Origin of the sequence: Natronomonas aquatica (genome assembly GCF_024449025.1) — an archaeon.
In the GTDB taxonomy this organism is placed as follows: domain Archaea; phylum Halobacteriota; class Halobacteria; order Halobacteriales; family Haloarculaceae; genus Natronomonas; species Natronomonas aquatica.
The window spans coordinates 274946-328947 of sequence record NZ_JAHLKM010000002.1 but is presented as its reverse complement, the minus strand read 5'-3'; the positions used below and the strand labels follow the sequence as shown (position 1 = coordinate 328947).

General features: G+C 66.2%; 62 protein-coding genes (2 of these 62 running past the window's edge). 24 read left to right on the top strand and 38 right to left on the bottom strand.

All coding sequences use genetic code 11. The features are described 5' to 3' along the window. The 5 genes from KM295_RS03695 to KM295_RS03675 form a co-directional block, all read left to right on the top strand. Positions 1-142, top strand: partial view of a 2,3,4,5-tetrahydropyridine-2,6-dicarboxylate N-succinyltransferase gene (locus KM295_RS03695; RefSeq protein WP_256028519.1) — the 3' end only. It extends 695 nt beyond the left edge of the window; 142 of the gene's 837 nt are visible here — the last part of the coding sequence; its start codon lies beyond the left edge, outside the window; the stop codon is at positions 140-142. 56 nt (positions 143-198) lie between these two features. After that, positions 199-441, top strand: coding sequence for a DUF8001 family protein (locus tag KM295_RS03690; protein ID WP_256028518.1), 243 nt, complete (start codon positions 199-201; stop codon positions 439-441). Positions 442-870: 429 nt separating this feature from the next. After that, positions 871-2178, top strand: coding sequence for a threonine synthase (gene thrC / locus KM295_RS03685; protein ID WP_256028517.1), 1308 nt, complete (start codon positions 871-873; stop codon positions 2176-2178). 98 nt (positions 2179-2276) lie between these two features. Then, positions 2277-3716 (top strand): MATE family efflux transporter, encoded by a 1440-nt coding sequence (locus KM295_RS03680; protein ID WP_256028516.1) that lies wholly within the window; start codon positions 2277-2279, stop codon positions 3714-3716. 60 nt (positions 3717-3776) lie between these two features. Continuing rightward, a complete protein-coding gene (locus KM295_RS03675; RefSeq protein ID WP_256028515.1) occupies positions 3777-4634 on the top strand; it encodes a hypothetical protein in 858 nt (285 codons plus the stop codon). 4 nt (positions 4635-4638) lie between these two features. On the opposite strand, the gene KM295_RS03670 is transcribed toward KM295_RS03675, so the two are convergent. After that, entirely contained in the window at positions 4639-4821 is a 183-nt protein-coding gene (locus KM295_RS03670; protein ID WP_256028514.1) for a hypothetical protein, read from the bottom strand. An 84-nt stretch (positions 4822-4905) separates the two neighbouring features. Between KM295_RS03670 and KM295_RS03665 the strand changes: the two genes are divergently transcribed. Continuing rightward, entirely contained in the window at positions 4906-6129 is a 1224-nt protein-coding gene (locus KM295_RS03665) for an MFS transporter (RefSeq protein WP_256028513.1), read from the top strand. A gap of 17 nt (positions 6130-6146) precedes the next feature. Here the strand turns inward: KM295_RS03665 and KM295_RS03660 are convergent, their stop codons facing one another. The 8 genes from KM295_RS03660 to KM295_RS03625 form a co-directional block, all read right to left on the bottom strand. Next, entirely contained in the window at positions 6147-6836 is a 690-nt protein-coding gene (locus KM295_RS03660) for an adenosylcobinamide amidohydrolase (protein ID WP_256028512.1), read from the bottom strand. Next, positions 6836-7849, bottom strand: coding sequence for a threonine-phosphate decarboxylase CobD (gene cobD / locus KM295_RS03655; protein WP_256028511.1), 1014 nt, complete (start codon positions 7847-7849; stop codon positions 6836-6838). Before cobD ends, KM295_RS03660 begins: the two co-directional genes overlap by 1 nt. After that, positions 7839-8441 (bottom strand): NTP transferase domain-containing protein, encoded by a 603-nt coding sequence (locus KM295_RS03650; RefSeq protein WP_418904737.1) that lies wholly within the window; start codon positions 8439-8441, stop codon positions 7839-7841. Before KM295_RS03650 ends, cobD begins: the two co-directional genes overlap by 11 nt. Further along, positions 8426-9193: an adenosylcobinamide-GDP ribazoletransferase gene (gene cobS, locus KM295_RS03645; RefSeq protein ID WP_256028510.1), complete on the bottom strand. Its 768-nt coding sequence runs from the start codon at positions 9191-9193 to the stop codon at positions 8426-8428. The genes KM295_RS03650 and cobS overlap by 16 nt, the downstream gene beginning before the upstream one ends. After that, the gene (cbiB, locus tag KM295_RS03640) at positions 9184-10104 is read right to left on the bottom strand and encodes an adenosylcobinamide-phosphate synthase CbiB (protein ID WP_256028509.1); all 921 of its coding nucleotides are present in this window, start codon (positions 10102-10104) and stop codon (positions 9184-9186) included. The genes cobS and cbiB overlap by 10 nt, the downstream gene beginning before the upstream one ends. Then, entirely contained in the window at positions 10101-10730 is a 630-nt protein-coding gene (locus KM295_RS03635) for an HAD family hydrolase (protein WP_256028508.1), read from the bottom strand. Before KM295_RS03635 ends, cbiB begins: the two co-directional genes overlap by 4 nt. An 81-nt stretch (positions 10731-10811) precedes the next feature. Continuing rightward, entirely contained in the window at positions 10812-12530 is a 1719-nt protein-coding gene (locus tag KM295_RS03630) for a radical SAM protein (protein WP_256028507.1), read from the bottom strand. 102 nt (positions 12531-12632) lie between these two features. Continuing rightward, complete coding sequence (locus KM295_RS03625) at positions 12633-12815, bottom strand: hypothetical protein (RefSeq protein ID WP_256028506.1); 183 nt, start codon at positions 12813-12815, stop codon at positions 12633-12635. 141 nt (positions 12816-12956) lie between these two features. Between KM295_RS03625 and KM295_RS03620 the strand changes: the two genes are divergently transcribed. Next, positions 12957-13115, top strand: coding sequence for a DUF7559 family protein (locus KM295_RS03620; RefSeq protein WP_256028505.1), 159 nt, complete (start codon positions 12957-12959; stop codon positions 13113-13115). Beyond that, positions 13112-13648, top strand: a complete 537-nt coding sequence (locus KM295_RS03615; RefSeq protein WP_256028504.1) for an Hsp20/alpha crystallin family protein — start codon at positions 13112-13114, stop codon at positions 13646-13648. The genes KM295_RS03620 and KM295_RS03615 overlap by 4 nt, the downstream gene beginning before the upstream one ends. Positions 13649-13695: 47 nt before the next feature. On the opposite strand, the gene KM295_RS03610 is transcribed toward KM295_RS03615, so the two are convergent. Beyond that, complete coding sequence (locus KM295_RS03610; RefSeq protein WP_256028503.1) at positions 13696-14193, bottom strand: redoxin domain-containing protein; 498 nt, start codon at positions 14191-14193, stop codon at positions 13696-13698. 47 nt (positions 14194-14240) lie between these two features. Then, complete coding sequence (locus tag KM295_RS03605; protein WP_256028502.1) at positions 14241-16187, bottom strand: aconitate hydratase; 1947 nt, start codon at positions 16185-16187, stop codon at positions 14241-14243. 105 nt (positions 16188-16292) lie between these two features. Between KM295_RS03605 and KM295_RS03600 the strand changes: the two genes are divergently transcribed. Then, positions 16293-16463, top strand: a complete 171-nt coding sequence (locus KM295_RS03600; protein ID WP_256028501.1) for a DUF7550 family protein — start codon at positions 16293-16295, stop codon at positions 16461-16463. A 4-nt stretch (positions 16464-16467) separates the two neighbouring features. Here the strand turns inward: KM295_RS03600 and KM295_RS03595 are convergent, their stop codons facing one another. From KM295_RS03595 to KM295_RS03580, 4 genes are all read right to left on the bottom strand, one after another. Continuing rightward, the gene (locus KM295_RS03595) at positions 16468-17055 is read right to left on the bottom strand and encodes a dolichol kinase (protein WP_256028500.1); all 588 of its coding nucleotides are present in this window, start codon (positions 17053-17055) and stop codon (positions 16468-16470) included. Positions 17056-17144: 89 nt separating this feature from the next. After that, positions 17145-17483, bottom strand: coding sequence for a 2Fe-2S iron-sulfur cluster-binding protein (locus KM295_RS03590; protein ID WP_256028499.1), 339 nt, complete (start codon positions 17481-17483; stop codon positions 17145-17147). A 67-nt stretch (positions 17484-17550) separates the two neighbouring features. After that, complete coding sequence (locus KM295_RS03585) at positions 17551-18519, bottom strand: phosphoadenosine phosphosulfate reductase family protein (RefSeq protein ID WP_256028498.1); 969 nt, start codon at positions 18517-18519, stop codon at positions 17551-17553. A 64-nt stretch (positions 18520-18583) separates the two neighbouring features. Beyond that, on the bottom strand, positions 18584-18775 hold the full coding sequence (locus KM295_RS03580) for a hypothetical protein (RefSeq protein ID WP_256028497.1): 192 nt from the start codon (positions 18773-18775) through the stop codon (positions 18584-18586). A gap of 222 nt (positions 18776-18997) precedes the next feature. Between KM295_RS03580 and proS the strand changes: the two genes are divergently transcribed. Together proS and KM295_RS03570 are read left to right on the top strand one after the other, a co-directional pair. Continuing rightward, on the top strand, positions 18998-20446 hold the full coding sequence (gene proS / locus KM295_RS03575; RefSeq protein WP_256028496.1) for a proline--tRNA ligase: 1449 nt from the start codon (positions 18998-19000) through the stop codon (positions 20444-20446). A 60-nt stretch (positions 20447-20506) separates the two neighbouring features. Then, complete coding sequence (locus KM295_RS03570; protein ID WP_256028495.1) at positions 20507-20845, top strand: cupin domain-containing protein; 339 nt, start codon at positions 20507-20509, stop codon at positions 20843-20845. Positions 20846-20968: 123 nt separating this feature from the next. Here the strand turns inward: KM295_RS03570 and icd are convergent, their stop codons facing one another. After that, the gene (gene icd / locus KM295_RS03565) at positions 20969-22225 is read right to left on the bottom strand and encodes an isocitrate dehydrogenase (NADP(+)) (RefSeq protein WP_256028494.1); all 1257 of its coding nucleotides are present in this window, start codon (positions 22223-22225) and stop codon (positions 20969-20971) included. 111 nt (positions 22226-22336) lie between these two features. Here icd and KM295_RS03560 point away from each other — a divergent pair, with 111 nt between their 5' ends. Continuing rightward, positions 22337-23212: an isoaspartyl peptidase/L-asparaginase gene (locus KM295_RS03560; RefSeq protein WP_256028493.1), complete on the top strand. Its 876-nt coding sequence runs from the start codon at positions 22337-22339 to the stop codon at positions 23210-23212. 40 nt (positions 23213-23252) lie between these two features. Next, a complete protein-coding gene (locus KM295_RS03555) occupies positions 23253-24497 on the top strand; it encodes a DNA double-strand break repair nuclease NurA (protein ID WP_256028492.1) in 1245 nt (414 codons plus the stop codon). Positions 24498-24598: 101 nt separating this feature from the next. Here KM295_RS03555 and KM295_RS03550 read toward each other — a convergent pair whose 3' ends face one another. From KM295_RS03550 to KM295_RS03530, 5 genes are all read right to left on the bottom strand, one after another. Continuing rightward, positions 24599-24943 carry a DUF7113 family protein gene (locus KM295_RS03550; RefSeq protein WP_256028491.1) on the bottom strand — a complete coding sequence of 115 codons (345 nt, stop codon included), beginning with the start codon at positions 24941-24943 and terminating at the stop codon, positions 24599-24601. A 68-nt stretch (positions 24944-25011) separates the two neighbouring features. Beyond that, positions 25012-25341, bottom strand: coding sequence for a hypothetical protein (locus KM295_RS03545; RefSeq protein WP_256028490.1), 330 nt, complete (start codon positions 25339-25341; stop codon positions 25012-25014). Positions 25342-25522: 181 nt separating this feature from the next. Further along, entirely contained in the window at positions 25523-26176 is a 654-nt protein-coding gene (locus tag KM295_RS03540; protein WP_256028489.1) for an HVO_2922 family protein, read from the bottom strand. Positions 26177-26251: 75 nt separating this feature from the next. Then, positions 26252-26695 carry an RNA-binding protein gene (locus KM295_RS03535; RefSeq protein ID WP_256028488.1) on the bottom strand — a complete coding sequence of 148 codons (444 nt, stop codon included), beginning with the start codon at positions 26693-26695 and terminating at the stop codon, positions 26252-26254. Positions 26696-26699: 4 nt separating this feature from the next. After that, positions 26700-26888, bottom strand: a complete 189-nt coding sequence (locus KM295_RS03530; RefSeq protein WP_256028487.1) for a DUF1918 domain-containing protein — start codon at positions 26886-26888, stop codon at positions 26700-26702. Between the two features lie 197 nt (positions 26889-27085). On the opposite strand from KM295_RS03530, the gene KM295_RS03525 reads away from it, so the two are divergent. Continuing rightward, entirely contained in the window at positions 27086-27652 is a 567-nt protein-coding gene (locus KM295_RS03525) for an NUDIX domain-containing protein (protein ID WP_256028486.1), read from the top strand. A 27-nt stretch (positions 27653-27679) separates the two neighbouring features. Here KM295_RS03525 and KM295_RS03520 read toward each other — a convergent pair whose 3' ends face one another. From KM295_RS03520 to pyrB, 3 genes are all read right to left on the bottom strand, one after another. After that, positions 27680-28546 carry an alpha-amylase family protein gene (locus KM295_RS03520; protein WP_256028485.1) on the bottom strand — a complete coding sequence of 289 codons (867 nt, stop codon included), beginning with the start codon at positions 28544-28546 and terminating at the stop codon, positions 27680-27682. 221 nt (positions 28547-28767) lie between these two features. Next, positions 28768-29229, bottom strand: a complete 462-nt coding sequence (gene pyrI, locus KM295_RS03515) for an aspartate carbamoyltransferase regulatory subunit (RefSeq protein WP_256028484.1) — start codon at positions 29227-29229, stop codon at positions 28768-28770. Continuing rightward, the gene (gene pyrB, locus KM295_RS03510; RefSeq protein ID WP_256028483.1) at positions 29226-30128 is read right to left on the bottom strand and encodes an aspartate carbamoyltransferase; all 903 of its coding nucleotides are present in this window, start codon (positions 30126-30128) and stop codon (positions 29226-29228) included. The genes pyrI and pyrB overlap by 4 nt, the downstream gene beginning before the upstream one ends. A gap of 155 nt (positions 30129-30283) precedes the next feature. Between pyrB and KM295_RS03505 the strand changes: the two genes are divergently transcribed. The 4 genes from KM295_RS03505 (at position 30284) to KM295_RS03490 (ending at position 33695) form a co-directional block, all read left to right on the top strand. After that, positions 30284-30910 (top strand): RAD55 family ATPase, encoded by a 627-nt coding sequence (locus KM295_RS03505; RefSeq protein ID WP_256028482.1) that lies wholly within the window; start codon positions 30284-30286, stop codon positions 30908-30910. Positions 30911-31077: 167 nt separating this feature from the next. Next, the gene (locus KM295_RS03500) at positions 31078-32430 is read left to right on the top strand and encodes a phosphohexomutase domain-containing protein (protein WP_256028481.1); all 1353 of its coding nucleotides are present in this window, start codon (positions 31078-31080) and stop codon (positions 32428-32430) included. A gap of 45 nt (positions 32431-32475) precedes the next feature. Then, entirely contained in the window at positions 32476-32868 is a 393-nt protein-coding gene (cdd, locus tag KM295_RS03495; protein WP_256028480.1) for a cytidine deaminase, read from the top strand. Then, positions 32865-33695, top strand: coding sequence for a nucleoside phosphorylase (locus KM295_RS03490; protein ID WP_256028479.1), 831 nt, complete (start codon positions 32865-32867; stop codon positions 33693-33695). Before cdd ends, KM295_RS03490 begins: the two co-directional genes overlap by 4 nt. An 18-nt stretch (positions 33696-33713) precedes the next feature. Here the strand turns inward: KM295_RS03490 and KM295_RS03485 are convergent, their stop codons facing one another. The 4 genes from KM295_RS03485 to gyrB form a co-directional block, all read right to left on the bottom strand. Then, on the bottom strand, positions 33714-34880 hold the full coding sequence (locus KM295_RS03485; RefSeq protein ID WP_256028478.1) for an NAD(P)/FAD-dependent oxidoreductase: 1167 nt from the start codon (positions 34878-34880) through the stop codon (positions 33714-33716). Positions 34881-34961: 81 nt separating this feature from the next. After that, positions 34962-35501 carry an HTH domain-containing protein gene (locus KM295_RS03480; protein WP_256028477.1) on the bottom strand — a complete coding sequence of 180 codons (540 nt, stop codon included), beginning with the start codon at positions 35499-35501 and terminating at the stop codon, positions 34962-34964. Between the two features lie 124 nt (positions 35502-35625). Further along, entirely contained in the window at positions 35626-38163 is a 2538-nt protein-coding gene (gene gyrA, locus KM295_RS03475) for a DNA gyrase subunit A (RefSeq protein WP_256028476.1), read from the bottom strand. Further along, on the bottom strand, positions 38160-40079 hold the full coding sequence (gene gyrB, locus KM295_RS03470) for a DNA topoisomerase (ATP-hydrolyzing) subunit B (RefSeq protein WP_256028475.1): 1920 nt from the start codon (positions 40077-40079) through the stop codon (positions 38160-38162). The genes gyrA and gyrB overlap by 4 nt, the downstream gene beginning before the upstream one ends. A gap of 258 nt (positions 40080-40337) precedes the next feature. On the opposite strand from gyrB, the gene KM295_RS03465 reads away from it, so the two are divergent. Both KM295_RS03465 and KM295_RS03460 read left to right on the top strand, forming a co-directional pair. Next, on the top strand, positions 40338-42731 hold the full coding sequence (locus KM295_RS03465) for a DNA topoisomerase VI subunit B (protein ID WP_256028474.1): 2394 nt from the start codon (positions 40338-40340) through the stop codon (positions 42729-42731). 1 nt (position 42732) lies between these two features. Beyond that, positions 42733-43839, top strand: a complete 1107-nt coding sequence (locus KM295_RS03460) for a DNA topoisomerase IV subunit A (protein WP_256028473.1) — start codon at positions 42733-42735, stop codon at positions 43837-43839. 4 nt (positions 43840-43843) lie between these two features. Here the strand turns inward: KM295_RS03460 and KM295_RS03455 are convergent, their stop codons facing one another. From KM295_RS03455 to KM295_RS03440, 4 genes are all read right to left on the bottom strand, one after another. Continuing rightward, positions 43844-44536, bottom strand: coding sequence for an MBL fold metallo-hydrolase (locus KM295_RS03455; RefSeq protein ID WP_256028472.1), 693 nt, complete (start codon positions 44534-44536; stop codon positions 43844-43846). Positions 44537-44588: 52 nt separating this feature from the next. Next, positions 44589-46232: an ATP-dependent DNA ligase LigA gene (ligA, locus tag KM295_RS03450; RefSeq protein ID WP_256028471.1), complete on the bottom strand. Its 1644-nt coding sequence runs from the start codon at positions 46230-46232 to the stop codon at positions 44589-44591. Between the two features lie 74 nt (positions 46233-46306). Next, positions 46307-47026, bottom strand: coding sequence for an archaeal proteasome endopeptidase complex subunit beta (gene psmB / locus KM295_RS03445; RefSeq protein ID WP_256028470.1), 720 nt, complete (start codon positions 47024-47026; stop codon positions 46307-46309). A 40-nt stretch (positions 47027-47066) separates the two neighbouring features. After that, positions 47067-47246, bottom strand: coding sequence for a hypothetical protein (locus KM295_RS03440; RefSeq protein ID WP_256028469.1), 180 nt, complete (start codon positions 47244-47246; stop codon positions 47067-47069). A gap of 302 nt (positions 47247-47548) precedes the next feature. Here KM295_RS03440 and KM295_RS03435 point away from each other — a divergent pair, with 302 nt between their 5' ends. Then, positions 47549-47911 carry a DUF555 domain-containing protein gene (locus KM295_RS03435; protein ID WP_256028468.1) on the top strand — a complete coding sequence of 121 codons (363 nt, stop codon included), beginning with the start codon at positions 47549-47551 and terminating at the stop codon, positions 47909-47911. A gap of 27 nt (positions 47912-47938) precedes the next feature. Here the strand turns inward: KM295_RS03435 and KM295_RS03430 are convergent, their stop codons facing one another. Then, entirely contained in the window at positions 47939-48487 is a 549-nt protein-coding gene (locus tag KM295_RS03430) for a CBS domain-containing protein (RefSeq protein WP_256028467.1), read from the bottom strand. 67 nt (positions 48488-48554) lie between these two features. Then, positions 48555-49949, bottom strand: a complete 1395-nt coding sequence (locus tag KM295_RS03425; protein ID WP_256028466.1) for an MFS transporter — start codon at positions 49947-49949, stop codon at positions 48555-48557. A gap of 97 nt (positions 49950-50046) precedes the next feature. Here KM295_RS03425 and aglF point away from each other — a divergent pair, with 97 nt between their 5' ends. Then, the gene (aglF, locus tag KM295_RS03420) at positions 50047-50799 is read left to right on the top strand and encodes a UTP--glucose-1-phosphate uridylyltransferase AglF (RefSeq protein ID WP_256028465.1); all 753 of its coding nucleotides are present in this window, start codon (positions 50047-50049) and stop codon (positions 50797-50799) included. 27 nt (positions 50800-50826) lie between these two features. On the opposite strand, the gene KM295_RS03415 is transcribed toward aglF, so the two are convergent. After that, on the bottom strand, positions 50827-51444 hold the full coding sequence (locus KM295_RS03415; protein WP_256028464.1) for a class I SAM-dependent methyltransferase: 618 nt from the start codon (positions 51442-51444) through the stop codon (positions 50827-50829). A gap of 117 nt (positions 51445-51561) precedes the next feature. Between KM295_RS03415 and KM295_RS03410 the strand changes: the two genes are divergently transcribed. Further along, positions 51562-51774 (top strand): hypothetical protein, encoded by a 213-nt coding sequence (locus KM295_RS03410; protein ID WP_256028463.1) that lies wholly within the window; start codon positions 51562-51564, stop codon positions 51772-51774. A gap of 76 nt (positions 51775-51850) precedes the next feature. Here KM295_RS03410 and KM295_RS03405 read toward each other — a convergent pair whose 3' ends face one another. Both KM295_RS03405 and KM295_RS03400 read right to left on the bottom strand, forming a co-directional pair. After that, positions 51851-52486: an HAD family hydrolase gene (locus tag KM295_RS03405; protein ID WP_256028462.1), complete on the bottom strand. Its 636-nt coding sequence runs from the start codon at positions 52484-52486 to the stop codon at positions 51851-51853. A 56-nt stretch (positions 52487-52542) separates the two neighbouring features. Then, complete coding sequence (locus tag KM295_RS03400) at positions 52543-52881, bottom strand: hypothetical protein (RefSeq protein ID WP_256028461.1); 339 nt, start codon at positions 52879-52881, stop codon at positions 52543-52545. Between the two features lie 177 nt (positions 52882-53058). Here KM295_RS03400 and mobB point away from each other — a divergent pair, with 177 nt between their 5' ends. Then, the gene (gene mobB, locus KM295_RS03395) at positions 53059-53616 is read left to right on the top strand and encodes a molybdopterin-guanine dinucleotide biosynthesis protein B (protein WP_256028460.1); all 558 of its coding nucleotides are present in this window, start codon (positions 53059-53061) and stop codon (positions 53614-53616) included. 134 nt (positions 53617-53750) lie between these two features. Here mobB and KM295_RS03390 read toward each other — a convergent pair whose 3' ends face one another. Further along, positions 53751-54002 carry the end of a nuclear transport factor 2 family protein gene (locus KM295_RS03390; RefSeq protein ID WP_256028459.1) on the bottom strand. The gene runs 312 nt beyond the window's last position, so only the last 252 of its 564 coding nucleotides appear in the window; its start codon lies beyond the right edge, outside the window; the stop codon is at positions 53751-53753.

Sequence of the window (54002 nt, the reverse complement as noted above, 5' to 3'; positions counted from 1 at the left end):
GTTTAGCCGGTTCGTCGAATCGAGCGTCGGCGAGCACGACCTCTTCGATGGCGGCGCCTACAAGCCAGCCGTCGTCGCGACCGACGTCGAGGCGGAGACGCTCGAAGCGACGGAACGGGAGGACACACTGCGCGATAACTGACGCGCCGACGCGACGCGGTCCGCCAGCCTCTTTATACGTCGGGACCGAGACGGTCTATGAGCGAAGCGACAGTTATCGAGCCGGGCGAACGGACGGTCGAGGAGATCATCTCGGGACTCCAACGCGGCGAGCGGTTCACCGTCCGAACGGAGGTACTGGGTTCCAGCGAGGAACTGACGCTGCGGTTCGATGGCGATATTTACTACTGCGATTCGCCGACGATACTCCACAAACACACCGACGCGACGGACATGCGGGAGTGCATCGAGAACCTCGGGTTCGCCCGGAACGGGGAGTGATACGGCCCGCTGAGGGCGTACCGCCGGGCGTCGATCCCTGCCGGGCGGAGAAATCTGCCGGAACGCTTGTTCAACAACCGGCGCGACGGGGAGACAGATCTCGAAGAGCGGCTGGCCGCCCACGGCGTCAGTGTCGATTCGGGCGGCTCCCTCCCGGCGGGCCGGACCCGTTTCTCGTGATCGAAGGGGACGGCGCGTTCGCGGGAGCGCTCGGACAGCTACGAGGGTTTCGGACCGACGACCCCAACACCGGAGACGATATTCGGACTGTACTCACGGAGCGAGAGGCCGTCTATTCCCGGAGTCCGTGAGCGACGACAGGACGGTCCGGCGATACCGAACCGCCAGTCTGTGGCCGAAGGAATCCACCGGATAGCGCGTGCGACGAAAAGCGGCCCCTTTTTGCGACTCCGTACCGCAGGGTCGATAATGGCAGACCTCGCGCTTCCCGACAGCCCCGATAGCCCCGACGTCGCCGGCAACGGCGTCTGGCTTCACTGTATCGAGTGCGGCGACAAACACCCGCCCTTTGAGGAGGTCATCTACACCTGTGAGTCCTGTGGCGGCCTGCTGGAAGTCCGTTACGAGCAGTACCCGACGTTCGATGCGTTCGAGGGCCGCGGCGTCTGGCGATACAGCGCCGCACTCCCCTTCGAGGAGGGCGTCACGCTCCCGGAGGGCGATACGCCGTTACACCGGGTGCCCGGGCTCGAATCCGAGGTCGGCGTCCGGAACCTCCGGCTCAAACATGAGGGGATGAACCCCACCGGATCGTTCAAAGACCGCGGGATGACGGTCGGCGTCCGGGTCGCCGAGGCACTCGGCGTCGACCGGCTGGCGTGTGCCTCGACGGGCAACACCTCGGCGGCGCTTTCGGCCTACGGCGCCCGGGCGGGACTGGAGACGCTCGTGTTGTTGCCGGCCGGCAAGGTCGCCGCCGGCAAGATCGCACAGGCCAGCCTCCACGGCGCACGCATTCTGGAGGTCGACGGCAACTTCGATGCCTGTCTCGATATCGTCCAGGATCTGGCCGACCGCGGGGAGGCGTACCTGCTGAATTCGCTGAACCCGTTCCGGCTGGAGGGCCAGAAGACGATCGGTCTCGAGATCCTGGAGGCGTTCTACGACGAGGAGGGGCGGTTCCCGGACCGGGTCATTCTGCCGGTCGGCAACGCAGGCAACACCGCCGCCCTGTACAAGTGCTTCCGCGAGATGGTCGCGGGCGGCGATCTGGCGCCGGGCGACGTCCCGAGGCTCACGGGCGTCCAGGCGGAGGGAGCAGCACCGATGGTCGAGGCGATCGAGGAGGGCCGCGAGGACACCCGTCGCTGGGAGGACGTCGAGACGGTCGCGACCGCGATCCGGATCGGCAACCCGGTCAACGCGCCGAAGGCGCTACCGGGGATCCGCGAGACTGGCGGCACAGCCGTCGCCGTCTCCGATTCGGAGATCACCGACGCCCAGCGGGCGATCGCCGGCGAGGGGATCGGCGTCGAGCCGGCCTCGGCGGCCTCCGTGGCCGGCCTCCGGAAACTCCGGGCGGCGGGCGAGATCGAAGACGGCGAGGACGTGGTCTGTCTGACCACCGGTCACCTGCTGAAAGACCCCGACGCGGCCGCCGCGGCCGGAGCCGACCCCGAGCAGGTCGGCGACAGCACCGAGGCGGTGCTCGCACACCTGGCCGGCAGGACCGGCTTGTCGGGGTTGCTCGGGCGGCTCGGTAGACTCTTCGGGTAGCGTCGCGCGTGATCGGTCACCCGGGCCGCCTCGCGGCCCCGTCCAGCCGCCGGACGGGAAGATATTTGGGTGTCTCGCCGGTCGGGTAGCGTACTGTCGTGTCCCGTCTGCCGAACCCCGCCCGACTCGGGATTCTCGCCGTCGGGCTCGCGTTGGCCCGGCTCGGTCTCGTCTCGGAGGCGCGCGCCCGCCGGGCGACCGAGCTCGCCTGGCCGCGGATCGTCACGGGGCTGGCCCGGATGTCGAAGAACGCGGTCGACGTGGCGATGGTCGGCGTCGCCGTCGGCTCGCCGGCCATCGCGGGCGTCGGGATCGCCGGACCCTTCTGGGGCGTTGCTTTCGCCGTCGGCGGCGGGGTCGCCGGCGGCACGATCGCCCTCGTCAGCCAGCGGTACGGCGCGGACGCCTACCGGGGGCTCGGGCTCGCGGTCCGCTCGAGCGCCCTCCTCGTCGTCGCCGTGACGGTGCCGATCACCGCCGGCTTCTTTGGGTTCGCCCCCGAACTCGTCGGGCTGTTGAGCAGCGATCCAGCGGTGATCGGGTTCGGCGGCGAGTACCTCCGGCTCGTCGCCTTCGGGATCCCCTTCGCCGGGCTGAATCTCGTCGGCAGCCGGACCCTCGTCGGCGCCGACGACGCCTACACGGCGATGGTGCTTCGGGGCGGCGGCGCCGCCCTGAACGTCGGCATCAACGCCGTTTTGATATTCGGAGCGGGAATGGGCGTCACGGGGGCCGCGATCGGGACGGTCTTTTCGAACGTCTGTGTCACCGCCGCGTTCGCCGTCGGCCTCGCGGCCGGTCGGGTTCCCGGCGCCGGCGCGTTCCCGGTCACCGTCGACCCGTTCGGTTCCTACGTCGATCCCGCGACCGTCTCGGATCTGGTCACGATCGGGCTGCCGGTCATGGGCCGGAACCTCGTCTGGACGGTCGCGGAGTTCCCCATGTTCGCGATCCTCGATGTCTTCGGGCAGGACGTCGTCTCCGCGTTCGTCATCGCCCGCCGGGTGTGGGGGCTGTTGAATACCCCCGGCTGGGGGTTCGGGCTGGCCGCTTCCAGCCTGGTCGGCCAGGAACTCGGAACGGGCGAGGAGGCGACTGCGGCGGCCTACGGCCGGGACATCATCCGGTTTTCCGTGACCGTCTATGCCCTTCTGGCTGCGGCCGTCTTCGTCTTTACCGACCCGGTCGTGGCGCTTTTTGTCGACGACCCGACGGCACCGTCCGTCCCGCTGGCGGGCGATCTGGTCCGCGTCGCCTGCGTCGCCGTCGTGTTGCGGGGAATCGCCGGCAGCGCGGCGGGGGCGCTGGATGCGGCCGGCGACACGCGGTGGCCGTTCTTCAGCCAGACGCTCGGCGTCTTCGGCGCGTCGATCCCGCTCGTCTATCTGGGGGCGACAACGCCGCTCGGTATCTACGGGCTGTATCTCGCCTTCTTCGCCGAGACGGCCGTCCCGGCAGCGCTCAACTACTACCGGTTCCGGTCGGGCGTCTGGAAGCGGGTCAGCCGGAGTTACCGCCCGGACGCCGCCGACGATTGACCGGTATCGGTCGCCCGCATCGTCCAAACCGTCATATCGGAGGGGGAGAATAACCCGACGATGACGGCCGACGAGCCCGATCCGATCCCCGAAAACGCCCTCGAGGACTCCGTCCTCGTGATCGGCGGCGAAGCCGTCGGGCGGTCGGTCGCGGCTCGGTTCGCCGACGCCGACGGAGTGCGGGTGGCCGACGGGGCGCCGGCGCCGGACGCGGTCGTACTCGCCGTCGACGCGGGGCGATCGGACGGGACCGACCTCGCGTTTCCTTCGCTCCCGGACGCGGTCGTCCGGTTCGCCGTCGTGGCGGTCCCGGAGCAGCCGACCTCCGACGAGCAGGCCGTTCTGGATGCGATCGAACCGCACGTCGACGCGATCGTCCTCACCTCCGAGAGGGGTATCGAGGGACTGGCCGCGGCGGTCGACACGCTCGTCTCGGTCGTGCGGGACACCGGGCTCGTCAACGTGGATCTGGCGGACGTAGAGACGGTGTTTCGCCCAGTCGAACTCGCCGTACTCGGCGTCGGGGCCGGGGCGATCGACGAACCGACCGCGGCGGCCCGCGACGCCATCGCCGCCCTGCCCGGCGGGGTCGAAACCGACGCTGCGGGCGGTGCCCTCGTCGATCTGATCGGCCCACCCGGTATGAGCATCGCGGACGTCGACGGGGCCGTCTCGGCGGTCCGAAACCGGATCGGCCCCGAGGCGCACCTCATCTGGGGCGGGTCGGTCGACCCGGCCCTCGAGGGGGAACTCACGGTCCGGCTGGTCGTCGCCGGAGTCGAGAGCGTCCGGGTCACTGCGGGCGACGACTGTCCGCGGTGTGGGACACCCCTGTCCGCGTATACTCTCGACGGCCGGACGATGCTGTCGTGTGAGGCGTGTGGGTTCGCGGACGTCTCGGTCAGACTTCGGGGATAGCGTTCTACCGCCGATCCGTCGGCGACCCGTCGCTTCGGTGTGAGAGCCGTTCGCCGATCGAGTCCGGAACCGGCGTCCGGCAGTACCCACAGTACCACGACCGTCCCGTCTGGGTCGACTCCCGGTGGAGGTCTTCGAGGGCGCCGAGCGCCGCCCCGCAGCCGTCGCAGGTATAACGGGCGGGCATGGCTGGCGGTTGGGATCGGGGCCACACAACGGTATCGGAGCGGGACGACAGCGCCTATACCGGGGGCGATCGAAGCGGCGTCCGATGAGGTTCCGGCCGGAAACGATCGGGAACGCGGTGTTGCTCGCCCTCGGCGGGATCGGGTACGGGACATTGATGTTCGTCTGGTTTTCGCTGCCGGCGTATCTCTCCCCGATCATCGACACGCTGGGGTTGAGCGGGACCCAGGCCGGGATCCTGACCGGCGCGATCCCGCTCACGTACATCCCGCTGGGGCTATTGAGCGGGCTCGTCATCGACCGGATCGGGGCCCGGTACGGCATCGGTATCGGCGTCGCGCTGGCGGGACTCGGACAGTTCGGTCGGGCGTTCGCCGCCGACTTCCCGACGATGCTCGCGTTGACGCTTCTGATGGGTGTCGGCGCGACCGGGCTCACGTTCGGGCTCCCGAAACTCGCCGCCGAACTCTATCCGTCCGAACTCGTCGGGCGGGCCGCCTCGGTGTATCTCGTTCTCTCGTATGCGGGAAGCGCGACGGCCTTTTCCGTCGGCCGGCCGATCGTCGGGCCGCTTCTCGGCGGGTGGCGGCCGCTGTTCGCCGCGAGCGGGACGACAGCAGTAGTGTTCGCGGGGGTCTGGGCCGTCGCCGCGTGGTACGTCCCGCCGGGACAGAACGCCGACGACGGCGACGGGACGTTCGAACGACGGTCGCTTTTGGCCGATATCCGGGCCGTCGTTCGCCACCGCGATATGCTGCTTTTGATCGTCCTTGGGACGATGTACCTGTTCGTCCTCCACGGGATCCAGGGGTGGCTCGTCACCGTCCTCGAGACGCGCGGCGTCGATCCGGGGATCGCCGGGAGCGTCACCGCGTTGCTCGTGGCCGGACAGGCGGTCGGCGTCGTCGTCGTTCCCGCACTCGCCGAGCGTTTCGATCGGCTCCGGCTCTCGATCGCCGGATGTGGCGTGGTGGGCGCGGTCGGCGCCCTCGGACTGCTCGCGACGCCGACGCTCGTGCTCGCGCTTGCGATCCCTGTCGTCCTCGTCGGGTTCGGGATGGGTGGGCTCTCGCCGCTCGTCCGGTCGGTCCCCGTCGAACTGGAGGGGATCGGCCCCTCGCTGACCGGCACCGCCGTCGGGCTCATCTTCGCTATCGGCGAGATCGGCGGCTTTCTCGGTCCGGCGCTCATCGGCACGCTCCGGGACCTGACGGGGTCGTTCACGCCGGGGATCGTCCTGAGCGCGGCCGCGGCGATCGTCGCGGCGCTTGCGGGGGTTTCGCTTTCGGATCTCGACGACGCCGACTGATCGGTCCGGGCTCGGAGTCAGGGTCTGAAGACGGTCGCGGCGCCGGTCGTTTCGGCTCCCTCGGCCGTCGTTACCGGATCCGGGGGCGACCCGCCGTATCGCGAATCGAGCGCCGCACAGAGCGCGTCACGGACACAGACCCTGGCCGCGTTGCCGACCGGCGTCGCGCTCCCGGCGAAGGGCGCGGGGTCGCCGTCCGGCACGCACCCGACCGCGACCGCGTCGCTGGTCGTCCCGGTACAGCCGACGGTTTCGAGAAGCGTCGCCGTCTTCGCCTCGACGGCCGTCGCGAGCAGTTCCGCCAGCCCGCTGTCCGGGAGCGTCCGCGTCGTCCCGACGAAGACGTTGACCGTTCCCGGCTCGAATCCCCCGTCGGGGCGGTTCGGGGCATCGATCGTCGACGAACCGGGAACCGACAGTGTCGCCGGGTTCGAGACACCCGCCGTCACGACGGCTTCGACGGTGCCCGCTCGGGCGCACCTTGCGTGTGACTGAGAGACACCGGTGAGAAGCGTCGGACCTGCGGGGCGCTCGCCCAACCGCTCCGCTACGTAATCCGTGAGATCCGTCCGGTCGAACCCCTCGGGGACGGTGAGGTTGTGGGCGGCGTCGCTCCGCTCGTAGCCGCCGCCGACGCCGTTCGAGAGCCAGCGGACGTCGTCTCCGATCAGCGTCAGCCGGTCGTCGGTCCGCTCGTACCCGAACATCACCGCACCTCATCGAGAACCGAAAGCAGCCGGTCGGTCGCCTCCCGGTCCCGAACGGCGATCCTGACGTGGCGGTCGAGCCCCCGAAACGTCGTCGCGTCCCGGAGGACGACACCGTTGCGGCGGAGGGCCGCAAGCAGTTCCGCCGGCGGTTCGCCGACGTCACAGAGGAGGAAGGGAGCCTCCGAAGGTGTCACGTCGAACCCGCGATCCCTCAGTCCCGCCCGGAGGTTTGCCCGTTCGCGGGCGAGGCGGCGTCGGGTCTCGGCGACGAACCCGCCGTCACGCATGGCGTGAGCGCCGACGGCGGCGGCCGGACCGCCGAGCGACCACGCCGGGCGGGCGCGCTGTAGCCGATCGAGAGCGTTTCCCTCCGCGACCGCGAACCCCGCCCGGAGGCCCGGTAACCCAAAGAGCTTCGTCAGCGAGCGGGCGACGACGACTCCTTCCCGACCCGCCAGCGACTCCCGGTCGGTGAACCCGAGGAACGCCTCGTCGGCCAAAAGCGTCGTTCCCGCAGCCGCACACCGGTCGGCGAACGCACGGAGGTCGCCCGGCGGCGGACACTCGCCCGTCGGGTTGTTCGGAGTACAGACGATCGCCATCGCGTATCCGGCGGGATCGCGTTCGAGCAGTTCCTCGTACGGAACGAACTCCGGACGACCGCCGGCCAACTCGATCTCGCGGGCGTACTCCCCGAAAGACGGGTACGGGACGAGGGCCCGATCGCCGGGGGCGACCGTCACGCCGATCGCGAGCCGGATCGCCGAAAGCCCGCCTGCGGTCGGGACGACCGCCTCGGGATCACAGCCGACGTAGCCGGCCGCCGCGTCCCGGTAGGCCGGGTAGCCGTCGTTCGGGTACGAGCGTGCGTCCTCGAAAGCCGCCCCGTAGACGGCCCGGGTCCCCGCCGGCGTCCGGGGGTTGATGTTCGCGCTCAGATCGAGGACGTCCGGCTCGTCGCTCGATCCGTGCGGTACCCGGTCGACGCTGTCGACGCTGTCAGGATCCATCGGCGTTTGCGTTCACCTCCGTTCCGGCCGCGCCGGCGAGCGCCCCGGCCACCACGGCGTCGTGGGGTCTGTTGACGTTGACCGCGAGTCTGGCGTCGTAGCTCACACGAACTGTTTCCGCCTCGTCGGCGCCGACGACGTTCAGCCCGGTCGCCGCGAGTTCACGGCCGCCGTGGCGGCGTGTCGAATCGACGCTGACGCCGAGTTGGCGTTTGAGCGCCGCAGGAACACAGACCGTCAACGCGCCCGACCCGTACGCCTCGATCGTCCGATCGACGATCCCACGATCGAGCAAAGGGAGATCGGCGGCGACCGTCAGAACCGGCCGACCGACGTGTTCGAGCGCGCTCGTCAGGTCGGCGACGTACCCCTCGCCGGCGGTCTCGATCACCGCGACTCCGTCGCGGTCCTCGAGCCACCGCGTCGTTTCCGGCGTCCGCGGCGACGTGGCGGCGACGACGGCCTCGGTCCGGCTCGCCTCGAGCGCCCCGAGGACGCGTGCGAGCATCGGCTCGTCGCCGACCGAAACGAGCGGTTTCTCGCCGCGGTCGAGCCGCGTCCCCGCCCCGCCACACATCACGAGAGCGTCCACACGATCACCCCCGCATGGAGGCCGAGCACCCGGCCGAGTTCGTTCGTCGCGCCGAAGACGTCGCCGTTGACGCCGCCGAGGGCTCGGTCGGCCCACCGGACGAGTACGATGGCGACGAGGGGGCCGGCGGCGACGGCCGCGGCCGCGGCCGGGACAGCCGGTAAAAAAAGTGCCGCCGGCAGCGAGACGAGGACGGGGCCCAAAAGCAGCGCCGGGCTCGCCCCCCGTGTAAAGGCCGAACCGAGCCCCTCGTGGCTCGCGGTGCCCAGACAGGCGACGGTCGCCATCCCGAGTTTCGCGCCGACCTCCCCCGCGACGACGAGGCCGACGGCGGCGAGCGTCGGGACGGCGGCGAGTTCCAGCGCCGCCACGGCGAGGCCGACCAAGACGACGGCGACCGCGACGATCGCGCCGACGCCCGTCTCCGTATCCTTCAGCGCACGGCGTCGGGCGGCCGCGCCGTGGGCCGCCGCGGCGTCGCCGAGATCCGCGACCCCGTCGAGGTGCGGGATCCCCACGAGGACGACCAGAACCGACAGATAGCCGAACGCGACAGTCGCGTCGGGCAGGCCGGCGAGACTGCCGGCGAGGAAGGGTACCGACGCGACCGCCCCGACGGGGTAGGCGACGAGCGGGAACGCGGCGGGGAACGCCCGGAACCGGTCCCAGTCGGCCTCGCGGGTCGAAGCCGGGATCCGGGTGAGGAAGGCGACGCCGCCGCGGAGCCCGCCCGCGAGGTCGCTCAGAGCCACCGGAACACCCCCGCAATCGCGGCGAGTAGATAGGCGATCCCCCCGGCCCGCTTCGTCAGCGCGATCGCGGCGTACCCGTCGCGTTCGGTCGGTCCGGCGGCGACGTCGTTGAGGACGTAGGCGCCGGGTTTCTCGAGTCGAACGTCCAGGACAGCGGCGAGCGTTCCCATCGGCCATCCGGCGTTCGGTGACGCGGGCTTGTAGGCGTATCGGCGGGCGCGAAGCGGCGCGTCTGGATCCCCGGCCGAAAGCGAAATGAGGACGGCCGTGATCCGCGCCGGCAGGAGCATGAACAGATCGTCGAGTCGGGCGCTTCCCCACCCCAGGGGGCCGGGATACCCGAGCATCGAGTCCATGGTGTTCGTGGCCTTGAGGAACGCCGCGGCCGCGGCCGCGGCCGGGATAGAAACGAACGAGAGGGCGAGAAACGCCGAAAGCGGCGCGATCAACCCGTCGGAGAGGTTCTCCGCGAGGCTCTCGATCGCGGCGCTCCGGACGAGTTCGGGCGACAGGCCCCCGGTGTCCCGTCCGACGAGCGCGGGCAGGGCCTCCCGGGCGGCGTCGGTATCGTCGTCGCTCGCCTCGATCACGCTGCGGGCGCTCCCGAGCAGCATTCGGAGGCTGGAGGCGACCCAGAGGACGACGCCCGAAAGCACCGCGGCGGCGATAGAGTGGACCGCGCCCGCGGACCATACCAGCCCGTAGACGACGATCGCGCTGCCGAGGGGAACCGAGACGGCATAGAACGCCCCGGCGAAGCGGGGGACGCCGAACTTCCTCGCTTCGAGTCGCCCGATGAGCCCTCCGAGAAACGCGACTGGATGGTACCGGCCCGGCGGTTCGCCGACCGCCGTCTCGAGGCCGCCCGCGACGGCGACGGCGACGACGACCGCGGGCCCCGGAGCGATCACGGGCCGGACTCCCCGGGATCGAGACGGTCTTCGAGCGTCGACAGTGGGACCTCGGAGACGTCGAGGAACCGTCCGCCGGCGGCCTCGATCCCGCCGTCCGTCTCGGGGTCATCGCCGACGTGGGCGAGAAAATCGACGTCGGCGCCGAGGCCGTCCGCGACCGCCTCGAAGGCCCGTACGTCGGGCTTTCGCCAGCCGCAACTGACGCTCGTGACGACGGTGTCGAACCGCCCACGGAGGTCCGCACGGATCAGCGTTCGGCCGACAAGTTCGGGGACACTACAGTTCGAGCAGAGCCCGATCGGGCCGCGTTCGGCCGCGGCCTCGATCGCTTCAAGCGCGCCCGCCCGCCGGGTGACGGTCGGATCGAACGCGGCGACGACCGCCCCCCGGGCGGCGTTGTTCGGCGCGTCGACGCCGCGAGAGGAGAGCGCGGCGGCGACGTGTGCCGGCAGCGGGACCTCCGCCCCTTCGGGGGCGTCGATGTGGACCTCGCGGTAGGCGGCGCCGAAATCCGAAGGGACGGAGACGTCACGGGCCCGGAGTTCCTCGGCGACGGCCGTCGCGGGGTCGTCCGGGATATCGGCGTCGACGAGCGTGCCGAACAGATCGAACGAGACTGACACTACGCCGCGGTAGTGGGGCGGCCGACTTGAATCTCGCGGGACGGCCGGAATATCGGCCGAGGGTTCGGCCGCCTCCGGGCGTCACCGCGGGCGTTCGTGGGCGGTCGCCGTACAGAACCGCGAGAGATCCAGCCCGTCGGTCGCCGCCGCGGCGGTGTCGTAGGGTCTCTCGACGACGATGTTGCCGGCACGCTGTTTCCCGACGCCCGGGAGCGCCCGGAGTTCGTCCATCGAGGCGCTGTTGATATCGAGCGGGTACGGAACACCCGAGACCGACCGGAAGCCGTGGTCCGTCACGGCGACGTCGACGGTCCGGCCGAGTTCGCGCTCGCCGGGGATTCCGACGAGCAGTGCGTAGGTCCCGAGTTGTCGACCGAAGGTCGTCCCGTCCTGGTGGTACTCCAGATAGACGTTCGGGAGGACGGTCCCGGGCGGGGCGACCCGCTGTAGCATCGGGTTGTCGATCTCCTCGCGCACTTCGCGTTTGTATTTCTTGAACTGCTGTTTGTGGTCGTCGGCGATCGAAGCGCCCGTTTCGGCCATCTCGGTCCCCTCGAAGGCCATCACCTGCCGGATGTTGATCCGGCGGACCATCAGCCCCGCCTCGTAGACGTCCCGCAGGAACTGCTTGTTGTGCTCGAAGGTCTCGGCTCGCTCGCCGGCCAGCCCGTGGACGAGGTTGATCCCCGGCAGGAGCTTCGGCAGCCGGTCGGCGTTCGGGTCGAGGGAGGGTCCCGATCCCGGCTCCTCGCCCGGTCGCCAGCCGCCTTCCTCGTTGACGATCCGGACGGCCTCGAGACACTCCTCAGCGGTCACGAGGAGGTTGTTCTCCTCTTGGACGACGGGGTCGGCCGATTCGAGCCCGAAAGCGGCCGTATCGCCCGGTGTGTTGTACTCCGCGATGATCCGGATCCCCTCCCGAGAGCGCTCGGGGTACTCGGTGATCGTCACGGGGTTCATGTTGTCCAGATGGAGCGTCCCGAGCTCCGGGACCGCCTCGTGTATCCCCGAATACAGCGCCTCCAGCGCCTCGGGGTTCGGCGCCTCGCCGTCACCGCCGTACGCGAGGATGTCGGCCTGCCGGCCGAGCCGGAAGTGCCGGGCGCCGTGGCCGGCCAGCGCGTCGACCTCCCCGACGACCGAAGGGGGCGACCGGAAGCTTGGGTCGCCGTACATCGGCTCGGTGCAAAAGGAACACCGGTACGGACAGCCACGGGAGGTTTCCATCTCACAGATGAGATAGTCCGGATGGTCGGGGTGTTGCTCGATGAGGAACGCGCCCTTCCGGGCCCACCGGTCGAGTTCGTCGTTATCGCGGTAGCGATCCTCGAAACCCTCGAGCCCGCTGTGGACGAGATCGTAGACGGCGGCCTCGATGTCTGCCATCGCGAGGAAATCGTAATCGAGGTTCTGCCGTTTCGTCTCCGTCGCCCCCTCGTTGGCCTCGCCGACGCCGAACCGGACGGGTCCCCCCATGACGCTCGTCCCCTCGGCGGCCCAGGCGAGTTCCTTGACCTCGTCGGGTTCGGCCGGCGTGCCGCCGACGTAGTTGCCGGGGACGGTCATCCCGCCGACGTAGACGAACAGGTCGGCCTCGGCCACGTCCCGGTACCGCGATCGGTCCTCGCGGAGCTCGTCGATGGTGTGATACGTGATCGCGGCCGGATCGACGCCGGCGTCGACGGCGGCCCCGGCGGCAAAGCGGGGATACGTCGAGATGTACGGCGGGACGCCGAAGTGGGCGGGCTCGTCGACGTAGCCGTCGACGATCGTCAGATCGAGATCCGCCGGATCGTTCATACCGAAGCGAACGGTGTCGAGCGGTAAAACGGATGCGGATAGAAGGGGAAGGGGAGTGTTCCCGGCGGTGAGGCGTCGTCCGGGTTGAAAGTGCCGTCGTTTTCAGGCTGCGATCGGACCGCCGGTTCTGCCGAGCGTGAACAGATAGACCATCGCGATCACGCCCAGGACAGCCGCACCCACGCCGGCGAACATCGCGTCGCCCCGTGAGAGTACGAAACCGAAGAACGCACCGATGAACAGCCCCATTCCGAGGTACCCGGCGATGTCGAATTTGTCGACCATGTACGACGCTTTCGGCGTTCGGCTAATATAGATTTCGTCTCGTGGGGCGAACGCGGACGCCGAGGGGAGGGGCCGTACGGTTCGGTCCGTCCGACGGGCACACGCCGGGGAATTGATTAGCGTCACGCTCGTAGGGGAGGTATGCCGAAAACGCTCGAGGTCGTCTGTACGCGCGAGGAGTGCGATCTGGACATGATGGAGCTACACTACCGCTACTCGATGCCGGACGGAACCGGCGCCGAGTCGTTCGCCTGCCCGTACTGTGGGGCCGACGACACCCTGGAGGAACTCGAGGTATGATCCGAGAGGTGGGGGCCTCGATCGGCCGCGCCGTCCTCGGCGGGGTCGGGCGGGCGGCCAGCCGGTTTCAGGAACGCCGGTCGCTTTCGGCGGACCTCCTGGAGAGCGACGACGCCTATCTGGCGGTCTTCGACGCCCCGGGGGCGACGGCCGCCGACGTCGACGTCCGATTCGAGAGGGGAGCCGTCTCGGTCCGTATCGATCGGTTCCGGGAGTTCCACGACGACTACGAGATGGTCCTCCCGGGCCGCGGGCTCGCCCTCGACGGCGGCGTCGAACTGCCGGAGGGCGCCGCCGTCGACCCCGACCGGGCCGAGGCGACGCTGACGGAGAGCGGAACGCTCGAAGTGTTGATCCCGAAAGCGGCCGACGAAAGCACCGAGGACGGGGATGACGGCGGCGAAACGGCCGTCGTCGACACCTCGGCGGAACCGGATTCCGGTACGGGATCCGAAACCGACAGCGGCGTCGAACCCGGGGTAAAAGAGGGGACCGACCCCGACACCCCCGGAGACGGACCGAACACCACCTAACGGGAGCCCCGTCCCGTTCTCGAGCGACGACCGTCTTCGGATCCGGATCAGTCCCCGGCAGCCTCGGCGACCGCGTCCCCGATCTCGGAGACGAGAGCGTCGAAGTCCGGGTTGTCCCCTTCCGGGACCCATTTATACGTCACGACGCCGGCGGAGTCGACGACGAAGACGCTGCGTTGGGCCACCTCGACCATCCCGTACATGTCCTCGAGGATCACGTCGTATTTTTCGATGACCTCGTGGTCCCAATCGGAGAGCATCGGGAAGTTCAGCCCTTCCTCCTCGATCCAGACGTTCTGTGCGAAGGGAAGATCCACGCTGACGCCGTAAACGCGCGCGTCGAGTCCGTCGAACCTCGACATCGAGTCCCGGAACGCACACATCTCCTCGGTACACACGCTCGTGAAGGCCGCCGGGTAGAACGCGAGGACGACCGGCCCCTCCTCCAGCGCCGCCGAGAGCGTGAACGGTTCGACGTCGTTGTACGCTGTGCCGCCGGCGACGGGTACCGTAAAGTCCGGCGCCTCGCTGCCGATGTCTACCATACCCCGAACATGCCCCCCACGGACATATAAGTGGGGTTCCCCCCGTTCTAGGTCTGTTTCTGTTTCGTGTGCGGCAGTTTGCCCCCGTCTACGAGCAGTTGTCGCTCCCGCGAGGAGGCCTCGAGCGTGGCCGTCGTCTCCCACCCGCCGTCGACGCGGACGGTGAAGGCCTCCTGCCCCGAACTGACGGCCTCGGCGACGTCGTCGACGATCTCGATATCGTCGCCCTGCTCGATCTTCCCGTAGGCCTCTCCGGTGATCGAAAGCGGCACGATCCCGAAATTAAACAGGTTCGTCTTGTGGATGCGGGCGAGGCTCCGTGCGAGGACGCCCTCCACACCGAGATACATCGGACACAGCGCCGCGTGTTCCCGGGAGGACCCCTGTCCGTAGTTCTCGCCGGCGACGAGAAAGCCGCCGTCGGCCGCCGCGGCGCGTTCCGCGAACGTCTCGTCGACCCGGCTGAGCGTGAACTCCGAGAGCTTCGGCACGTTCGATCGGTGCATCGAGACCTCCTTGGTCGCCGGGATGATGTGGTCGGTCGTGATGTTGTCGCCCATCTTCAGAAGCGCCGGGCCTTCGATGTCGGCGGGAAGGGGATCCTTCAGCGGGACGGTCCCGACGTTCGGTCCCTTGATGAGTTCGTCCTCCTCGGCCTCCCCCGGTGTGATGATGTCCGATTCGCTGACGTCGACGTATTCGTCCGGCATCGCCCGCCCCGGCGGCTCCAGATCGCCGAGTTCCTCGGCCAGATCGCGCGGATCGACGATCTCGCCGGCGATTGCCGCCGCCGTGGCGGTCTCGGGCGAGCAGAGATAGACGCTGTCGTCTTCCATCCCCGATCGGCCCTCGAAGTTGCGGTTGAAGGTCCGCACCGAGACGGAATCGGAGGCCGGAACGTGGCCGGCACCGATACAGGCCCCACAGGTCGCCTCGGAGATGTTGACGCCGGCGGCCATCAGTTCGACCGTCCAGCCCTCGCGGGTCAACTGCTCGGCGGCGCGCTTCGATCCCGGTGCGACTGTCACCTCCGTCCGGGGATCGACGGTCCGGTCCTCGAGCATCTTCGCGGCCGGCAGCAGGTCCTCGTAAGCCCCGTTCGTACACGACCCGAAAAGCACCTGATCGACCGAGACCCCGGCGACCTCCCGGACCGGGACGACGTTGTCGGGCATCGACGGCGCCGCGATCAGCGGCTCGATCCCGGAGAGGTCGACCTCGATCGTCCCGTCGTATTCGGCGTCCTCGTCCGGTCGAATCTCGACGAAATCCTCCTCGCGGCCCAGCCGACCGAAGAGTTCTCGGGTTCGCTCGTCGGTCGGGAACATCGAACTCGTCGCGCCGAGTTCGGTCCCCATGTTCGCGATCACCGTCCGCTCGTGGGCCGAAAGCGACTCGACGCCGGGGCCGGTGTACTCGAAGACCTTGCCGACGCCGTATTTGACCGATGTCCGGCGGAGCAACTCGAGGATGACGTCCTTGGCGGTGGCCCACTCGCCGAGTTCGCCCTCCAGTCGGACGTTGACGATCTCGGGCATCTCGAAGTAGTACGGCTCCCCGCCCATCGCGACGGTGATATCGAGGCCGCCGGAGCCGATCCCGAACTGCCCGAGGCCGCCCGCAGTCGGGGTGTGTGAATCCGCCCCGAGGATGGTCTTGCCGGGCACCACGAAGTTTTCCTTGTGGATCTGATGGCAGATCCCGGTTCCCGGACGCGAAAAGTACGCCCCGTAGGTACCGGTCGCGCTCCGCAGAAAGCGGTGGTCGTCGCTGACCCTGAAATCGGGCTGGTAGGTCTGGTGGTCGCAGTGCTGGACAGAGATCTCGGTCCGCACCTCGTCGAGTTCCAGCGCCTCGAACTGCAGCCACACGAGCGGTCCGGTGAGGTCGTGTGCGAGCGTGTGATCGATCTCGATGCCGATCTCCTCGCCCGGCTCGAGCGTGCCATCGACCAGGTGATCCGCCAGGACCTTTTCCGTGAGTGTCCATCCCATACCCCGCCTCTATATTCAACGGGCATCAATCTTCAGGATCGCGGCCACCGTACCCGGACCGTGGGAAGCGGTAAGTCGAAGTATCGGCCCGACGGATGATCGCGTATGGACGACGAGGACCACGACGACCACGACCACCACCCACACGGATCCACCGGGAGCCGATCGACGGCCCCACAGAGCGAGTACACGGCGAGGCAGACGCTCGTCGGCGCCGCGATCGCGCTCGTGGGGCTCGCGGTCACCTTCGGCGTCCCGCTTGCGGTCCTCCTGTAGGCGGTCAGCCGACGACCGATAGGGCGAGGGACATCGCCCCCGCGGCGAACAAGGGAATCGTGAGGTTGTCGTCGACGACGTGGCCGGCGACGATCGGTTTCACGCCGTCGGCGGCCGTCGCACCGAAGGCTCCGGCGGCGGCGGCCGGCAGGGAAACGAAGGGGAACGCCAAGAGGAAACTGACGGCGAACATCCCGACGAACACGCGGGGGCGGGCGACGACGCGGAACTGATCGCCCGAGAGCATCCCGCTTACCGGGTCGGCGAGCGCGAGCATGAAAAGCGCCGGGACCGCCACGCGCGGTTCGAAGGCGAAGACCGTGACCGTGCTGCTGAGGACGTACATCGCGTAGCCGGCGACGGAATCCGCCTCGTACCCACGGGTGAGCCGGTCGTAGATCACGTGTTCGAGGCCGCCGTACAGCCGGGCGGCCTCGAGGATTGCGGTCACGAGCAGTCCAAGGACGGTGAGCGCCCGAACAACCGACCACGTGAAAAGCCCCGTCCCGAGAACGTGGGTATCGATGAGATACGCGGCGGGGAGTGTCGCCCCCGAGGCGTGAACGAGCCGGCGACCGATCTCGAGGGCCATACGAGAGGGGTACCGGCCGGGGTCTCATAGCGGTTGGGACTTCGAGGCGCCGGGCGGCCGGCCGTCGATCGGTCCGGGATCGAGCCGTATCAGTCGTCGGCTGCGGCCGGATCGGGGCCGCCGTCGTCGGCCGCGGTGTCGGCGTCGATGCTCGGGGGGTACTTCCCGCGGTCGAGTTTCAGATCCGACTGCGGGCGGGCCATACACGTCAAAGCGTAGCGTTCCCGCTCTTCGTCGGTGAGCCCGCGGGCCGCCGGCTGTGTGACCTCGCCTTCGATTATTTCGGCCGAACAGGCCAGACACATCCCGACGCGACAGGAGTACTCCTGGGCGATCCCTTCCTCGATGCAGCGCTGGAGGATAGTACTCGTATCGGCGACCGTGATCGTCTCGCCGGTCCCGACGAACTCGACAGTGTAATCGGTCATGTCCCCCGTTTGGGGGAACCCGGACAAAACTCTTTACCAACGTCGTTTCTCCATCCGGGGGTGTCGCTTACATGTAACCGAGGTCCCGCAGCCGCTCCATCAGGTCCTCTTTGTCCTGGGCACGACCGGCACGTTCGGTCGTGTTCTCTAAGTCCTGTAGCCATGCGGGGGCCTCGTCGCTCTTTTCGGTCGAGATCTCGCTGCCCAGCGACCGGAAGCCGGCGAAGTACTTCGGCGAGACGGGGATGTCCTCGTGGGTGAGGTCGTTCGGCAGGTCGTCGTAGTCCTGCGGGACGTAGCCGTCGTCGGGGTACTCCGAGACGGTCTCGGGGACGACGTAGTACCAGAAGGCGTCCCAGACGTCGGCTTCGTCGAACTGCAGGATCGGCTGGATCCGGTCGTGGGGCGGATAGATGTCGGGGTCGTGCCGCGGCGAGAAGAAGGTCTCCTCGGCGCGGGCCTCCTGTTCGTCCCAGCGGATCCCCGAGATGATCCCGTCGATGCCGTGTTCCTCCAACGTGTTGTTCAGCGCGACCGTCTTCAGCAGGTGGTTGCCGACGTAGGTATCCAGCAGGAACGGGAAGGTGTCCTCCTCGTATTCGAGGATTTCCCGAATGTGACGGCGGTTGTTCTCGTCGAGTTCCTCGACGGGGATGTCGTCACCGGGCTCGAGGCCGTGTTCCTCGACGTAGGCACCGACGTCCTCGTTGCGCGCGAAGATGACCTCGAGGTCCCACTCCTCGGCCCACCGGTCGACGAACTCGAGCAGTTCGTCGAAGTGCTGGTAGTGGTCGATGAAGACCGCGGGCGGGAGGTCGTAGCCGTACTGCTCGGCGACCTCCTTGACGAAATACAGCGTTAGCGTCGAATCCTTCCCGCCGGTCCACATGATCGCGGGGTTTTCGTACTCCTCGAGGCCGGTCGCAACGACCTCGATGGCCTTTTCGATTTTGTCCTCGATCGCGGGGTAGTCGGCGGCGGACTCGCCCTCCCCGTCGGTGTACGATACGTCGACGTATTCCGGGAACTCGCTCATCGTATAATTACATCTAATTAGAGAACTAAAGGATGTTTCGGATTCCACACGGCCGAACGCCGTGCTATCGTTCCAGGTAGGTCACGTCCCGTTCGACCTCGTAGCCCTTCGGAACGCCGACGTTTTCGAAACACGTCCCACAGAGGGGCTTCTCCATCGCCTTGTTGTTCTGCCGCTCTAGAACGACCGCCTCGGCGAGCGAGATAACGTCCTCACACCGACTACACCGCGTCTTGTCGCCATCGATAATCTCCATATCCCGACCATCGACGGTTCGTAAAATAAATCTTCGAGACGTTACGGATTCTGAACCGATAACCGTCCACCGGAGTGTGTCTGTCGTCCGCTCTTCCGTCCGGAACATTCACACGACGATCGGACACGAGCAGATCCCGACAGTATATAAACGCACGCCGCCGAACGGACACCAACGCCAGTCCGTTCGGAAGCGACAGCCGAACGCGAACGCAAAAACACCATGAGTGAACAAGAACTCGGAATCACGGAGAGCAAAGCACACAATCCCGGCGAGTGGTACGCCGAGGTCGTCCAGAAAGCCGGCCTCGCGGACTACGCCCCGATGGGCGGGTTCATCGTTACCCGCCCGCGCGGCTACGCGATCTGGGAGCGGCTCAAGGAGCATCTGGACGGCTGGTTCAAACAGACCGGCGTACAGAACGCCTACTTCCCGATGTTCATCCCCGAATCGTACCTCGAACGGGAGAAGGACATCGTCGAGGGGTTCGACCCCGAGGTCGCGTGGGTGACCCACGGCGGCCACGAGGAACTCGAAGAGCGCCTCGCCGTCCGGCCGACCTCCGAGTCGATCATCACGCCCTTTATCGCCGAGTGGGTCCGCAGCTATCGGGACCTCCCGTTGCGGGTCAACCAGTGGTGTTCGGTCGTCCGCTGGGAGGCCACCGAAACCAAACCGTTCTTCCGGACGAAGGAGTTCCTCTGGCAGGAGGGCCACACCGCCCACGCGACCCACGAGGACGCCTGGGAGGAGACGATGACCCGGTTGCACCAGTACGAACGGCTCTACGAGGAGGTGATGGCCATCCCCGGTATGCTCGGCCGGAAGCCCGAACACGACAAGTTCCCCGGCGCGCACACGACGACGACCATCGAGGCGCTGATGCCGGACGGCAAGTCGGTGCAGGCCGGGACGAGCCACCACCTCGGGACCTCCTTCGCCGAGGCGTTCGACATCACCTACACCGACGAGGACGAAAACGAGCGGATCGCCCACACCACCTCGTGGGGGCTGTCCTGGCGCGCGCTCGGCGCGCTCATCATGACCCACTCGGACGATCAGGGGCTCGTCCTGCCGCCGGCGCTGGCCCCGACGCAGGTCGTCGTCGTCCCGATCTGGCAGGCCGAAACCGAAGAGAGCGTCCGGGAGTACGCCGCCGACCTCGCCGCCGAACTCGACGAGGAGTTCCGCGCCGAACTCGACGACCGCGACGAGCGCAATCCCGGCTTCAAGTTCAACGAACACGAACTCAACGGCGTCCCGCTCCGGATCGAGATCGGTCCCAACGAGGTCGAGGACAGCGAGGCGACGCTCGTCCACCGGCCGGACGGCGAAACGGAGAGCGCGGATCGGGAGGGGATCGTCGGATCGGTCGACGAGGCCCTCGAGACCGTCTACGCCAAACTCTATGCGGCCGCCGAAGAGAATCTCGAAGAGAACGTCCGTGAGGCCCACGGCCGCGGCGAGATCCTCGGCACGATCGGCCAACACGGCGGCTACGTCAAGACGGGCTGGTGCGGCGACGAGGACTGCGAGGCGGTTATCAAAGACGAGATCGCCGCCGAGATCGTGATGCTCCCGCTCGACACCGAGGAGGAACCGATCCACGACACCTGCGGGATCTGTGGCGAGGACGCGACCGAAACCGCCTACTTCGCGAAATCCTACTGAACCGGGGACGGGCGGGAATGGATCCCCCGTTTTTATTTCGACCGGGGGTGATAGGCGCCTATGGAGCACATCGGACTGTCCGATAAAGACTCGGTCGAAGCGGTCGAAAACGTCCACCTGACGAAGCTCGTCGACGGCGAAGAGACGAGCATGCAGGAGTTCGAGATCGAACCCGGCGCGGCCGTTCCGAAACACGACCATCCCCACGAGCAGATCGGGTACCTCTACGAGGGCGAGTTGACGTTCCTCTCGGATGAGGGGACGGTGACGCTCTCTGCGGGCGACTCGTTCGTCATCCCGGGCGGGGAACCCCACGGGGTAGAGAACCGCGGCGACACCGTCGTTCGCGGGATCGACGTCTTCTCGCCGGCGCGGACGGATCCCGATTGGGCGGAGTAACACCCGACGCGGCGTCGGGATCACTGCGGTTGGATTCGACGGGTAGACGTCTCTGTCCGGATCCGGTGGCTCAGCCCCAGCGTTGCCCAGGACAGAAACGGAACGAGGTTCGGTCCCGCCGTCTCAGGCGAGGTCGTTGATGTTCTCTACGACCGCCTCGGCGAACTCGCTGGTGGCGAGTTTCTCGGCGTCCTCGAGCTGTCGTTCGAGGTCGTAGGTGACCCGCCCGGAGGAGATCGTCTCCTCGACGGCATCGCGGACCAGATCCGCGGCGTCGGTCCAGCCGAGGTACTCGAGCATCATGCGGCCCGAAAGGATGATCGCGGTGGGGTTGACCTTGTCCTGGCCCTCGTATTTGGGGGCCGACCCGTGGACCGGTTCGGCGAGCATGCGGCCGTCGCCGAAGTTGGCACCGGGGGCGATTCCGAGCCCGCCGATCTGGGCGCCACAGGCGTCGGAGATGTAATCGCCGTTGAGGTTCATCGTCGCCAGCACGTCGTACTGGTCGGTCCGGGTGAGCACCTGCTGGAGCATGTTGTCCGCGATGCGGTCGTTGACGACGACGGCGTCCTCGGGCGCTTCGCCGTCCCGTTCCTCCCAGAGGGTGTCCTCGGTGATGACTTCCTCGCCGTACTCTTCGTCTGCGACCTCATAGCCCCAGTCGCGGAACTGCCCCTCTGTGAACTTCATGATGTTGCCCTTGTGGACCAGCGTGACCGAATCGCGGTCGTGTTCGAGGGCGTAATCGATCGCCCGGCGGACCAGCCGCTTGGAGCCGAACTCAGAGATCGGCTTGACGCCGATGCCGACGGGACCGTCGTGGATGACGTCGTCGGCGCCCATGTCCTCCTCGACGAACTCCTTGACCTGCTCGACCTCGTCGGTTCCGGCCTCCCACTCGATGCCGGCGTAGACGTCCTCGGTGTTCTCACGGAACGTGACCATGTCCATCTGTTCGGGCTCTGAGACCGGCGAGGGGACGCCGTCGAGATGGTAGGTCGGCCGGACGTTCGCGTACAGATCGAGCTTCTTGCGCAGGGCGACGTTCAGAGAGCGAAAGCCGGCGCCGACCGGCGTCGTCAGCGGTCCCTTGATCGCGACGCGGTGTTCCCGGATCGCTTCGACGGTCTCGTCGGGCAGGTTCTCGCCGTACTTCTCGCGGGCGGCTTCGCCGGCGTACAGCCGCATCCAGTTGATCTCGCGGCCGGTCGCCTCGGCGGCGGCCTCCAGGACGGTCTGTGCGGCGGGGCCGACGTCGCTGCCGACGCCGTCGCCGTAGATGATCGGGATGATCGGGTCATCGGGGACGGAGAGTTCGTCCTCCCCCGTCGCCTCGATCTTCGAGCCCTCGGTCGGAACCTCGACTTTGTCGTAATCCATACCGGACGGTTTTGAAGGGGGCCATGAAAGGCGTACCGTTCTCCCGGCGTATCTATAAATAACGATCGTGATAGTTAGAAGAAATAAGTGCCAACGGGACGACGGTCGGGCATGCGAGTCATCGTCCACGGGGGCGCCGGGACGGCCCCGGCGGATCCGGAGACCCGGCAGCGAGCGCTCGATTCGGCCGCGGAAGCCGGAAGCGAGGCGGAATCACCGATCGATGCGGTCCGGACGGCCCTCGGGGCGCTCGAGTCGGACCCACGCTTCAACGCCGGCAGGGGGAGCGCCGTCCAGTCGGATGGGTACATCCGGACCGACGCAGGGATCATGCGCGAGGACCGCAGTGTCGGGGCAGCCTGTGGCATGCCCGGCGTCGAACACGCGATCGACGTCGCGGTAGTCGTCCGATCGGAGACACCACACGTCCTGGTTTCGGGCGTTCACGCCGTCGATCTGGCCGACGCGTACGGGGTCGAGACCGATGTCGACCTATGGACGGACCGAACCCGAACGCGCTGGGAGGACCTCGGCGAGAGGCCGCCGGACGGGATCGAAGCGCAGGCGACGTGGGTCCGAGAGCGGTTCGGCGGCCCCGCCGAGCGGGACCACGATACGGTCGGCGCGGTCGCCACCGACGGCGAACGGACGGCCGCCGCGACGTCGACCGGCGGCCGATGGTTCGCCCTCGCCGGTCGCGTCGGCGACGTCCCGCAGGTCGGTTCGGGGTTCTACTGTACCGGAGCCGGCGGCGTCTCCGCGACCGGGGCCGGCGAGGATATCGCCCGACACACCCTCTCGCGGCGGGCCGTCGAACTGCTCGAGGACGGCCACGACGCCGGATCGGCCGCGCGGACGGCGATCGACGAGTTCGGCGGCCTCACAGAGGGCCACGCCGGCCTCATCGTCCTGACACCGGACGGGAAGACCGGCGCCGACTACAACAGCGACACGATGGCGACGGCCGTCGCCGGCGAGTTAGGGTGATCGGCCGACGTTTTATGAGCCAGAGCGCCCCAGACGGCGTATGACCCTCGACCCGGTCCACTTCGACGGCATCGCACAGCTCGCGGGCCGGATCAGCCAGCGCGTCGATTCGACCGACCACGATGACTTCGCCGAGACGGTCTTCGCGGAGTTCCTCGACCCGCTGTGGGACGGTGACCGGCGGGTCCTCGAACCGCTGGACCAGCTTCGCCGCCGGCGGATCGAGATCGAGGACGCCGCCCTCCAGGAGGCGCCGTTTCCGACCCAACACGGGCTCGATTCGGGAACGATCAACCCGACGACGTTCACGAACGGCCTCGTCCTCGACGTGGCACAGGCGGCGATGGCGTCCGTCCCCTCGGAGCTGGAGCTGCACCGCTCGCGGACAGTGGTGGCGACGGTCCACTCCAACGACGCGACCGTCGACTGCGGGGAGGACGACTGGACGATGTTCGACGGCGGCTACTCGAAGGGACGGGTGCTACAGGCGCCACGCGTCAGCCGCTACGAGGAGGCAGTCGTCCACGCGCTGTCGCTGTATCTCGCGGAGGTGAACCACGCCGAAACGCAGGCCGAGGTCGTCGAGGATCTCCTCGTCCTCGACGGGCCGATCTACCCGAAAGGGCTGCTGGCGTGGACGGACCGACACCCCGAACTCGCTGATCTCCTCGCCGAGGCCGAACGCCCCCGGGACGTCGTCGCGAGCTACATCGATCTGGTCGAGCGCTTTGCCGACCGGGGCGTCCCGCTTGTCGGTTTCGTCAAAAACGGGAGTTCGAAAGCGATAACCAGGACGCTCCGCCGGCAGAAACGGGCCCCCTGGGCCGACGACGCCGCCCTCTTCGAGCGCGTCCTGCGGCGGACCGACGTCGACGGCGAACCGCTGACCGACCAGTTGACCTTCACCGACTGGTTCGTCTCCCGGTGTGGCGTCGACGAACCGCTGTCGGCCGACGGCGACGCTCTCGGGCTCGAGCGGGAGCGCGATCCCGCCGACTACGAGGTGACGTTCTTCTGTGTGTACGACCCCCGCGAGGAGCTTCTGTTCCGGATCGAGGCGCCCGCCGTGTTCACACGCGACTCCGAAACACGGGAGGCGCTGACGATGCAGGTACTGCGGGATATCGCCCACGGGGGCGGACCCCCACTTGCGGTCTCGAAAGCCGACGAGTTGGCCCGGATCAGCCGCGAGGAGAAGGCCGCGCTCACACGGGCGATAGAACGACGGTTCGACGCCGACCGCGACCGGTCCTACGACGACGAACGGTGGGGACTTGTGGCGTGATGGGGGTATCGTAGGAGTTCACGACGCACCGCGAGGAGCCGGTTCACAGTACCGGAAGTCGGGCCTGAAACGCTCCGGCTGGCTACGATACTCCCCATGAGTTACGCGGTCGGGTCGTCGGCTACCTCGAGGACGTCGACGTCGACGGCCGACTCGTCGACCCCGAGGCGGGCGAACTGCGTCCGGACGTGCGCCGTCGCGGCGTCGATCGCGTGCGCTTTGTCTTCGAACCCACGCGGCATCGGCGACTCGAAGGCGACCTGGATCTCCCGGCCCTCAAGGGTCTGTGTCTGCCCGCCGCTTTCGACCTCATAAAAGGAATCACAGACCCACACGTACGGCGCCTCGTCGTCGGGCGCGCCGCGGAACGTCGGCGGGTTCTCGCCGGGTTCGTACAGCGTCCCGGTCAGTGCAGTTCCCCCCGCTGAGCCGCGAATCCGGAGCATATCCGGGCGACACTACGCGACACACGAGTAAAAGCGGTGCGACGGAACGGAGACGGCGGCCTTCCGACTCACCGGACCCCGACCTCCCGGACGGTCCGGACGTTGAGGCCCGTTCTGGCACCGTTGTGACGGTACTCGACGTAGACGAGCCGATCGTCGTAGGCGTCCAGCGGCAGCATGTAGGTCGCTTCCTCGGCGAACCCGAGCCAGAAGACGATATCCGAATCGCCGGGTGCACCTTCGGTGATCCGGACCTCAACGACGTCGCCGTTCTCGCCGCGTTCTCTGGTCTCGTAGACCTCCCCTTTGAGCCGTCTGGAGGTCTCCCCGACGGAAACGAACAGGTTCACTGTTGCGCCGACACACACGTCGCGGAGTTCGTCGGAAACCTGTATCATGGTTGGTACGAGGACCGTCTCGTTTCGGAACAAGGAGGGATACCCATTTTATAGCTCGGTCGAACTCGGACAGTGAGTTCGAGGGGAACCCGGGGTATTCAGTGGTGAAAACCGGGGTCCTATCGAATACGATCAGCGTAAACAGTGTCGATCTTCCCAGCGCCTCCTTTCCCCTACGGTTCTACTCGTCTGCGTCCTCGACGGCTGCCCCGGGAACGTTCCGCTTGACGCTCCGGAGGCCCTGTTTCGCCTTCTGTTTCGACGAGTAGCCCTGTCCGCCGTCGGCGATGATGTTGCCGTTGTCGTGGACCAACCGCCATCGATACTCGCCGGCCGAATCCTCGAACAGCTCGAAGACGGCGTCGCTTCCGTCATCGGGGCTATCGATCGACTCTTCGCTAGAGAGATCGACCACCGCGGCGCCGGGAGCGTTCGATCTGACGCTTTCGATCCCCTGTGTCGCCTTCTGTTTCGAGGCGTATCCTTCGCCGCCGTCGGCGATGATGTTGCCGTTGTCGTGGACCAGCCGCCAGCGGTGTTTGTCCTCGCTGTCGACGTACCGCCGGAAGGCCGCCTTGCTGGCGTTCGTGTCGGTCTCGACCTCGCTGTCGGTCCCGTCCCACTCCATCTCGATCTCGAGACTGAGCGTGTCGCCGTCGCGTTCGATGTCGGTCTCGAGCGTGGGTCTGGCCGGCGGGTCGACGGTCACGGTCTGGTTCTCGTCGGCGGGGACGCGTTCGCCGCGGCCGAGCGCGTTCGCGATCCGGTGTAGGTACGATGCGATTCCTTTCCGGCTCCGGGTCCGTTTTTCCTCGTGGATCGTCTCTTCTGTCATACATTATCATGAACATCACACATACATATAAGACTACCCGCCGACGGGTCCGGGAAAACGTCGAGAGTCCGTCGATTACCTGTCCGTCTGTGCTTCGAGGGCCGCGAGGGCCTCGCTGGCGGTCTCGATCGCCCGATCCTTCGTCGCCGGGTAGGCCTCGACCTTCCCGCGGAGCATGAGACCGTCGCCGAGTTCGACGTCCCCCCGGTAGGCGGCCTGTTTGTCCAGCTGGATGAAGAAGGCGCAGTTGTCGTCGATCCGGTCTTCGAGTTCCGAGAGGAGCCGATCGAACGAGCCGAGTTCGGTCAGCTTCGAGAGGACGTACCGGACGTCGTCGGCCCGCTCGAGTCGCACCGAGAGAACCAGGATCCGATCGCCGTAGTGTCCCTCGGTCGCGTCGCTGTCGATCTCCGTCTCCTCGGGGAGGAAGGTCCGAAGCGCCGTCTCGACCCGCTTTTCGTCCTCCGTCGCATAGCAGAACGTCCGGAGGTCGACGTAGTGGAACGGGACGGCGCTCATCGGTTCACTCGTCGCCCTCGGCCGTCTCGAGGGATTCCTCGGCGATCCCGGCCTCCTGTCCCTCCTCGAACTCGACGATGTAGGTGTTGTCGCCGAACATCGTCTCGGAGACCTGCGTTACCTCGCCTGTTTCACCGTCGTACTCGCTGTGTTTGTCGTGGAATACCACGCGATCGCCCTTTTCAAATGCCATACGTCCGCTTTTCGTCGGTACCGAAAAAGCCCGTCGCTTCAGCGTCGAATATCGGAATTCGAGCCGATCGGTCCACCCGCCCCCTTCGAACAGTTTTTCAGCGATCGACGTCTAAGCGATCGTATGTTACGTCCCGCTGTCCTGCGGTCCCTCCCTCCGACCGAGACGGGGCCGATACGCCGATGGGGGTGGTCGGGATGACGTCTATAGACGGGTTGTGGTACCTCGCCGAGGAGGCCGAACGCCGGGCCGAACGGGCCGCCCACCGGCTGTCGGAGCGATACGGTGATGAGGGCATCCGACGCACCTACCGGAAGCGAGTCTCGAGAGCCCGGTTCCGCACGCTCGCCACCCGAATCCGACGGCACGGGACGCCTTACGGCGTTCACACCCTCGTCCGCCGGGAGGGCGGCGAACTCCTCTTGGTCAGACACGAGGGCGTCGACCTGTGGGTCCTGCCCGGTGGCGGCGTCGACGGCTCCGAGTCGTTCCGGGAGACCGCCGAGCGCGAACTCGAAGAGGAGGCCGGCATCGGGGCCACCTACCGGGGGCTCGCGATGGTGGCTCGCGTCGAGATCAACTGTCGCGGCTGTGATACCTGGGGGCTGCTCCCCGTCTTTCATGCGACCGCGGAGACGACCGAGACGGCGGTCTCGGATCCGGACGGGGAGATCAGCGACGCGCGGTGGTTCGATCCGGACGGGATGCCCGAAGACACCCGCGACCGGGGCGACCTCATCGAGGCCGCACGCGCGGTAACATAACGATACCGGGCGTCGGGTCGGGGGTGCTCACCACTCCACGCCATCGCGGCGGTCGGCATCCATCCGTCGGAGCGCCGCCCGGGCGTTGGCGGCGTCGTACCCGAAGAGCACCGATTCGCCGTAGCTCCCGGCGACCTCGATCGCGTGGATCAGGTTGTCGACGTCGACATCGACCGCGTACAACTCGAGGCTGAACGGCGTGTTCAGGCGGTCCTCGAACCCCCGGGCGATCGTCTCCAGCCAGTAGGTCGTCCCGTAGTAGGTGTCGTACAGCGGCACGACGAACTCGTCGACGAACGGTTCGATCGCTTCGAGGTCGATTCCCGCCCGCTCGTAGAGGTGGCCCTCGTATGGATCCGGGTACAGCGTCATATAGAGCCGACCGGGGATCCGATCGGCCGCGTCCCGAACGAACGACTTGATCACGTCGGCACGCCACGCGTAGCGGTCCTCGATCGTCGTCTCTTCGGGCGGGGGCCCTTCACCGTCCTCGTGACGGGTCCGGGCCCACCTCTCGAACCGTTCGTTACAGCGGTCACAGTAGCAATACTCCGGGCGCGGGAACCCGATGTCGTCGAGCCGCACGTCCGGCGTCACCGCGGTACAGTCCTCGACGATCTCGAGTAGCCCTTCGCGGTAGCCGTCGTGGGTCGGACAGATGTACGCCCAATCGAAGTAGGTCCGCTCGCGGGTCGCCCGCTGACCGTCGGGAGTGACGGGGACGAGGTCGGGCTCCTCCTCGGCGGCGGCGTTGTCACCGAAACAGGAGATCATGCTCACCGTCCCCTCGAGGGGTTCGGCGGATCGTCCCGAGACGTCCTTGACTTCATAGAAGCTCCGGTCGAAGTCGGGCCATTCAGTCTCCTCCTCGTTCCGCGTGACGACGCCGTGCATAGCGCTACTGGGGACTCTCGGAGGGTAAGTCGTTCGGAAAAGTGATCGGAGGGCGGTTCCAGTAGCGCCGGGGAGCTATCGTTTCTTTACGTACAACAGGACGACCGCTGCGACGAGAACGACCGCGAGTGCTTTCTTCGACATACGCTTCGATCAACGGTATCCGATGGCATAATCTTTCTGCTGACCCGCTCGGCTCGGGGGCGAAAAGGAGGGGTGGCCTACGTCGAGTGGATGTGTGATGCGATGGAGCCGTCGATGATCGTCTCACAGTACACACACCGGACGCCCGCATCGAGGACGTCGAATCTGGATTCGACGGGTTCGTTTTCCGTCGTGATGCAGTTGGCGTTCGGACACGAGAGCACGCCACGGACCGTCTCCGGTCTGGTGACGTGGTGTTTCTCGATAACCTCGAACGCCCGGACGATGTTGATCGTCGCCTCGGGAGCGATGAGCGAGAGCACGTCGACCTCGGCCTGGCTCAGTTCGCGCCCCTCGATTTTCACGATGTCCTTCTTTCCGAGCCGGTCGGAGGGGACGTTCATCCCGATGCTGACCACCTCGCCGCCGCTCCCGTCGATCCCGAGGATCGCGAGGACGGTGAGCGCCTCTCCGCCGGGGACGTGGTCGATGACGGTTCCGTTCTCGATCTTCGAAACGCGGAGTTCGGTGTCTGTCATAGTATCTCGTCCAGAAGTGCCATCCGAACCGGGATGCCGTTGTGTGCCTGTTCGAAGTACGCCGCACGGGCAGTCTCGTCGATCTCGGGGGCGATCTCGTCGACCCGGGGCAGCGGGTGCATGACGGTAAGCTCCGGGGCGGCGGATTCGAGCAGCGCCGAGTCGATACGGTACTCACCGGCGACCTGTCGGTATTCGTTCTCGTCCGGGAACCGCTCGCGCTGGATCCGGGTGACGTACAGCACGTCGAGATCTTCGAGTGCGTCCTCGATCTCCGTATGTTCCCGAACGGTCGTACCGGACGACTGGAGATCGTACCGGATGCCCCGCGGCAGCCGGAGGCTTTCGGGGCTGATGAAGTGCTGTTCGGCGTCGAAGTTCGTCAGCGCGTGAGCGAGCGAGTGGACCGTCCGTCCGTACTTCAGATCGCCGACGATACCGATCCTGAGACCGTCGAGCCCGGCGTTCTCCCGGATCGTATACAGGTCCAAAAGCGTCTGGGTCGGATGCTGGCCGGCCCCGTCGCCAGCGTTGACGACCGGGACATCGACGAACTCGCTTGCGAGCTTTGCGGCCCCCTCGGAGGGGTGTCTGAGCACGAGCGCGTCGGCGTAGCCCTCGATGACCCGGACCGTATCCGCGAGGCTCTCGCCTTTCTTGACCGAGGAGGAGTCGACGCTCCCCATGTCGATCGTGTCGCCGCCGAGCCGCTTCATCGCGGCGTCGAACGACATTCTGGTCCGGGTGCTCGGTTCGAAAAACAGCAATCCCAGAAGCGTCCCCGCGTGTGTGTCCGCGAACGCCCCGGGATCGGCCGCGACCTCGGCGGCCCGATCGAGCACGGACTCGATGTCCTCACGCGAGAGCTGTTTCGCACTGATGAGGTGGTCGTAACGCATTGATGGAGGGTCCGGTGCGAACGCTCTTGAATCCCCCAGCTACGCCGCCGCGTCCTCCGGGTACCCGCCGGCATCGGGCGATCCGTACTCGCCGTGTGTTTTACTGAATAGATCCGCCAGAAGTTTTAATCGCGCCGCCCTCGAACCGTAATCCGATGAGCGAGCGCCTCAAGACCGGTATCGCGGCCCTCGACCGCGAGCTCGAGGGCGGGATCCCGGCGGGTAGCATCGTCGCGCTCGCTGCCGCGCCGGCCAGCCAGGCCGAACTGTTCCTGTATGAACTGACCGCGGCGCGGGGGACCCTGTATCTCTCCGTCGATCGGACCAGCGACGCGGTCGCAAAAAGCATCGAGAACGCGCCGACGAACACCGCCGACCCGACGGTCAGGGACGTGACAGGCGATGCGCCGCTCGATAACGCCTCGAAGCTCGTCGCCGCGCTTCCCGAGTCTTCGAACCTCGTCGTCGATCCCGTCGACGCGCTCGAGCGGAGCGACCCAGCCCGGTACCGGAACTTCCTCAACGAGCTCCAGAACCACATCTACAACACGGAGGGGCTAGCCATGCTGCACTGTCTCGAGGGACACAGCGTCCCACAGCTCCGGGACACGACCGAACACATGGCCGACATCGTCTTCGAGCTCGAAACGACGGTCAAAGGCGATCGGATCGAAAACCGGCTCGCCGTTCCCAAGTTCCGCGGCGGCCGGGCGCTCTCGGACGTGATCAAACTCGATCTCAGTGCGGCGATCGACATCGACACCAGCCGCGATATCGCCTGATCGGCCGGCGGTTTATATACGAGCACGGGACCAGACGACCCATGACGTAGACACCCGCCGACAGCCCATCGGGGCGGGAGTACAGCGTGTGGGCTGTCGAGGACGTTCCTGAAACGCTGTCTGTTCGCATACGGCCGTTTAATGTACTTTGTCGCCGAACGTCCGGCATGGAGCTGTTCGGAACCGCCGGTATCCGTGGGGCTGCACGGACGGAAGTACCGCCGTCGCTCGCGTTGAGGCTCGGCCGAGCGGCCGCCGAGGACGGATCGAAGTTCGTCGTCGGCCGGGACGGCCGCGAGACCGGTCAGGCGCTCGCCGCAGCCCTCGAAGCCGGGCTGTTGAGCGGCGGCGTTGACGTGATCAGACTCGGTGAGGTCACGACGCCGGCGCTCGCCTACGCGAGCCGCGGGCGTCGCGGGGTCATGGTGACGGCGAGTCACAATCCGCCCGCGGACAACGGGCTCAAGTTCTTCGTCGATGGGGTCGAGTACGACCGGGAGGCCGAACGCCGGATCGAATCGCGCATCGAATCCGAACAGGGGCCGGTCGGGTGGGACCAGTGGGGATCCCGGACCCGCGCTGACGTGATCGAGGCGTACCGTGCCGCCGCCGTCGAGTACGTCGGCGAGGAGATCGGGGACTGTGACGGGATCCGTGCCGCTGTCGACTGCGGGAACGGAACGTCGAGTCTCGCGACGCCGGGCGTACTCCGTGAGCTCGGGGCGACCGTTACGACGCTCAACGCCAGCATCGACGGCCACTTCCCGGGGCGGACCTCGAAGCCGACCGCCGAAAGCCTCGCCGACCTCCGGGCGTTCGTCGCCGACGGGCCGTTCGATCTCGGCCTCGGACACGATGGGGACGGCGACCGGATCGTCGTGATCGACGCCGAGGGCGAGGTCGTCCACGAAGATACTGTCCTCGCGATCGTCGCTGAACACTACACGGAAACGAGCGACGCCGCCGACCCGGTCGTCGTGACGACACCGAACGCCTCCGGCCGGATCGACGATCGGGTCAAAGCGGCCGGCGGACGGGTCGAACGGACCCACCTCGGTGGACTCCACGAAGGAATGGCGGCCATCGAAGACGAACGCGACGACGGCACGGAGATCGTCTTCGCCGCCGAGCCGTGGAAACACATCCACCCCCACTTTGGCCCCTGGATCGACGCGACGATCAGCGCGGGCGTCGTCGGCGCCCTGGCCGCCGATCGGGGGCTTTCGGATCTCCGGGCGCCCGTTCGAGAGCGCCCCTATCGAAAGGTGAGCGTCGACTGTCCGGACGACCGGAAGCGACCGGCCATGTCGCTTCTGACGGCGCGGCTCCCGGAGGCGTTTCCGGCGGCCGACACCGAGACGGAGTACGGTGTCCGGCTGACGTTTCCGGACGGGGCGTGGGTACTCGTCCGGCCGAGCGGAACCGAACCCTACGTCCGTATCTACGCCGAAAGCGAGACGGTCGAGAAACTGATCGAAGCCGTCATCGAGGTCGTCGAAGGCGCGATCGAGGACGCGTAGTCCCGCCGGGGGCAGATATTTGCCGGCCGGTACCGAGATGCGGGTATGGAGGACGAGGATCTGCTCGCGGTCGCTCGGAAGGCGGTCGAACGGTCCTACGCGCCGTACTCGGAGTACTCCGTCGGCGCCGCGATCGAAACGGCCGACGGAACCGTGTTCACCGGCAGTAATATTGAGAACGCGAACTACTCCAACAGCGTCCACGCCGAGGAACTGGCGATCTCGAAGGCGATCGAGGAGGGCCATCGGTCGTTCGAGCGGATCGCCGTCAGCTCTGGTCGCCGCGACGGGGTCACGCCGTGTGGTATGTGCCGACAGTCGCTATCGGAGTTCTGTGCGCCGGAACTCCGGGTGATCTGCGACGAGAAGGACACGACGGCCGAGTACACGCTCGGGGAGCTGCTCCCGAACACGATTACCGGCGGGCACCTCGAATGACCGACGAAAGCGACGCCCCGAACGACGGCGAACAGTACCACCTCGAACTCCGCGAGGGGGACATCGACGGTCCGGTCCTGCTGCCCGGTGATCCGGACCGCGTCGATATAATCGCGGAGTGTTGGGACCGTTCCGAGCAACTCGCCGACCACCGTGAGTACCGGACGCTGGCCGGCGAGTACGGCGGCGAACCGATCGCCGTCACCTCCACCGGGATCGGCTCGCCCTCGGCCGCGATCGCGGTCGAAGAGCTGGCCCGGATCGGCGCCGAGTCGTTCCTCCGGGTCGGCTCCTGTGGCACGATACAGGAGGGCGTCGAAGTCGGCGATCTCGTCATCACGACCGGCGCGGTCCGACAGGAGGGGACGAGCGACGAATACGTCCGCAGGTCGTATCCGGCAATCGCCCACGAGGAGGTCGTCACTGCACTCGTAACCGCGGCCGAACGGCTCGATCACCAGTATCATCTCGGGGTTACGTGCTCTACGGATTCGTTCTACGCGGGCCAGGCACGCCCGGGGTTCGGGGGTTTCCGAGCGGCCGGGGCGACAGAACGGCTCGAGGAGCTCCGGTCGGCCGGCGTCCTCAACTTCGAGATGGAGGCGAGTTCGATCCTGACGCTCGCGAGCCTCTACGGGCTCCGGGCGGGAGCCGTGTGTACGGTGTACGCCAACCGCGTGACGGGGGAATTCCGGACCGAAGGCCAGCGGAAGGCGGCCGAAACGGCGTCGCTCGCGGCGGCGCTGCTTACCCGGATGGACCGGATCAAAGCCGAGGCCGGCGTCGATCGGTGGCACGCCGGTCTATCGCTCCCGGACCCGGAGTAAAGCGGGGAGTGCCCGACACTACATGTCGGGGAACGCTTTCGCGGCGTCACCGACACCGGTGACCGTGTTGATCCAGCGTGCCGCGACCGTCTTCTTCAGCATCTTGGCGGCCGGACCGCCGAAGGTATTGATCGGGACGCCCTTGACGTCGTGGGCGACAGCCTTGTTGCCGACGGAGATGAGCGTCCCTTTGTCGTCGTGCTCCCACTCCTGTAGCGGCTGGCCTCGAATGCTGCGGGCGATGTTCTCGCCGGCGACCTCGGCGGCCTGCCAGGCGGCCTGTGCGGTCGGCGGGGCAGGCTGGTCCTGGCCGGGTTGATCGACGAGCGCGGCGTCGCCGATCGAGAAGACGCGCTCGTCGGACGTCTGGAAGTCCGAAGCGGCCTCGATCCGGTTGTTCCGTTCGTCTTTCTCGACGTCGATGGTTTCGGCCGCGTCCTGACCAGTGATCCCGCCGGTCCAAAGCAGCACGTCGTACTCGAGTTCTTTCTCGTCGCCGACGTAAACCACCTCGTCATCGACCTCGCCGATGAACTCGCCGGTGTGGATCTCGATGTCCTTTGTCTCGAGTAGTTTTCGCAGCTTTGCCTGCACGACGGGGTCGTTGTTCGGGAAGACGTTCTCGAGCCCCTCGACGAGGTGGATGTCGATCGGTGCCCGGTGTTTGTCCCGGAACTCGGCGATCTCGCCGGCCGACTGGATCCCCGAGAGGCCGGCGCCGCCGACGATCACCTGAGCGGGGTCGTTTCGGGACGCCTCACGTGCAGCCTGGGTGACTACCTCGTGGATCTCGAGAACGTCAGCGAGCGATTTCAGCGTCAACGAGTGTTCCTTGAGGCCGTCGATCCCGAAGAAGGCTGTCTGTGAACCGAACCCCACGAGCAGATAATCGTATTCGACGGTCGAGTCGTCCTCGAGGGTGACCACGCACTCGTCGGTGTCGACCGATTCGACCCGCGCCTCGATGAAACGTGTCGACGGGGACTTGATCGTCGACACGTCGAAGGTAACCTTGTCTTTGATATCCGGATCACGGATGCAGCGATGGGATTCGTGTAAGACGAGATGGTGATCTACGTCCGAGACCCAGGTCAGATCCGCCTCGTCGTCGAGTTCCGATTCGAGCCGTTTTATTGCGCCGGTGCCGGCGTATCCCGAACCGAGCACGACAACATCTTCTGTCATGTCCTCCTGTTGGATGTCACCGGATACAAACCTATTGAAACGGAGCCGCTGAGGCGGCTGACTTCCCGTCGGTCGTGCCGCTCAGTGGGACGGGTTCTCCTCGCCCGCCGGCGCGGCCATGTTGTCGATAGTGAGGATGAGACTGTTGTTGGTGTCGTCCTTTCCTTCGAGTTTCCCCTCGATCAGCAGTCTCGACAGCGGCGTCGGGCCGACGCTTATCTTGTCGTTCTCCTCGAACTCGGCGATCGAACCCTGGAGTTTGATTTCCGCCCGACAGAGCTCTGGATGGTGAACGCTTGTCAGGTCGATCTCCTGGACGTTCGCGCCCTCTATGAGTTCTTTTTTGTGGCGGAACGGGACGTCAGCCGCCTGATCCATCTCCTGAATCTTGAGCGCGTCGTAGGCCGTCGCCGTCGGCTTGTATCCGCCCTTCGGACCGGGAACTCCCTCGACGAGCTGGAGCGCCTTGAGGCTCTGCATCTGGTTTCGGATCGTCCCCGGGTTCCGGTCGACGTTCTCGGCGATGTCCTCGCCTTTGACCGCGCTCTCGGACTCCCGAAACAGGTTGATAAGTTCCTGGAGGATCGTTTTTTGGCTGGGCGTAAGTTCGATCGATGACATGAACGACACTTCGGTACTTTCAGACTTAAAGGCGACGGTGGTGGGACCGAGGAGACTCCGAGGAACCGGTTACCCACGAGACGGACGGAAGAACCATCGCGTGGCCAACCGGAGCCGCCGATCGCTACTGGCCGTCGTCGTCGTTGTCGTTGTCGTCGTCGGTATCAGCAGCGGCGTCGACGTCCCCCTCGGAGTCGGTGTTGTCGACGACGTCCACGCCGGCCACGCGGTCGGTCTCGTCTAGCCGCATGACGACGACGCCCTTGGTGTTTCGTCCGACAGTCGAGACCTCCTCGACCTGAGTCCGCATTATCTGTCCGGATTCGGTCATAATGACGAGCCCGTCGTCGCCGGAAACCGCGTTGATCGAACAGACCGGACCGTTTCGATCGTCGGTTTTGATGTCGATGAGTCCCTTCCCGTACCGGGATTGGCGGCGATACTCCGACAACGGCGTCCGCTTTCCGTACCCGTTTTTCGTCACGGTGAGCAGATCACGCCGGTCGTCGTCACTCCCCGCGGCGACGAGTCCGGCGACCCGATCGTCCCCCTCGAGGTCGATCCCGTTGACGCCCCGCGCCGACCGGCCCATCGGCCGGGCGTCCGATTCGGCAAAGCGGATCGTCATCCCGTTTCGGGTACCGAGAAGGAGGTCTCCCTCGCCGGACGTGACCTCGACGTCGACGAGCGAGTCGTCGTCTTCGAGGCTGATCGCCCGGATCCCGCCGGAGTGGACGTTCTCGAACGCCGAGACGGCGGTCCGTTTCACGTATCCGCGGCGCGTCGCCATCGCGAGATGCCCCGAATCGATGTCGTCGGTGTTGACGACGGCGGTGATCTCTTCGCCGTCGTCGAGATCGATGATGTTGATCGCCGACGTCCCGCGGGCCGTCCGACCCATCTCGGGGAGTTCGAACACCTTCAGCCGGTAGACCTGCCCCCGGTTGGTAAAGCAGAGCAGATAATCGTGCGTCGAGGCGGTAAAGACCGTCGAGATCCGGTCGCCCTCCTTCGGACGGGCGCCGATGATCCCCTTGCCGCCGCGGTGCTGGGGATCGAACTCCGAGAGCGGCATCCGTTTTACGTAGTCGGACTCGGAGACGGCGACGACGACGTCCTCCTCGGCGATGAGATCCTCGCGCGTCACCGAACCGGCGTCCTGGATGACCTCCGTCCGCCGGTCGTCGTCGTACTCGCCTTTGATCTCGCGGAGTTCCGTCTTGACGACCTCCGAGAGTTCGCTTTCGTCCCCGAGAATCGTCTCTAGCCGGTCGATCTCCGCCTGGACGTCCCCGTACTCGGCTTCGATCTCGCCGGCTTCCATCGAAGTGAGCGACCCGAGCTGCATCCGGACGATGTGTTCGGCCTGCTCCGCTGTGAGGTCGTACGCCTCCCGTAGCCCCGCCATCGCCCCGTCTCTGTCCTCGCTGTTTTGGACGATCTCGACGACGTCGTCGACGTTATCGAGGGCGACGAGCCGCCCCTCGAGGATGTGCGCCCGGTCTTTCGCCTCGTCGAGTTCGAACTGCGATCGCCGCCTGACGACGGTCCGCCGGTGGGCGACGAACTGCTCAAGGAGCTCTTTCAGGTTCAAAACGCGGGGCTGGTCGTCGACTAACGCGAGCGAGATGACCGAGAACGTGTTCTCGAGGTGGTGCTCGAGTAGCTGGTTTTTCACGACGTCGACGTTCGCGCCGCGTTTGCACTCGATGACGACCCGAATCCCGCTCCGGTCGGATTCGTCGCGGATATCGCTGATCCCCTCGATCTTGCCCTCGTTTACGTCCTCGGCGATCCGCTCGATCCGTCGTGCCTTGTTCTCCTGATACGGTAGCTCCGTGATGAGGAGCCGGTCACCGCCGCGGTCGGTGTATTCGGTCTCGATCTCGGCCCGCACGCGGAGCCGACCGCGACCCCCGGTGTAGGCGTCCCAGATCCCTTCGCGGTTGACGATGTTCGCTCCGGTCGGGAAGTCGGGTCCCTTGATATACCCCTTCGAGTCCGGGGTGTCGATGAGATCGGCCACGGAACAGTCGGGATTGTCGACGAGATGGATCGCCGCGTCGACGGTTTCCCCGAGGTTATGCGGCGGGATGTTGGTCGACATCCCGACGGCGATTCCGGAGGCCCCGTTGACCAGCAGGTTCGGGATCCGCGACGGCAACACCTCTGGCTCGGTCAGCCGGTCGTCGTAGTTGCTCCCGAAGTCGACGGTATCCTTCTCGATGTCCGCGAGCAGTTCCTCGGCGATCGGCGCCATTCGTGTCTCGGTGTACCGCATCGCCGCGGGCGGATCCCCGTCGACGGAGCCGAAGTTCCCCTGACCGTCGACGAGCGGATACCGGAGCGAGAAATCCTGTGCCATGCGTGCGAGGGCGTCGTAGATGGCCGAATCGCCGTGGGGGTGGTAGTTCCCCATCGTCTCGCCGACGATTGAGGATGACTTGCGGTGGCCCGACCGGGAGGAGACTCCCATCTCGTTCATCGCATAGAGGATGCGGCGCTGGACGGGCTTGAGACCGTCACGGGCGTCGGGGAGTGCGCGCCCGACGATGACGCTCATCGCGTAATCGATGTAGGACTGCTCCATCTCGTCCTCGATACGGACGGGCTCTACCTTCTCGGCCGGAACGTCGGGGGTTTCGGGTAGGTCCGAACTCATATGTCGATCCACTCGGCATCTTCGGCGTGTTCTTTGATGAACTGCTTTCGCGGGCCGACGGCATCGCCCATCAGGACGCTGAACATCCGGTCTGCCGCCGCCGCGTCCTCGACGGTGATCTGCTTGAGGATGCGGTTCTCGGGGTCCATCGTCGTCGCCCAGAGCTGTTCGGGATTCATCTCGCCGAGACCCTTGAACCGCTGGACCTGATCGGGCGAGCCGTCACAGACCTCCGTTACGATCCGGTCGCGTTCGGCGTCGGTCATCGCGTCGTAGGTCTCGCCGTTGTACCGGATCCGATAGAGGGGCGGCTGGGCGGCGTACACGTAGCCGGCCTCCAAAAGCGGGGTCATATGCCGATAGAAGAAGGTCAAAAGCAGCGTTCTGATGTGGGCACCGTCGACGTCGGCATCACACAGAAGGATGACCTTGTGATACCGGGCGTCCTCGATGTCGAACTCCTCGCCGATCCCGGTCCCGATCGCCGTGATCAGGTTTCGGATCTCGTTGTTCTCGAGGATGCGATCGAGGCGGTGTTTCTCGACGTTGAGGATCTTCCCGCGGATCGGGAGGATCGCCTGGAATTCGGGATTGCGACCCTGCTTTGCGCTCCCGCCGGCGCTGTCGCCTTCGGTGATGAACAGTTCCGCGTCCCCCGGCTCCTGGCTCTGACAGTCCGCGAGTTTGCCGGGCAGGGAAGTGGATTCGAGCGCGGATTTCCGGCGGGTCAGCTCCTCGGCCTTCTTGGCTGCCTTGCGTGCTTTCGCCGCCTCGACGGCCTTGGAGACGATCGCCTCGGCGGTGTCGGGGTGTTCCTCGAGGTACGTCGACAGTTCCTCGTGGACGGTCCCCTCGACGATCCCTCTTACCTCGCCGTTGCCGAGTTTCGTCTTGGTCTGGCCCTCGAACTGCGGATCCGGGTGTTTGATCGAGATGACGGCCGTCAGCCCCTCGCGGATGTCCTCGCCTTTCAGGGTGCCGTCGAGATCCGACAGCATGCCGTTGTCGGTCGCGTAATCGTTGACGACCCGGGTGAGCGCCGTTTTGAAACCGGTCAGGTGGGTCCCGCCCTCCCGGGTGTTGATGTTGTTTGCGAAAGCGTGGATCGATCCCTGGACGCCCGCCGTCGCCTGCATGGCGACCTCGACGTGGATGTCGTCTTCATCGTTCTCGAAATAAACGATGTCCTCGTGGAGGATATCCCGCGTCTCGTTGAGGTAGGCGACGAACTCCCGGATCCCGCCCTCGTACTCGAAGGTCGTCGTCTCCCCGTCGTCGGTTCGCTCGTCGCGGATCGCGATCTCGACGCCGGGGTTGAGGAAGGCCAGCTCCCGGAGCCGCGCGCGGAGCGTCGAGTAATCGAACGCCGTGGTATCGAAGATCTCGCCGTCGGGCCAAAAGCGGATCTCCGTGCCGGTTCCCTCGTCGGAGGGGATCCCCTGAACCCGTTCGAGGTCGCCCTCCGGCTGGCCGTGATCGAAGCGGTGACGCCAGACCGCCCCGTCGCGTCTGATCTCGACCTCGAGCCACTTCGAGAGGGCGTTGACGACCGAGACGCCGACGCCGTGGAGCCCGCCGGAGACCTGATAGGACTTGCTGTCGAACTTCCCGCCGGCGTGTAGCACCGTCATGATGACCTCGACGGCCGGGCGGTCGTACTCCGCGTGGGTGTCGACCGGGATCCCGCGGCCGTCGTCCCGGACGGTGACGGATCCATCGTCGTTCAATACGACCTCGATGGTGTCACAGTATCCGGCGAGAGCTTCGTCGATGGAGTTGTCCACGACCTCGTAGACGAGATGATGGAGGCCACGGGAGTCCGTCGACCCGACGTACATCGCCGGACGCTTCTGGACGGCTTCGAGCCCTTCCAGGACCTGTATCTGTCCGGCGCTGTATTCGTTATCCTGAGACATCTGATACGTACAACCGCTTGCAACCCCACGGTGATAAATGGCTCGCACGCGCGCGGGCGAGAATCCAGTTGGTTCGTGGAAACGGGATTCAAGCGCTCGTTCGGGGAAAACGCCTGTGAACGGCCGAGCCGCCGACGACGATCCCGGTTCCGATGGCGGCGACGAGGCGCTCGTGTCGACCCGCGAGGAGACGCGGACGATTACTTTCACCGTGGTCCCGACGGGGTTTTACGTCCCGGGGGGTTTACCTCCCGGTAGATGACCTCGTTTCAGTCGCAACTCGGGGAGGGCGGCGGTGAAGCGATCGCCGAGGAGCTCGCCGAGAGCCAACGCTCCATCTCCATCGCCGAGTTCTTCGAGAAGAACAAACAGATGCTCGGCTTCGACAGCGACGCCAAAGCGCTCGTCACGGCCGTCAAGGAGGCCGTCGACAACGCTCTCGACGCGACCGAAGAGGCCGGCATCCTTCCGGACGTCTACATCGAGATCGAGGAGGTCGGCGGCTACTACCGACTCGTCGTCGAGGACAACGGCCCCGGTATCACGAAAGAACAGGTCCCGAAAGTCTTCGGGAAGCTTCTGTACGGCTCTCGGTTTCACACCCGTGCACAGACGCGAGGACAGCAAGGAATCGGCATTTCGGCGGCCGTCCTGTACTCGCAACTCACCTCGGGCAAGCCGGCCAAGATAACTTCGAAGACCGAGAACGGCGACGGGGCCCGCTACTTCGAGCTCACGATCGATACGGACACGAACGAACCCGAGATCGACGTCGAATCCGAAACGACGTGGGAACGCCCCCACGGCACCAGAATCGAGATGGAGATGGAGGGCAACATGCGGGCGCGAAAGCAGCTCCACAACTACGTTCAGTACACCGCCGTGGTCAACCCCCACGCGCGGATCGAGTTCGAGGAGCCCGACGCGTCGTTCAAGTTCGAACGGGCGACCGACGAACTCCCGCCGGAGACCGAGGAGATCAGACCACATCCCCACGGCGTCGAACTCGGGACGCTTCTGAAGATGCTCGAGGCGACCGACTCGTACTCGCTTTCGGGCTTCCTGCAGGGGGAGTTCACCCGCGTCGGCGCCAAGACCGCCGACAGCGTCCTCGATAACTTCCGCGATAGACACTTCGGCCGCGAGGTGGCCTGGCGACCGCCACGGACCCACGCCGACGGGGACGTCGAATCGGCCGTCGCCGACGCCGTCGCGAACAAAAGCGCGGCGGCGACGGCGGCTTTCGCCGAACGGCTGGCCGACGACGTCGGCGACCGAGACCGGATCGCCAACGCCGAACTCGCGGGGCTCGTCGACGACCTCGCCGACGAAATCGAGGCCGAGTTCGACGAGACGTTCGGTTCGACGGTCAGGGGAAACGCCGTCGAGGCCGCCTGGTCTACGGTCGTCATGGATCGGTCGGCCGACTCCTATGAACTCGTCGATAGAGCGACGACGAGCCGGAAGGACGACGCCGCGATCGAGGGTCTGGCGGGACGGCTCGCCGACAAGTTCGACGGACAGGACGATCAGCGCAACCGGCTCACCCGCGAAAGGCTCCGGGAGTTCGTCGACCGATCGGCCGACGCCACCGAGGAGTTCGACGACGCGACGTTCGGCGAGACGGCGCGGGGAAACGTCACCGAGGCGGTCTGGGAGCGGTCGGTGACGGTCCCCGACGATCCGCCGAACGTCAGGGACGTCGCCGCCGACAGGGACACTGCGGCCCAACTGCTGGAAGCGATGCGGGAGACGGACATCCTCGCGCCGCCGACGGACTGTCTGGCGCCGATCTCAGAAGAGCTCGTCCTCGCCGGCCTGAAGAAGGAATACGACGCCGACTTCTACACTTCGGTAACCCGGGACGCGTCGGTCCACGGCGGCGATCCGTTCGTCGTCGAGGTCGGGATCGCCTACGGCGGCGAAATCGAGTCCGACGGCGGCGTCGAGGTCCTGCGGTTCGCCAACCGGGTCCCGCTGGTCTACCAGCGCGGGGCCTGTGCGACCGTCGACGTGCTCAAGAACGTCAACTGGCGCAACTACGGCCTCGATCAGCCGGGCGGCAGCGGGATGCCGAACGGCCCGGCGGTCCTGATGGTCCATATCGCCTCCACGAGCGTTCCGTTCACCAGCGAATCGAAGGACGCGGTCGCGAATATCCCCGAAATCGAGGACGAACTCAGACTCGCACTGCAGGAGGCCGGGCGGGAACTCAACTCCCACCTGAAAAAGCAGCGGTCGCTGCAGAAACGGAAACGCAAGCAGAACGTCATCGCGGATATCCTCCCGGAGATGGCCGAGAAGCTCTCGGAAGTCACCGGGCGTGAGTCCCTCGATATCGAGGACTCGCTGGCCCGTATCATGAACAACGTCCTGATCGAGCGGACAGTCGAGGGATCGAGCGTCCGGCTGTCGGTCCACAACTACGGCGGGACGAACGTCGCCCCGGAGATCACCGAGATCGTGACCGACGACCCCGGCGATCCGGACGGCGCGACCGTCGTCGAGATGGACGGCGAGTGGTTCATGAAGTGGTCGCCGACCGTCGGAAGCGGCGAGACGGCGACGCTGGAGTACGAGACCGGCGACGACGTCGCGTTCGACGTCTCCGTCGAGGGCATCGAAGGCGAGAAACTTACGATCAACGCATAACATGAGTACCGAATCAGATTCCGACGTGAAGGACGAACTCGCCCGAAAACGGCTCATCGAGCTGGCGAGCGAGTTCTACGACCAGTTCGCCGAGGGGACGGTTCCGGAGATGGAGATTCCCACCCGGACGAAAAGCAACATCGTCTTCGATGAAAAAAAGGACGTCTGGGTCTACGGCGACCGGACCTCGACCCGCTCGGCCAACAGCGTCCGCGGCGCACAGAAGCTCCTGAAAGCGATCTACACGATCGAGTTCCTCGCCGAACAGCTCGATCAGGACCGCTCCTCGACGCTGCGTGAGCTGTATTACCTCTCGGAGTCGTGGGACGAAGAGCGTGCACAGTTCAACGACCAAGACGAGTCCAACCAGCTCGTCGAGGACTTAGAGATCGTCAGCGAGGTGACCCGGGAGGACTTCCACATGCGACCCGAAGAATCGGGCGCGACGATCATGGGACCGCTGTTTCTCCGCGAGCAGACCCGCCGCGGCGAACGCGATATCCACTGCCAGGAGGACGTCGGTGAGGGAGGCTACCAGATCCCGAACAACCCCGATACGATCGAGTTCCTCGATCACGACGCGGACTTCGTGCTGTGTGTCGAGACCGGCGGCATGCGCGATCGGCTCGTCGAGAACGGCTTCGACGAGGAGTACAACGTGATCGTCGTCCACCTGAAGGGCCAGCCCGCGCGGGCGACCCGCCGGATCACCAGGCGGCTCCACGACGAACTCGAGTTGCCGGTGGTCGTCTTCTGTGACGGCGACCCCTGGTCGTATCGGATCTACGCGTCGGTCTCCTATGGCTCGATCAAATCGGCGCACCTCTCTGAGTACCTCGCGACGCCGGCCGCCGAGTACGTCGGCATCCAGCCGGTCGACATCGTCAACTACGACCTCCCGACGGACCCGCTCAGCGACTCGGATATCAACGCCTTAGAGAGCGAACTCGACGATCCCCGGTTCCAGAGCGACTACTGGCGAGAGCAGATCGAACTCCAGCTCGATATCGGCAAGAAGGCCGAACAGCAGGCGCTCGCCTCCCGGGGGCTGGATTTCGTGACCGATACGTATCTGCCCGAGCGGCTCGGGGAGATGGGCGTGCTGTAGGCCGTTACCCGTCCAGTTCGACCCGGACGCCGCGGTCCGAAAGATCGGCAGCGAAGGCCTCGGCGTCGGCCTCGATCGCCTCGAAGGTATCGTAGTGGACCGGGACGACGGCGGCGGGATCCAGCGCCGCCGCGAGGTCGGCGGCTTCGTGTCGGTCCATGGTGAACGTACCGCCGATCGGCGGACAGAAGACGTCCACGTCGAGCCGATCGTGGCCCTCGAGGACGTCCGTATCCCCGGGGTAGTACACTGACGTCCCCCCGAGCGTGACGTGAAAGCCACAGCCGAACCCTTCCGGATGGTACGGCTCGCCGTTCTCCCGGACGCGTGGCCCCCCGGGCTCGTTGTACGCCGCCGTCGTCCGGACGATCGCCTCGCCGGCCGCGATATCGGCAGCGGTATCGACGGTCCGGACGTCGAACGGGAGATCCGCCGGTCGTTCGACGGGGCGGTCGATCCGGTGGGTGTTGAGCCCCTCGAAAACGACGAGATCGGCATCGCTCTCGGCGACGGTCCGGATTCCGTCGCTGTCGTAGTGGTGATCGTGGGACACACAGACCACGTCGCCGTCGCCACCGTCGTACCACTCCAGTACGCCGTATCGCCCGGGGTCGAGGTACACCACCGTTCCGGCGCCCTCGATCCGGATGGTCGCATAGCCGAGCCACGACACGGAGACGTCCTCGCACTCGATCATATCGGTAGAACGTGGCCGACCGATACAAATCCGCCGGTTCCCCGCCCCCGCATCAGGAGTACAGCCGTCGGAGCCGTTCGAGGCTGTCGGCGTCCGCCGGGGACTTGTCCTCCCTGATCCCGACGAACCGCGGAAACCGGAGCGCATACCCCGACCCGTAGGTCGGCGACCGCTGGATCTCCTCGTACCCGACCTCGAAAACGACCGCCGGTTCGATGTCGACCTCGGTGCCGGTCTCCGATCGGACGTGCGGTTCGAGCCGCTCGTGAAGCGTTTCGAGTTCCCCGTCGGTGATTCCCGTCGCGACCTTCCCGACCGGTTCGTAACCGTCGTCGGTTCGGACCGAAACGACGAACGTCCCGAAGAGGTTCGCTCGTCGACCCTCGCCCCACTCGGCTCCGGTGACGACGAGATCCAGCGTCTCGACGTCTGGCTTCCGCTTGAGCCAGTTTTGACCACGCTTTCCCGGCGTGTAGGTCGATTCGGGGTTCTTGAGCATGATCCCTTCGTGGCCCTTCGAGAGCGCCTCGGACTCGAGATCGGCGATCGCATCGGGATCGTCCGAAACCGTGAGATCGACGGCGGCGTCGGGCAAACGCTCCCGAAGCCGTTCGTGCCGGCGTTCCAGCGGCGTATCGAGCAGATCCTCGCCGTCGACGTGCAGACAGTCGAAAGCGTGGAGTTCGACAGCGACGTCCTCGCGGGCCGCGGCGACGTCGTGTTTCCGGCGGAACCGCCGGAGGACCTCCTGGAACGGCAGCGGCGTCCCGTCGGGGTCGACCGCGACGACCTCCCCGTCGAGTATTGCCGGAACGTCGATCGAACGCTCGACGGCGTCGACCACCTCGGGGAGAGAGTCGGTCACGTCCTCGAGGTTCCGGGAGAACAGCCGGGGCGTCTCGCCGTCGTAGTGGATCTGTACTCTGACCCCGTCGAACTTCGTTTCGACGGCGGCGTCACCCCAGGATTCGATCGCCTCGATCGCCGTTCCGGTCTGGGCCAACATTGCCTTGACCGGGCGGCCGACGCGCAGGCGGATCGCCGAGAGCCCCGCCTCGCCGTCCTCGCGGGCCGTCCGAGCGACGACGCCACAGTCGTTGGAGACCTGCAGGGCACGCTCGACCGCCTCCGTGGACGCCTCGAAGGCCTCGGCGACCGCGTCCCGCACCGTCCCTTCACCGACCCCGATCCGCATCTCCCCGAGGACGAGCCGGGCAAGGTATCGGGCCTCCAGCGGCTCGGCCCGGTTGAACAGGCCGAACAGCGTGTTGCGTTTGGTGTCGGTGCTCCCGCCGCCGGAGGCGGTCGCGATCGAACGCAGCGTCCGCTGAACCTCGGCGACAGTGAGGGGATCCGGCGTCCCGTCACCGAAGGCTTCGAGGCCGCGTTGCCCGCCGAGATCGAGCGATTCGGCGACTGCGCCGATCTCGCCGACCGCTGCGAGCTCGGCCTCGACGTCGGCGGCCGAGACGTTCCTCCCGGCCGCCCTGGCCAGCGCCTCATAACAGAGCGTCGGCCCGACGTCGAGTTTGGTATCGTCGTGGGCGGGGACGATCCGGCCCTGGACGAACCGGGCGACCGCCCCGAGGTCCTCGCCCGCGTCCCCAAAGAGGTCGGCGACGAGGCCGATGGTCTCGAGATCCGCGGACTCGCCCTCGATAGCTGCGGCCCGGGCGGCGAAGTCGGCAAAGTCCATCGGGGTAACGTACTCACAACGCCGATTAAAAGGGCGCGGATCGAACCGACGGGCGGTTCGTCAGGGACCGCCGATTACAGGACCTCGTCGAAGTCCTTGTGACCCTTGATGTCGACGTTGCCCTCGGTGACGGTCGCGAGGAAGACGCCGTTGCCGGAGCCGGTATCCCGTTCGACGGCGGCTTTGATACCCGAGGCGGCGACTCGCTTTGCCTCTTCGTTGGTCATGTCGTCTTCGTATTCGCGTTCGAGCGTTCCGTAGGCGACCGTGAGGCCCGAGCCGGTGACGGTGTAGTCGTCCTCCATGACGCCGCCGGCGGGATCGATGGAGTAGACGTGGTGGCCGTCGTCGTCGACGCCCCCCAGGATAGGGTTGATTGCGAAGAACGGACCGCCGCGGGCGAAGTTGCCGGCCAGCGTCGCGAGCGCGCCGATCGAGATGTCCTCGCCGCGGCGGGCCTCATAGAGGTTCACCTCGGCCCGAAGCGAGCGGATAAACGACTGGGCGCCGCCGACGCTCCCGACGAGCGTCAGCGCGGCCGAAGGGTGGATCTGTTCGACCTTCTGGACGTCCTTGTTGGAGACGAAGCGGCCGCCGAGGGAGGCGCGCATGTCGGTGGCGATGACGACGCCCTCGGCAGTCGAGATACCGATGGTGGTCGTCCCGGTCTTGCTGACGTTCTCGAGGTCGTCCGTCGAGAGATCGTTGGACGGGACGTCACCGAGTTCCGGCTCGTACGGCGAGACGGTGTGGTCCTGTCCGGTACGCGGCAGGGAAAAGTCGGATTGACGCATTAAATCTCAGTAGAAGCCGAGCGCTGATAAAACCTTCCGGTTAGCTCTGGGCGACCGCCGTCCGTTCGTACGCCGAGTCGATCCGACCGAGGAGCCGCCCGAGCGGGAACGGGATTCCGGCGCGGTTCGCGAGGAGTGCGACCGGCAAAAGCACGATGCCGAGCAGGACGCTGATCTGATACAGGGCGAGTACGGCGGCCCGGTACGGGGTTCGTGTCATCGTATACAGCCGCAAACGGACGGTGATATATATACTTTCCCGATGTCTCGATAGATGTCTGATAAATTATGACCAACCATCCGGCTTCAGTCCAGCGGTTAAGTTTTATTTGTTCTGAAGCATTCTTTATTTGTATATCTCCGGATCGGACGGATATCACGGATAGGCCAGCGTGGTCATCAGCATAAGTTATGGAGATAATGACCGTGACGTGCGCACCGCCGGCCCGTCGGGCGTCGGGCAACCGACAACCGCGAACCCGAAACAATAGGGCTATCCGTCACCCACCGTTCGGATCACGTATGAGCAACTATCTCGTCGCGATGGAAGCGGCATGGCTGGTGCGGGACGTCGAGGAGATCGACGACGCCATCGGCGTCGCCGTGAGCGAGGCCGGACGCCGGCTCAACGAAGACGACATGGACTACGTCGAGGTGGAGGTCGGTTCGACGCCCTGTCCGGCCTGCGGGGAGCCGTTCGATTCGGCGTTTATCGCCGCCGAGACGGCGCTCGTCGGGCTCGGACTCGAGATGGAAGTGTTCAACGCCGACAGCGAACAGCACGCCGCCCGGATCGCGAAAAGCGAGATCGGCGGGGCGCTGCGCGACGTGCCGCTGAAAGTGATCGAAACGTTCGAGACCGAAAGCGACGACGCCGAGAACTGACCCGACCGCGGGTCCTACGCTGCGGCCTCAGGAGATGTGTGCCGCGACGTCGGCTTCAGTGATGATTCCGCGGAGCCGGCCGTCGGTGACGACCATCACTGCGTCCTGGTGGTTGAGGTGGGCGTTGACCTCGTCCAGCGTCGCCTCAGGTTCGACCGTCGTGATCGCCTCCCGCATCGCGTCGGCGACCGGGAGTTCGGCGGCGTTCTCCGACTCCAGTTGACGGATATCGGAGTTGGAGATGATCCCCTGAGGGCGGTCGTCACGGACGACCGGCAACTGGGAGTATCCTTCCTTGACCATGACATCGATCGCCGTCCGGACGCTGTCGTCGGGCGCGATACTGACGACGCCCTCGTGCATGATGTCCCCGGCGTGTATGACGGCGCTTTCGGCATCGTCGAGCGCGGTGACGATGCTACGAAGCGTCGAGAGCCGTGGGTCGACGTCGTCGCCCTCGATGCGCGCGATCAGCGGCTGTGAGACGTCGGCCCGATCCGCCAGTTCGCTCTGTGTCAAGCCGAGTTCCGTGCGGCGCTCTTTCAGATCCGCCGGGGTCGGTAGATCGGTTCCCATACGGATCGATAACTCACAGTTATTCAAAAGTCTTCCCCTGCCGGATCCCGCCCGGGTCGGGGCCGGGTCAGGCGTAGGCTTCGAACTCCTTTCCGAACGTGATGAAGTATCCGGTCCCGACCAGCCCGATAACGGTGGCGACGCCGAAAGCGACGGTTGGATTCCCGCCCCAGTATTCGACGCCGCCGCCGGGGACCGAAACGCCCAGTATCGCCTCGGGGAGCCGGAGGCCGTCCCAGAGCGCGCCGCCGATCGCGGCACTCGGGATAACGATCGTGTTGCGGACGAGATAGTAGGTCCCGGTGACCCGGCCGCCGGCACCGCGTTCGGCCGGGCCGACGATCAGGGCCTTGTGGGCCGGGAGACCCGCGAACCGGAGCCCCGAAAAGGCGAAGACTGCGACCATCGCGGCGGCGCTCGCCGGCGCGTTGATCAGGATAACCGGAAAGACCGCATAGACGACGAACCCGAGCCCGACGACCGGCTTGAGCCCGACGTACTCGGCGCCCTTGGCGGCGATCGGCATCGAGACCAGCGCGATCAGCATCTCGATCCCGAGCAGATACCCGAAGAAGGCTGCCGGCGAGAGGCTGACGTCGTAGCCGAAACCCGCGACAGAGACCGACGCCTCGAGCCCGACCTCGAGGAACTGCGTCACGACCAGGATGAAAAACACGTAGACCATGCCGTTGGCGAACCGCACGAGCGTGTCGCCGATCAAAAGCGGCCGCATCGGTCCGGGCATCTCCCGGAGATCCCGGCGGATCCGGGCCAGGCTCTCGAGGGAGTCGCCGACCGAATCCCCCCCGGCGTCGTAGAGGTAATGCTGGACGACGGTCCCGACAGCCCCGAAGACGACCGCGACCGCCAGCGCGTACCGGAAGCTGACGGTGAAATCGGGGTGGAGACCGATGAGTACCGCCGCCAGAACCGGTCCGACGAGGAAGGCACTGCGGCGGAACACCTCCGTGCTGGCGAACCCCGCCGCCAGACGCGAGGGATCGGTCGCCTGCTTGACCACGGCGAAAGAGGCCCCGAGCCCGAAGGACTTCCAGGCCTGCGCGAGCAGCAATCCGACGAAGACCCAGATCCAAGGCTGGACCGTGAGCCCTCCGAGGGCGACGGTCCCGATCCCCGGCGCGATCAGCCAGACGACGAACCCGAGCGTCGAGAGCACCCCGAAAAGCGTCAGCGAGTACCGCGAGCCGAGGCGATCCGAGATCGCCCCGCCCGGATACGGGTATACCGCCGAGATGACGTTACCGAACGTACCGAACAGCCCGACGACGAACCCCGAGGCCCCGAGTGCGATCATGTACTCCGGGAGGAACCGGGTCGTCATCTGGAAGCCGAGACTGAAGGCGAACATCGCGAGCGAAAGTACCATCACGTCCCGCCGGAGCGAAAAGAACCCCCGGAAGGCGTCGATCGGACCGGCAGCCTCGGCCTGCTCTCGGGCCATAGATGCGTATGGGTATCCGGAGAGTATCAAGATACTGCCGTCGCCACCGTCGGGCGGAAGGGGAAACGATTTGATCCGGGAACGATAGCATGGGGGTATGCAAGCAGTCGTACTCGCCGCCGGAGAGGGGACCCGCCTCCGGCCGCTCACCGAGGACAAACCGAAGGCGCTCGTCGAGGTCGACGGCCGACCCATCCTGAGCCACTGTTTCGACCGGCTGCTCGAACTCGACGCCGACGAGTTGCTGGTCGTCGTCGGCTACAGAAAAGAGAGGATCATCGACCACTACGGTGACGCCTACGAGGGCGTCCCGATCACCTACACCCACCAGCGGGAGCCGAAGGGACTGGCCCACGCGCTTCTCACCGTCGAAGAGCAGGTCGACGACGATTTCATGCTCATGCTCGGGGACAACGTCTTCGAGGCGAACCTCGCCGACGTGGTCAACCGACAGCGGGAAAACCGGACCGACGCCGCCTTCCTCGTCGAGGAGGTGCCCTGGGAGGAGGCCTCCCGCTACGGCGTCTGTGACACCAACGACTACGGCGAGATCGTCGAGGTGATCGAGAAACCCGACGACCCGCCGACGAACCTCGTGATGACCGGCTTCTATACGTTCACACCGGCGATCTTCCACGCCTGCCATCTCGTCCAGCCCTCCGGCCGCGGCGAGTACGAACTCTCCGACGCGATCGATCTGCTGATCCACTCGGGGCGGACGATCGACGCGATCCGGATGGACGGCTGGCGGATCGACGTCGGGTATCCCGAGGACCGCGAGGAGGCCGAACGCCGGATTCAGGGGGACTTCGAGGCCGACGCCGAGGCGACCGGCGCGGCTTCGGAGTAGCCGACCACGGACGGCGGATCGAACCTCTCAGACGATCCGAAACACGCGAACCGTATCTCGTTTGCCGGGCTCTTCGAGCAACTGTGCGAGCCCGAGGTCCGAAAACACCGCCCTCCAGTCGCGGTGATACAGCGGGAACTCGTCGTGGACGTGGCTCACCCTCGCGTCGTCCCGTCCGCGATCCGGGCTGTTACCCTCGTTTTCGGCCGTGATCAGGAGGTCGTCGGTGACACGGACGATCTCCTCGAACACCCACTCGTCGTCGGGGTGGACGTGCTGGAGCGTCTCGACCGAGTAAACGACGTCGAACGCGTCGTCGTCGATCCCGGGGAGGGCCTCCTCGATCGCGCCGGTGTGAAACGTCCCCGTCCCGGCCAGTTCCGGAAAGTGTTCGTCCATGACCTCGAAGGACGTCTCGTTTATGTCGATGCCCGAGAGGTCCGTGTATCCCCGTTTTCGTAGGTATTCGAGGTGCCGCCCGGAGCTACACCCGAGTTCGAGGACGGCGGCGTCCTCGCGAACGTAGTGATCGAACACCTCCGCGAGCGTCTCGCTCACCTCGTTCGTTCCGATCTCGGCGTAATACTCCGGGGAGTACGCCCCGGAGCGCTCCGCCCAGCCGCGGCGATTGTCCTCAGGATCCATACCGTCAACCACGGTAGCTACGGTTAACAGTTGTCGGATTCCGATCCGACACTTCCCGATAGCGTCGTTATCGCCGTCCCCGAAAGGCTCAAACCGACCGACAGTCAACCGTGGCCTATGGCGGACGAAACAGACTGCTATCTCGATCCCGAGTACCTGTACCCCTCCGACGCCGACGTCCTCGATATCTCGTCGGCGGACGACGGCATCCGCATCAAGCTGGCGGTCCCGGATCCAGAAACCGGCGAAGGGCTCGTTCTCGAGGCCGTCGTCGGGAGCATCGAGGAGGGCGACTTCGAACTCCCGCTCGACGACGATCGCTACGACTGATACCGTCGCTATAGCTATTTCGACGTGTTCGCGGCCCCGTTGCTGCGATACTTTCCACGATATATAACCGACAGTATCAGGTCAGCCCGGAGATCTCGTCCAACCCGCCGAGGCGGTAATCGCCGACGACACAGAGACCTCGACGTTCGTGGCCGTGGCGCTCGACGTGGGCGCCGTCGAGGCCCGCGTTCCAGGCCGCGCCGACGTCGTGTGGACCGTCGCCGACGAGCACGCCCGGCCCGGTCTCCGCGCCGGCGGCCGAAAGCGCCCGTTCGACCGGGTTCGGATCGGGCTTCCAGCCCGTCTCAGGTGTACAGCAGACGACGCTGTCGAACCAGTCGGCGATGTCGAGCGACGAGAGCACCGGCTCCGTCAGGTACCGCTGGCAGTGGGTGACAAGCGCCGTCGGGGCGTCGATTTCGCCGACGCGTTCGGCGTCCCGATAGAGGAAAGTCGCCTCGGCGCGCGCCTCGGCGTCCTCCTCGTCGTGAAAGACCTCCCAGAACCGCTCGGGATCGAGGCCGGCGGCTTCGAGGGTGGCGTTGCGCTCGCCGCCGAAGCCGTGCCACAGCGCGTCGGCCTCCCGGTCGGTGAACGAGTAGCCGAGTCGCGCGCCGACCCGCCCGAGCAGGTCCCGAACGTACGACGGTTCGACGTCGACGAGCGTCCCGTCGAGGTCGAATACCCACCGGTCGTACGACGACGCGTTCATACGAGGTTCGTAGGCCGGCGGCGGACAAATGCCTTGTGTCGGCTCGCTCAGCCCCTTCACTCGACGGTCTCGACGGCGTCGGCAGCCGACAGTTCCTGCAGATGATCGACCATGTCCTCGATGCCGTCACGCTGCTTTTCGGCCAGCTCGGAGACGTTTCGACCCGGGTTTCGATCCCGTCGGCGGCCTCCTGTGCGGCCGCGACGATCCCCTCGAGCGATCCGTTCGTCCGCCGACTCTCTCCCCCGAGCGTCGCCTCGTCGGGCTGTTTCATCGGTGCGTCCGCCGGCTCGTCTGCCGACGGGTCCGGCTCCACGGCTCATCCTTCTTCCCTCCTCGGCCGCTGTCCCGCCGGTGCTCAGTACCGACAGGATCGCGTCTCGAAATCCTGCCATAGATTTAAATAACCCCTCGCGAACGGTCTTTCGACGCGTCGGTCGGGGGCTGCCTGTGGATGGGGCCATCACGAATAAAACGCCCGGACCGAGGTCACTGCATGGAGCGCTAACAATACATAAATAAAACCGGCGTGCTCCCGGTGCCGTTAGGTGGATCGAACACGGAGTCGGTCCATGACCGATCGATCCGCGACCGACACCTCCGAAGAGAGGGGCGATCCAGACCGACCGACGGTCGTCTCGATTATCGGGCCGAGCGACGCGGGCAAGACGTCGCTCGTGGAGGCGCTCGTTTCGGCGTTCGAGGACAGACGCGTGGCGACGGTCAAGTCGATCCACCACGACATCGAACCGGACACGCCCGGAACGGACACCCATCGGCACCGGACCGCCGGCGCCGATACCGTCGTCGGGATCACGCCCGCGTTCACGTTCGAGATCACCCGCGGTGGGAAGGGGTCCGATCGGACGGACACCGCTACCGAACTCGCGGCCCTCGGGGCCACACTCGATAGGCTCGCCTCACGGGGGTTCGACATCGTCCTCGTCGAGGGGTTCGGCGCCGCTCCTCTGCCGACGATCCGCGTCGGCGAAGGTGACGGGACGGCGACCGGCGCCGGAACGGACCCGGACCCGAACCGGATCGGGACCGGCGACGAGTCGATCGGGACGCTCCGGGCGGCGATCGAGGACACCGACCCGGTCGAGCCCGGAACACTCCCGCGCCGGTGAAGATGGTACAACTGCGTTTGCACTTCGGTAACGATCTACGTCACAACAGCGGCTGTTAATTGTTCGATACGTTCTCTGAATACCCTATTGGTAAAATGCAGACAAAGAGTTCGAACCGATCCGAACTGCCCCTTCTACATCGAGTCTCCGGACAGGAACACGTCGTCTATCGGAACGTCTTCCCATCCTCCATCGTAGGGGGACATGTATTTCAGAGTCAATTTGAGATTTTCAATTTTCCATTCCCCATCGTCTTTAACGAATGTGTTGTCATACGTCGAGAAGTGGAAACAAGCGCCGGCTCCTTCCATGATGTAGGGACCGAAAAAGTTCCATTTTCCCCGGGCCTCGTTGTCGTGAACCTCGATCCATGGGTTTGCAACGAG

Bases quoted from the DNA above. Each gene is read 5' to 3' on its own strand.
- cobD (WP_256028511.1), bottom strand. From the start codon at position 7,849: ATGGATCCTGACAGCGTCGACAGCGTCGACCGGGTACCGCACGGATCG.
- KM295_RS03465 (WP_256028474.1), top strand. From the start codon at position 40,338: ATGACCTCGTTTCAGTCGCAACTCGGGGAGGGCGGCGGTGAAGCGATC.
- psmB (WP_256028470.1), bottom strand. From the start codon at position 47,026: ATGCGTCAATCCGACTTTTCCCTGCCGCGTACCGGACAGGACCACACC.
- KM295_RS03585 (WP_256028498.1), bottom strand. From the start codon at position 18,519: ATGAGCGAGTTCCCGGAATACGTCGACGTATCGTACACCGACGGGGAG.
- KM295_RS03440 (WP_256028469.1), bottom strand. From the start codon at position 47,246: ATGACACGAACCCCGTACCGGGCCGCCGTACTCGCCCTGTATCAGATC.
- KM295_RS03690 (WP_256028518.1), top strand. From the start codon at position 199: ATGAGCGAAGCGACAGTTATCGAGCCGGGCGAACGGACGGTCGAGGAG.
- KM295_RS03400 (WP_256028461.1), bottom strand. From the start codon at position 52,881: ATGGCAGGATTTCGAGACGCGATCCTGTCGGTACTGAGCACCGGCGGG.
- cdd (WP_256028480.1), top strand. From the start codon at position 32,476: ATGGAGGACGAGGATCTGCTCGCGGTCGCTCGGAAGGCGGTCGAACGG.
- KM295_RS03425 (WP_256028466.1), bottom strand. From the start codon at position 49,949: ATGGCCCGAGAGCAGGCCGAGGCTGCCGGTCCGATCGACGCCTTCCGG.
- KM295_RS03500 (WP_256028481.1), top strand. From the start codon at position 31,078: ATGGAGCTGTTCGGAACCGCCGGTATCCGTGGGGCTGCACGGACGGAA.
- KM295_RS03545 (WP_256028490.1), bottom strand. From the start codon at position 25,341: ATGATACAGGTTTCCGACGAACTCCGCGACGTGTGTGTCGGCGCAACA.
- proS (WP_256028496.1), top strand. From the start codon at position 18,998: ATGAGTGAACAAGAACTCGGAATCACGGAGAGCAAAGCACACAATCCC.
- KM295_RS03600 (WP_256028501.1), top strand. From the start codon at position 16,293: ATGGACGACGAGGACCACGACGACCACGACCACCACCCACACGGATCC.
- KM295_RS03625 (WP_256028506.1), bottom strand. From the start codon at position 12,815: ATGGTCGACAAATTCGACATCGCCGGGTACCTCGGAATGGGGCTGTTC.
- gyrB (WP_256028475.1), bottom strand. From the start codon at position 40,079: ATGTCTCAGGATAACGAATACAGCGCCGGACAGATACAGGTCCTGGAA.
- KM295_RS03665 (WP_256028513.1), top strand. From the start codon at position 4,906: ATGAGGTTCCGGCCGGAAACGATCGGGAACGCGGTGTTGCTCGCCCTC.
- KM295_RS03540 (WP_256028489.1), bottom strand. From the start codon at position 26,176: ATGACAGAAGAGACGATCCACGAGGAAAAACGGACCCGGAGCCGGAAA.
- KM295_RS03435 (WP_256028468.1), top strand. From the start codon at position 47,549: ATGAGCAACTATCTCGTCGCGATGGAAGCGGCATGGCTGGTGCGGGAC.
- KM295_RS03415 (WP_256028464.1), bottom strand. From the start codon at position 51,444: ATGGATCCTGAGGACAATCGCCGCGGCTGGGCGGAGCGCTCCGGGGCG.
- KM295_RS03610 (WP_256028503.1), bottom strand. From the start codon at position 14,193: ATGGTAGACATCGGCAGCGAGGCGCCGGACTTTACGGTACCCGTCGCC.
- KM295_RS03630 (WP_256028507.1), bottom strand. From the start codon at position 12,530: ATGAACGATCCGGCGGATCTCGATCTGACGATCGTCGACGGCTACGTC.
- aglF (WP_256028465.1), top strand. From the start codon at position 50,047: ATGCAAGCAGTCGTACTCGCCGCCGGAGAGGGGACCCGCCTCCGGCCG.
- KM295_RS03605 (WP_256028502.1), bottom strand. From the start codon at position 16,187: ATGGGATGGACACTCACGGAAAAGGTCCTGGCGGATCACCTGGTCGAT.
- KM295_RS03535 (WP_256028488.1), bottom strand. From the start codon at position 26,695: ATGAGCGCCGTCCCGTTCCACTACGTCGACCTCCGGACGTTCTGCTAT.
- KM295_RS03590 (WP_256028499.1), bottom strand. From the start codon at position 17,483: ATGACCGATTACACTGTCGAGTTCGTCGGGACCGGCGAGACGATCACG.
- pyrI (WP_256028484.1), bottom strand. From the start codon at position 29,229: ATGACAGACACCGAACTCCGCGTTTCGAAGATCGAGAACGGAACCGTC.
- KM295_RS03555 (WP_256028492.1), top strand. From the start codon at position 23,253: ATGACCCTCGACCCGGTCCACTTCGACGGCATCGCACAGCTCGCGGGC.
- mobB (WP_256028460.1), top strand. From the start codon at position 53,059: ATGACCGATCGATCCGCGACCGACACCTCCGAAGAGAGGGGCGATCCA.
- KM295_RS03675 (WP_256028515.1), top strand. From the start codon at position 3,777: ATGACGGCCGACGAGCCCGATCCGATCCCCGAAAACGCCCTCGAGGAC.
- ligA (WP_256028471.1), bottom strand. From the start codon at position 46,232: ATGGACTTTGCCGACTTCGCCGCCCGGGCCGCAGCTATCGAGGGCGAG.
- KM295_RS03520 (WP_256028485.1), bottom strand. From the start codon at position 28,546: ATGCACGGCGTCGTCACGCGGAACGAGGAGGAGACTGAATGGCCCGAC.
- KM295_RS03405 (WP_256028462.1), bottom strand. From the start codon at position 52,486: ATGAACGCGTCGTCGTACGACCGGTGGGTATTCGACCTCGACGGGACG.
- KM295_RS03530 (WP_256028487.1), bottom strand. From the start codon at position 26,888: ATGGCATTTGAAAAGGGCGATCGCGTGGTATTCCACGACAAACACAGC.
- thrC (WP_256028517.1), top strand. From the start codon at position 871: ATGGCAGACCTCGCGCTTCCCGACAGCCCCGATAGCCCCGACGTCGCC.
- gyrA (WP_256028476.1), bottom strand. From the start codon at position 38,163: ATGAGTTCGGACCTACCCGAAACCCCCGACGTTCCGGCCGAGAAGGTA.
- KM295_RS03455 (WP_256028472.1), bottom strand. From the start codon at position 44,536: ATGATCGAGTGCGAGGACGTCTCCGTGTCGTGGCTCGGCTATGCGACC.
- icd (WP_256028494.1), bottom strand. From the start codon at position 22,225: ATGGATTACGACAAAGTCGAGGTTCCGACCGAGGGCTCGAAGATCGAG.
- KM295_RS03410 (WP_256028463.1), top strand. From the start codon at position 51,562: ATGGCGGACGAAACAGACTGCTATCTCGATCCCGAGTACCTGTACCCC.
- KM295_RS03550 (WP_256028491.1), bottom strand. From the start codon at position 24,943: ATGCTCCGGATTCGCGGCTCAGCGGGGGGAACTGCACTGACCGGGACG.
- KM295_RS03505 (WP_256028482.1), top strand. From the start codon at position 30,284: ATGAGCGAGCGCCTCAAGACCGGTATCGCGGCCCTCGACCGCGAGCTC.
- KM295_RS03525 (WP_256028486.1), top strand. From the start codon at position 27,086: ATGACGTCTATAGACGGGTTGTGGTACCTCGCCGAGGAGGCCGAACGC.
- KM295_RS03485 (WP_256028478.1), bottom strand. From the start codon at position 34,880: ATGACAGAAGATGTTGTCGTGCTCGGTTCGGGATACGCCGGCACCGGC.
- KM295_RS03480 (WP_256028477.1), bottom strand. From the start codon at position 35,501: ATGTCATCGATCGAACTTACGCCCAGCCAAAAAACGATCCTCCAGGAA.
- KM295_RS03460 (WP_256028473.1), top strand. From the start codon at position 42,733: ATGAGTACCGAATCAGATTCCGACGTGAAGGACGAACTCGCCCGAAAA.
- KM295_RS03560 (WP_256028493.1), top strand. From the start codon at position 22,337: ATGCGAGTCATCGTCCACGGGGGCGCCGGGACGGCCCCGGCGGATCCG.
- KM295_RS03430 (WP_256028467.1), bottom strand. From the start codon at position 48,487: ATGGGAACCGATCTACCGACCCCGGCGGATCTGAAAGAGCGCCGCACG.
- KM295_RS03490 (WP_256028479.1), top strand. From the start codon at position 32,865: ATGACCGACGAAAGCGACGCCCCGAACGACGGCGAACAGTACCACCTC.
- KM295_RS03615 (WP_256028504.1), top strand. From the start codon at position 13,112: ATGATCCGAGAGGTGGGGGCCTCGATCGGCCGCGCCGTCCTCGGCGGG.
- pyrB (WP_256028483.1), bottom strand. From the start codon at position 30,128: ATGCGTTACGACCACCTCATCAGTGCGAAACAGCTCTCGCGTGAGGAC.
- KM295_RS03570 (WP_256028495.1), top strand. From the start codon at position 20,507: ATGGAGCACATCGGACTGTCCGATAAAGACTCGGTCGAAGCGGTCGAA.
- KM295_RS03620 (WP_256028505.1), top strand. From the start codon at position 12,957: ATGCCGAAAACGCTCGAGGTCGTCTGTACGCGCGAGGAGTGCGATCTG.
- KM295_RS03580 (WP_256028497.1), bottom strand. From the start codon at position 18,775: ATGGAGATTATCGATGGCGACAAGACGCGGTGTAGTCGGTGTGAGGAC.
- KM295_RS03660 (WP_256028512.1), bottom strand. From the start codon at position 6,836: ATGTTCGGGTACGAGCGGACCGACGACCGGCTGACGCTGATCGGAGAC.
- KM295_RS03595 (WP_256028500.1), bottom strand. From the start codon at position 17,055: ATGGCCCTCGAGATCGGTCGCCGGCTCGTTCACGCCTCGGGGGCGACA.
- KM295_RS03670 (WP_256028514.1), bottom strand. From the start codon at position 4,821: ATGCCCGCCCGTTATACCTGCGACGGCTGCGGGGCGGCGCTCGGCGCC.